Below are 57,671 nucleotides of genomic sequence, written 5' to 3' on the forward strand. Positions count from 1 at the left end.
CTCCGAGATCTGGAAAGCGGGGGTCATGAGGTAAGGACCCTTTTTGTATATCTTCCACGCAAGGTAGAGATGCTCCGCCAATGGGTGAAGCTCTCCCGTCCAGTCGATGAGGCCTCTTTCGAGAAGTGCGTTTCTTTCAAAATCACTCAACTGATTCCCTTCGTAAGCCTTCGCGACGGTGTCCAGAATGAGTTCGTCGAGAATCAGTTCATCCGTCACAACAAGACCCTTTCTGAGTGCCGCTCTGATCTGCTGTCCTAGTCCTGTGAGGGCGTAAACATCAGACCTTGGAACAGAGAAGGCTATCATCCTCATCGCTTCAAGCTGGAGAAGTTCATCTCCTCCCACAGGAAGCGTGCTGGACTCCCCCGGACCCTCCACCATCTTTCTCAGGTACTCCGCAACTTTCGAGTTCACGACCAGTCTGGGATGTGACGCATGGTAAATCTCATCGAGAGTGTAAGCGTAAGGTGTGAGATTTCCTTCCTTCGCGAACCCTCTCTCTTCAAGCGCTTTAGTGACTTCTCCTCTTACCCTTGACTGAGCTAGCTTGGAGTATCTGATCATGGAAATGACTTCCGAGCCGATCCACCTGAACGAGTCGTCCCATTCCTCCGGGTCTTTCAAAACACCTTCTTTGATCATGTTCGTGAGGAGTTCCCCGAGAATGTTTCCTGAGAACGTCAGATCGTACATCTCAACCCCGACGGGTTTGACCAGGCCGGCAAGTTCAAGGTGCCACAGCGTTTCTCTGTCGAAAGCTTCCCAGTCACTAACACTGAACTCTTCTCCCTTTTCGTAGAGTCTCTTTAGAACCACGGCGTGCCTCTTTGTTATGACCATCCATGCCACCTCCTTTCCATGGTGATGTTGTTAGTTCTATACTATAAATATTTTATCATCTGAGATCGATGAAAGCTGGAAAAGAGGGAAATCCATTCGGACTGGTACTGATACCTATGTAAAAACCTGCAGGCTGAGAGTCCGGTGAAGGGGAAAGATTCAGGAAGGCACCGGCAGTCAGATAGAATTTGAGTTCCTTCGTGTACGTTTCCATGAAAATATGATCATAAAGAACGTTGACTTTCTGAGCCTTGCTTGATAGTTCAAGAGATGTTATACCGATCGTGTTTCCGGTGTTTTTCACAAGGACAAGCCCATCGAAGAGCTCTGCCTGATCTTCAAAGAGTGTATGAGCAAGCGATATATCGTATCTGAAGTTACCCGGATCCGTCAGTTTAAAATCGTACCTTACAGAAAAACTGCTTTCTCTTCCCAGGGCAACCTTCAGTTCGTTGAAAGAGTAAAGACTGTCCAGTGTGAAGAGATCTTCGATATCTTCTGAGCTGAACGTAAGGTAAGTCTTCAGAGAAACTGGAAGGTCAAGAAGATATGTTTTTAACCCAAGGCCAGCTCCCACGTTCTTTGATTTCACGTTTGGAATGACGTCCAGCGTGTTTGAAACACCAAGGCCGATCGAGTCAAAACTCATTCCCAGAACAAGTTCCAGTACAGAAGATGGAGAAAGCATGAACCTTCCGGAGTTTACAGAGAGCCCAAGGCTGTAGATTTCATGTGGATAGACATAACTTCCATAGGCCGTGAAAGTATCCTTCACCATAGAGAGTCCGACGTACTGGCTAAATCCGTCTTTCGAGTTCACGTTCGGGGCGAGAAAGAGCTGAACATCGTTTTCCACACCGGAGAAACCAAGAAGAAAGGAAAAATTGTGAGCCACACCTTCCCCTCTCACTTCCGGAACGTACAGCGGAACGTGCAGAACGGGCCTGAGAAATTTCTTTATCCTGAACAAAGTTTCACTGGAGGTAGTGAAGACAGCTTCTTCTTTTGAAAAGTGAAAGTCTTCTTCGCTTGTTTTCATGGGTTTTATTTTCAGGGCCTTTCTGTACACACCCATTCCACCAGTTTTTCCGTACGGAACGTAGCTGGTGTAGTAGAGAGTATCTCCTTCAACCAGGAAATCACTGAGAAGAGTTTTTTCTGCCAGTGAATACAGCCTTTTTTCCTTCAGATCGTAGTAACACGGTATCGTGTAACCCTCTTCCACCTGAACGAAGATCACACCGTCTTTCCAGAAGCGAACGTACGGTCCCTTCATCTCCGGTGTATCGATCTTTGAAACTTCCCTTCTTGTTTTCCTGTCCAGAACGACGATTCTGTTGTCAAGCGTCAAAAGCACGATGTAATCTTCTGAAACGTCCATGTACCTGACGAACCCATCGAACACGTACTCGAACCGTGGTCCTTTCACTATGCTTTTCATCGACTCTGGGTCGTAGAAAGAAAGATAAACTCTGCCATTTTGAACGGCAAAAGCGCTGATGTTTCCTTTTTCCACGATTCTTCTCTCCGTCACATCCCAGAGAACGTTTTCGTATCGATCGAAAGAACGTTCCTTGCAGAGGGCGTAGATCTTACCATCGTCGTACTTCACATCGATTGTGTTCTCCAGAGGTATCTCCTTCACCTTCTTTCCATCAAGATCGATGAACCTGAGCGATTCCTTCTTCATTCCCGTGTAAGAGGTGAAGGGACCGTACTCTTCACTCAAAACCACGAGGTTGTTTTCGAAGAGGTCAAGTTTGTAAAGCCTTGTGTTCTTTGCCGTGTAGATCAGATCTCCCTGATCGTAGCTGAGATTTGTGAGAGAAAAGATCCAGTCCGTGTAAATCTCGTTCAAACTCTTTCCGAAAACCTTTCTGTAGGCGTCACCACTCATTATCTTTGAAGACTCACGGAAAAACTCCTTCACCTTTTCAAGACCGTATGTTTCCACAAGATACCTGTAAAACCCTCCGGTGAAGTTGTAGTAGAGGAGACTTCCCCGATAGTCGTCTTCTGGTGCGATCTCGCTGTAAGAAGGAGAGGGAAAGTTCGAAAGGGAGTAATAGAACAGCCCATCCGAGTAGAAAGGATTGTTCAGTCTTCCTGAAGAGGAAGAAAAAGAACTCTCGTTGAAGAGAGTTACTCCTTCGATCAGCCCACCGAAGATCTGTGGGTAAAGAGGAATCCCTGTGAGTTCCGTGAGGGTTTTCTCCAGATCACCCTGGTAGGTGAGATGGCACATGTGTGAGAACTCGTGGATCAGAACGTAAGTGTACCAGTCTTCGAGCGGAAGTTGAAAGTGCATCCAGCCTTCTGGTGGCCACAGATAGATCACGATTGTTCTGTGAAAAAACGGCATCGTGTAACCGTTGGAGACGGTGCCTTTGTCTTTGAGAACGATCGTTATCCGTCCAGGATCGTTTCCGACGAGTTCCACAACCTTCGGCCTTATCGTTTCAAAGATTTTTCCAACAAGAACGGCGTTCTCGTAGTATCCCTCTGGATAGACGATATCGGCGTGTTCAAAGTGAAGAACTCCCGCAAAAGATGAGACAACAAGCACAGAAAAAATCAGCAAAAACGTTCTTTTGATCATTTTTGTTCCCCCAGGTGCGCTCACCAGTTCGATTCTAGCACCTTTCTAACCCAGTCTGAAACCAGTCTTTTTAAATCTTTCCCTCCATCGTAATACACAACAAGTTCCATCAGAACCTTTGAACCTGGGCACATTCTCTTTATATCCTCCACGATCCTCTGTTTTCCTCCCCCTCCGTGGCTGATGAACGGCGCGATCTTTTTACCAGAAAGATCATATTGAGAAAGAAATGTGGCAACGGGTGGTGCCACCGTTCCCCACCAGTTCGGTGTCCCAAGAAAAATAAGGTCGTAGCCTTCAAGAGATTCGATCTTTGTCTTCAAGGGAGGTTTGTAGTTTTCCCTTATCTCTTTCTTTGCCTGTTCAACGGTTTCCCTATAGGAGGAAGGGTAGGGCTTTTCAGGGACCAGTTCGATGATGTCCCCACCTGTGAGTTCCTGGATCAATTTTGCTATTTTTCGTGTGTTGCCAGACCAGGTGTAATAAACGATCAGGGGTTTCATTGCAGAACCCTCCTTTGCAGAAAAGTCCCCGCCCAGGCGGGGACGTTTCATTCAGGCAGTTTGAATTCACATATCCACTTCACGAACTGCGGATCTCTGTGAGACACAAACAAACTCTTGCCGGTATCCAGCGAGGAAATCTTTTCCATGTCCTCCTGAGTCAACTCAAAATCGAACACACTGATGTTTTCAATCATTCTCTCCTTTCGAACGGTCTTTGGAATCGTAACGATTCCTCTCTGAATCTGCCATCTCAAAATCACCTGAGCAACCGTTTTGTTGTATTTTTCTGCGATAGATTTGAGCACCTCGTTTTCGAATATGTTGTTTCTTCCTTCGGCAAAGGGTCCCCAGGCTTCGGGCTGAATGCTGTAATTTCTCATAAACTCGATCTCATCTTGCCTTTGATAGAACGGATGTATCTCGATCTGGTTCACCATCGGAACTATCTCGTGATGAACCATCAGGTCCATGAGTCGATCGGGATAGAAATTGCTCACACCTATGGCTCTCACCAGTCCATCCCTGTACAGTTCTTCCAGGGCTCGCCAGGCACAGTGCACATCCCCAAAGGGTTGATGTATGAGATAGAGATCGATGTATTCAAGTTGAAGCCTCTTCAAGGATTTTTCGAAGGCCCTCTTTGCAGACTCATATCCTGCATCCTGTATCCAGAGTTTTGTGGTGATGAAAAGTTCTTCCCGTGTGGTTATTCCCTCTTCTATGGCTCGTTTGATGGCCCTTCCCACTGCCTCTTCGTTCATATAAGCTGCCGCGGTATCGATGAGTCTGTACCCCACCTTGATGGCCTCATACACACATTCTTCGGTCTGTTCCGGAGGTATTTGAAAAACACCGTATCCAAGGATGGGCATTTCAACACCGTTGTTCAGAGTGACCTTTGGAATTTGCATACCATCACCCCCTGTACAGTTCAGATTGCCATCTTCAGTATCTCCACAATGTCTTCCTTACTGAGAGGTGGAACTCCCGGCAGTCTTCCTTCTTCGTCACAGAGCACCTCAAGAGTTTTCTCAGCCCAGTGATAGAGCATGTCCTCTGTGATTTCTCCGATTCCCAACTCGGATAGACGCGTTGGGCATCCAATCGAGCGCAGAAATTCCTCAAACCTGTCGATACCTTCCATAGCAACTTCCAGTTTGTCTCTACCTTCCACGGGCACTCCGAATATGCGTTGTGCAAACTGAACGAAACGATCCGGATTGTACTTTGCTGCAAAGCGCATCCACGCGGGATTGATGACCGCAAGACCAGCTCCATGGGGAACATCATAAAGGCCAGAAATGGTATGCTCTATCTGGTGGACAGGATAAGGAGCGTTAACACCCACCTGCACCCATCCGTTCAGGGCCACAATGGATGCCCACTGAATCTGCGTTCTTGCATTCAAATCCTGTCCGTTTTCAACGGCCCTAGGGCCATACTCAATTGCCGTGAGAATAACTCCCTCTGCAAATCTGTCCTGAATCGGTGTTTCTTCAGTGTTGTTGAGGTAGCTTTCAGTAACATGAGTTATAATATCTGCAACTCCATAGGCGGTGTAATTCTTTGGAACTGTCAGTGTGAGTTCTGGATCAACTACCGCAGCACGAGGGTAAAGAGCTTCTGCTATAACAAAGGTCTTCAGTGGCTCATCCTCATCGTCTATTGTGATGACGGCACCGTTGTTCATCTCCGAACCCGTGGCTGCGAGTGTGGGAACGGTGACAACGGGAAGTGCCTTCTCTGGAAGCCTCGGCATTTTCCCGGATCCAGCTCTCATGAACATGTCTTTTGGGTTTCCTTCATAGAGAACCGTTGCTGCTATGACTTTTGACGCATCCATAACGCTACCACCACCAAGTGCAACCACCACGTCACAGCCGTGTTTTTTTGCAGTTTCTGCACCTTTCAGCACTGTTGTAAACCTTGGGTTTGGTTCTACTCCGGAGAATTCCACCACCTTGACTCCTGCTTTCTCAAGACTTGCCACAGCCCTGTCGAACGTGCCCGTTTTCTTGACGCTCCCTTTGCCTATGACAAGCAGCGCCTTTTTCCCGTACTTGCTGACAACTTCTCCAAGCCTTTCAAGTGAACCTGCACCAAAAATGAGTCTCGTTGGATTGTAATACTCGAATTTCATCATGAACACCACCTCCTCAAATTTCTCCAGTTACACTTCCGTACTCCTCATCCGTGACAGGTCCAAACCACTTCGCTGGACCAAGATGTACCCTGGTACTGATACCAATGTGGACGAACTCTCCATCCGGTGCGGCACCGTGCCAGTGAACCACGTTCGGTGGGATTTCTACCACATCACCCGGCTTGAGAAGGCGTGCGGGTTTTCCCTTTTCCTGATAAAATCCCTTCCCTTTTGTTACAATCAGGATCTGTCCACCCGGATGTGCGTGCCAGTGGGTTCTGGCAGCTGGTTCGAAAACAACGTTGTACACCTGGGTGTCAAAAACTCCATCTTCGTCTGTAACGAGCATCTTCAACCAGACCGTTCCCGTGAAAAAATCGCTCGATGCTTTTGTACCTTTCCCAAATAGATCATCGGACATGGTTTCACCTCCAAAGGTGCTCCTCGAGCCACTCAAAGGCAAGATCTATCCACTTTGCCACGTGGGGATTAATCTGATCGCTCGTTCTGGCAGTTGTTCTGTCTGCAAGGGATAGACCATGCCCACCCTTTTCAAAGACATGGAATTCAAAAGGAACTCCATGCTGGGCAAGAGCCTGAACGTACGTGATCACGCTCTCCACAGGAACATATTCATCGTCGGATGTGGTCCAGATGAACGTGGGCGGAACATTCTTGTCAACGTGGTAGGTAGCAGAGATCTCCTTGAGTGATTCCACAGAGAAACTCTCCGTACCGAGGACCGTGATAGTCGATTTGAAAAACATCTCCGAAGCCGGGCCATCGCTTTTTTTGAAGATCTCGTACATTTTCACATAGTCCACCCCGGGATAGGCGAGGATGACCGCTGATGGTTTCAAGACGTCAGGTGAAACGTTCAGTGTTTCAGAAAGCCATTTTCTGTGCCACATGACACTGTACAGAGAGGCCAGAGCTCCTCCAGCGGAAAAGCCGACAATCACGACCTTCTCAGGATCGGTGTTCCAGTCTTCTGCTCTCTTCCTGATAGTGACAACGGCATTGGCGAGGTCGTAAAGGACATCAGGATATACCTTTTCTGTTCCCATACTGGCTGTGGTGTACCTCAGAACGAACGCATTGTAACCTTTTGAAAGAAACTTCAAAGCCACAGGTTCGGCTTCTCTGTCCGATGTGAAGAGAAAGGCACCACCCGGACAGATCACAACGGCAGATCTTTTCTTCCAGGAAATTTCCTGCGAACTATCCACGATGTAAGCAGTCAACACCACCGGACGGTCTTTTCTCAAATTGACAACTTCAACTTTCATGTCCTTCCCCCCCTCAAACCTGTCCTTGCCCCCACCGTGAAAAAGATCGGTGAGAGGATCAATATGGAAGCCGAAAGGAGTATGGCGTACTTCATCGAACCAGTCAGTGAAACTATGTATCCATTCACAAGGGAAGAAGCAATACCTGAGAAAATGACCGCTCCCACGTAAATGTTGCTTGCCCTTTCAAAGTGCTCTGGTGGAATGAGATCTCCAAATATCGCCCAGAAAGAAGGTGTTGAAAGTCTCCAGAAGAGGATGGAAAGTCCCATCATAACGGCCGTTGAAATGGGACTCGTGGAGAGAGTGGAAAGTATCAGAAGAACTGCTGACGGAAGCAAACCAGCGTACAGGGGAATCAACCTTCCCCGTATTCCCCTCACCCTGTCAGACCACAGACCTGTGAAGATCTCAAGAGTGCTAGACACAACAGCCATGATCCCAAGAACGAGTGCGATGAAACCATAGTCCAGCTGAACTTCGCGAACAAGGAAAGTGGAGAGCCTGAACATCAGGTTCCAGGTGTAAACGGCGGAAAAATGACCGAGGGAAAGCCACAGTACGATGGTGAACACCCGCTTGAAGGTAGTGTGTGTCTTCTTTTGAGAACCGCTCCACTCCGATCTTCTCTGCGTTTTTCCCTCCAGGAAACTGTTCCACAGGATGTACGCAACGGGAACGTAGATAACACCGAGAAGCCCACCGGCAATCATGGAACTCTTCCAGGAACCACCCACAAGAGCAACGACGACATAGCCAAGCGCAAGTCCTATCATCGAACCCGTGTTGTATATGGCAGTTGCGATTCCTCTTTTTCTGGGATCCACGTACATCTCAACCACTCTTGCAGCGAGTGGATAGGCAAAGGGAACCGCAACACTCCCCACTATCCTTACAACGTTCAGGGAGAAAAAGTCTTTCACGAAAGCAACGAGGATGGTGGGAACAGAGAGCATCACCATGATCAGGGCAATGGAGTTCATCGGAGACAGTCCATGAACGAACCTTCCAAAAAACATGGGGGAGAGGGCGGAAACGACCGCCCAGGCACTCATAGCAACCCCCATGACACTCCAGTCCACACCGAACTCCTCGACGATCGATGGCAGAACCGCACCAAACACCGATCCCTGAAGTATTGAAAGACTGGTGAGACCAAGACATATCCCAAGAAGAATCCCTATCCTCTTCACAGAATCCCTCCTCACAGATACGTCATCCTCTCGAGATCCTCAGGATACCTTTCACCTTTTATCTCTATTCTCGAGAGAGCCTCGTTTATCTCCTGAAGTTCCTCCGGGGTCAGTTCAACGAAAGCTCCTCCGATGTTTTCCAGAAGGTGGCTCAGTTTCGTCGTTCCGGGAATGGGAACGATCCATGGTTTTTGAGCGAGCAGCCAGGCGAGTGCGATTTGAGAAGGTGTGGCTCCCTTGCGCTCTGCGATCTTTTTGAGGAGCTCTACGAGTGCAAGATTTTCCTTCAGATTTTCTTTTTGAAAGCGCGGAATCCTGCTTCGAAGATCCATTTCGTCGAACGTGGTGTTTTCGTTTATTGTCCCTGTGAGAAATCCCTTTCCAAGAGGACTGTACGCCACAAAACCGATTCCCAATTCCTCGCAGGTGGGAATTATCTCCTCTTCTGGCTTCCTCCACCACATGGAGTATTCGTACTGAACCACATCGACCGGGCACACCCTGTGAGCCCTTCTTATCGTCTCTGCAGAAGCTTCACACAGTCCAAAGTGTTTCACCTTTCCCTCCTCTATCAGTTCTTTCACAGCCCCTGCCACTTCCTCTATCGGAACGTTTGGATCCACTCTGTGCTGATAAAGGATGTCAATGGCCTCCACCCTGAGTCTCTTCAATGAACCCTCTACGGCTTTCTTAATGTGTTCCGGCCTGCTGTTCAATCCTTTCCAGCCTGGCCTTCCATCCTCGTAGAGATCAAAACCAAACTTCGTCGCTATCACGACTTCACCTTTGAATGGCTCCAGCGCTTCCCCAACGAGTTCTTCGTTCGTGTAAGGACCGTAAACTTCCGCAGTATCGAAGAAGTTGATGCCAAGTTCCACGGCCGTTCTGATGAGTTTGATCATCTCCTTTCTGTCTGGGAGTTTCTTCTGACCAAAACTCATCTTCATGCAACCAAGTCCAATGGCAGAAACCTCAGGACCCCTTTCTCCGAGTTTCCTCCTCGGTATCGCCATAGTATCCCTCCTCGTTCGATTCTCAAGACGAGTATACTTTTCTTCCTTCGTCAAGTGATAGAAGGATATTTTCAAATTTTTGCCTGATTTTCCAGAGTGGAGTAGAATTTTACATGGAAGGAGGATGAGATAACATGGATGAATTTGAATACGTGAGGAAAAAACTCATTGAAAGGATTTTACATCTCACAGAAAAACAGCCCGTGGTGAGCCCCATTCCAGGCTTGACGGTGAGCAGAAGAGAGGCCCCCACAGAGCCAAACAGTTACATGCTTCCACCCGGTATCTGCATCGCCGTTCAGGGTGCAAAGCGTGTTCTTCTTGGTGAGGAATACTACGTTTACGATGTGAACCACTTCCTGCTCACCTCCCTCGATCTTCCTGTCACCGCTCAGGTGATAGAAGCCTCCAGAGAAAAGCCGTACATCGGTCTGGTCTGGGAGATAGACATGGACATCCTCACAGAACTCATCGTTGAAAGCAAATTCCATGTGCGTGAAAATAGACTCTCTCGGGGAATGTCCCTTGGAAGGGTGACCTATCAGATTCTGGATACCTTCAGAAGGATGCTTGACCTTCTCGATGAACCAGAGAGCATGCCCGTTCTTCTTCCTGTGATCAAAAAAGAGATCACATACAGACTCCTCACAAGCGAGCAGGGCCCCAAACTCGTCCAGATGGCAATGTCTGAAAAGACCGACGTGATGAAAGCGGTGAACTATCTGAAAGAACACTTCAACGAAAACGTGAACATGAAAGAACTCGCCGAACTTGTTGGTATGAGCGTGTCATCTTTCTACCAGCACTTCAAAGCCCTCACCGGTATAACACCTCTTCAGTATCAAAAGAAACTTCGACTGTGTGAAGCAAGAAGGCTTCTCATGGCAGGAAGTGATGTCACAACCGCAGCCTACCAGGTGGGTTACGAGAGCCTCTCTCAGTTCAGCAGGGAATACAGAAGGTTCTTCGGTGTCTCACCCTCCCAGGATGCAAGGGAATTCAGGCAGGGGGTATATGAAAGGGTTCTTCATTGATAACCTCAATACCATCCTTGTGTGGTTCAGTTCAGAAATTTGAACCTGTAGAATCCCAGAAAGTATGGATTGATCTCGAGAGGAGCCCAGGATGGATCGTAATTCACAAGTTCCGAATATCTGACAAACCTGAGTTCTCCCTGATTTTCACCGAGTGGTCCTGTGTGATACACAAACCATCCCTCGTGTCTGTGAATGTAAGATAGGCTTTGAGGAGTTTCTCTACAGCCTGTTGTGAGTGAAAACATATAGATTCAGTGGGAGAACCTTCAAATTCCATCAAAATTCTGGCAGTTTTCAAATCAGACTCTGCTTTCTGGATCCAGCGCTTTATAATATCTCTCTTGCTGGTCATAACAATATCCCTTCTTTCATGGCTTCGCTTGATATCGTGTTAACCACAGATTTTTCGCTTTCAAATTCCTGCTCCGACTTTATGATAATATCGAACGAATTCCCTGGAAATTTCCTGTGCAAAGCCCTGTAGATCTTTAGCCAGATATCCCGTTTTTTCACAGGACTGAGTTGTTCTTTCACCACAATGAGAATATCCCAGTCACTTTCCGATGTATGATTCCCTCGCGCTCTTGAACCAAAGAGTATAATTTTGACCAGTGTAAAGTTCTCTTCTCTGAGAGCGCTCTCAATTTCTCTTCTGAGATCATCTTTCATTTTTTCCACACCTTTGTTTTTTTCTCTTCCACTCCTCAAGAGATATTATGAACCTTACTATTTCGACCTTTTCTATTGCCGCGATTTCTTCGGCTGGATTCTGAACGATGTAAAGAGTTGGATTTGTTACCGCATTTGCCACTATCTCCCTTGCACTCATGAGTCTTTTTTCTCTTTTCAGAATGAAATAAGCAGTTTCTTTAAAAGTCTTTTCACCTTTATTTTACTACTTCATACACCCTCATCATATCCTCCGGTGTGATGAGAAAGAGATTTTCGCTTTTCAACTTTAGAAGATTTTCTTCAAAGCCACTTCTGGAAAAAAGAGCGTAGATCTTTCTTCTTTTCGATGTCGTCGTTTCCCTGACTTATGAGAACTTCCCGATGAGATCAACAGGGTTGCCGGATGCTCACACCAGACACAGAATATTCGCTGGTTCGAGACAACGACATAAAAATAGAAAGTGGTTATCTATCTTTAGAAGAACTGAATGCTATTTTCAAAACGTTGCCGTTCGATATTACCTTTGTGGATAAACACGGCAGAGTTCGTTTCTTCTCTGGAGGTCACAGGATCTTCCACAGAGCTCCCACCGTTCTTGGAAGACCGGTCCAGTTCTGTCATCCCCCAAGGAGCGTTCATATCGTGAACAAAATCCTCAAAGCTTTCAAAGAGGGAAGGAAAGAACCTGCGGAGTTCTGGATCAACATGGGTGACAGAAAGATCCACATACGCTATTTCCAGGTCCTGGACAAAGAAGGAAACTATCTGGGAACACTGGAAGTGGTACAGGACATCACGAGGATAAAAGAACTCGAAGGAGAAAAGAGGCTCCTCGATTGGGAAAATTAATATTCGGGAAATCCTGAAACCTTCAGGTTCGGAGGCAAGGTTTGCTTCTGATGCTGTGAGCATAATCCTGTCATTACCTTAAAACCATGTTATGTTATCATTTTCCATAGAGCAAGAATTGTTTGACAAAATCCTGCTACTTTTGAGCAGTTTGGATTCAATAGATTTTCTGTGACTGTGTTGGGGTGGTGAAATGATGGAAATACTACAAATACTATCGGAATTCAAAAAAAGGGTTTCTGAAAAATTCGGTGAGGTAGAAGTTGTTCTATTTGGTTCTTGTGCAAGGGGAAGTACCAGAGAAGAGTCGGACATTGATGTTTTCGTGATACTGGATAGAGATGTCGATATTAAAGTAAAAGAATCCATTTACGATATCGCTTATGAGTTTAACCTCAAATACGACATTGTTCTGGATGTAAGCGTTTATTCAAAGAAGGAGTGGGATAGATACAGGAAGATCCTTCCTTTCATCGTCAACGTTGAAAAAGAAGGTATAATCGTATGAACGAAAAGGAAAAAATCATTGAATATTGGAGAAGAAGAGCAAGAGAATGTCTTGACGACGCGAAACTGCTTTTAAAAAATGAGAGATTACATTCCGCAGTAAACAGAATTTATTATGCTTTATTTTATCAAGTTTCCGCGCTTCTTCTCGCCAAAGGTCTTTCATTTTCCAAACATAGTGGTGTTCTGGCAGCTTTTAACAGAGAGTTTGTAAAAACTGGAAAAGTAAACAAGGAACTGGGAAAGTTCTACAATCGCATGTTTGAGCATAGAAAGACAGGAGACTATGGAGAGCTTGTTGAATTTGAGGAGGAGAACGTGAAAGACTGGATAAGAAAAGCGGAAGGATTCTTGGATGCTATTGAAAAACTAATAGAGGATTTGAAACGAGCATGAAAGAATATGAGGCAAGGCAATTTAAGGTTTGCTACATGAATTCTCCTGAAAAAGCGCAGGAGAACCTGTGCTTTTTTCAATTATTCGTTTTGTAACTCACAGGTCTTCTCTTCGTTGCTCAGTCTAAACGATGAAGTTTATCTTTTCTGATAGTATATAAGTGATCAATTATATAAGAAGGTGATTATATGAAGCTTCACGAGTTGTTCCATATCCTTTCAAACGAAACCAGGCTGAAGATTTTAACTCTTCTTCTGGAGAAAGAGATGTGCGTTTGCCAGATACTGGCAAGTATAGGAACGACTCAGCCGAACATCTCACAGCATCTCCACGTTCTCAAAAACCACGGCATTGTCAAATCTCGCAGAGAAGATTCCTTCGTTTACTATTCGATCGATGAAAGATTCCTCGAAAAATATCCCTTTCTGATCACTATTCTCGAACGTGCGAGAAAGGAATATGGTGTTAAAGCCGTTAACTCCTGCTCTTTACAAAATCTATCAAATAAGGAGTGAGAAACTTGGCGACCTTCATCCTGATCGCTCTGATCTTTGTGGCTTTCTATTTCGTTCCGTTCGGGCATCCGATTGTCGATCAGAGTATTCTGAACGGATTCTACCTGCTTCACGAATACGCACGTGAACACGTTCTTCTGTGTCTTGTTCCGCATTCTTCATCGCCGGAACGAGATCAGTAATGCTCAAAAAGGACGCCGTTTTGAAACTCCTTGGTCCAAACGCAAAAAGGATCATTTCTTATCCTGTCGCTGCGATTTCCGGTGGTATTCTGGCTGTCTGTTCCTGCACCATTCTTCCGCTCTTTGGAGGGATCTACAAAGAAGGTGCGGGTATAGGTCCTGCCACCACTTTCTTGTTTGCCGGACCTGCCATAAACATCGCTGCGATATTTCTGACAGCCCGAGTTCTTGGATGGGATTTGGGACTTGCCCGTCTCATTGCAACGATAACAGCAGCTGTCCTGATAGGCTTGATCATGGAAATGATCTATCAGGAAAGGGGAGAAGGTGGACTCGCGTTCACTTCCGATGACGATCAATACGGCGTAAGAGGAATAATATTTTTCCTGATACAGCTTGGATTTCTGGTAACGAGTTCTCTTGGTATCAACCAGACCCTCAAATATTCCCTGATGACATTGCTCGGAATCTCCGCACTTTTCATGGCTTTGTTTGGTTTCAAAAGAGACACCGTTGAAAACTGGCTGTACGAAACCTGGGACTTCGCAAAGAAAATACTGCCATATCTCTTCATCGGTGTGTTCTTCGCAGGTGTTCTGACCAGACTTCTGCCCCAGCAGGTGGTAACGGCACTTCTTGGAAGCAACAGTTTCTTGTCAAATCTTGTAGCGTCCGTCATAGGAACTCTCATGTACTTTGCCACTCTTACGGAAGTTCCAATAGTTCAGGCTCTGAGAGAACTTGGAATGGCAAAGGGTCCAACCCTTGCTCTTCTCGTGGCCGGTAATTCCCTCAGCCTGCCAAGCATGATCGTTATCACAAAGCTTCTTGGAAAGAAAAAGGCCTTCACTTACTTTGGCCTTGTGGTTGTTTTTCTCCACTCTGTTTGGAATGATATACGGAGTAATTTAAAAGGAGGGATAGCATGGCAAAAAAGGTGGAGATACTAGGAAAAGGGTGTCCGAGGTGCAAACAGACAGAAAAAATCGTGAGAATGCCAATCGAAGAACTGGGAATCGATGCAGTTGTTGAAAAGGTTCAGGACATAAACGAGATTGTCTCAAGAGGTGTCGTGGCAACCCCCGCAGTAGCGGTGGATGGAAAAGTTGTCATCTCCGGTAAAATTCCATCCCTAGATGAAGTCAAAAAGGTCCTTCAGCAGGCTTGAGACAGAACTCTGTTTACGACAAAGCCGCCTGAGAAGGCGGCTTTTTTATCATCGTAACTCATTGAAAGCTTTTTTGAAGAGTTTTCCTCAATCTCTGACATCATTTTAACAGCTCTTACCTCACAAAACAAAAAACTGTGACATCATCTATTAAATTCATTTACAATTATGTTATAATTACTGCACCATATACGGGAGGTGATTTTCATGAGCAGAAAAATGTTACTTGTCCTTCTGTCCTTTCTTGTGGTCCTCGCCGGATGTACAGCGGTTGTAGGCATCATCGCTGAAGAAGGCATAAAACAAAGGCACAGGAATTAATCGATCAGGCAAGAAACATCGTAACGGGTAATGACATCGACTATGTATCCCTGAGAGAGCTCATCCATGTTCCACAATCTGATGTAGACGATTTCGATGTCGAAAATACCGTTTTCGGAACAGGAGAGATCTTGGGTTATGATTTTACATTTCCCTCCACCATCACCAGTTGCAGTTTGGTTTCTGTGAGCGAACTCGAGACCACCAAGGCCATTCCATGGAGTTTGAGCAACAAACCAGATTTTGTGGAAAATGTTTATGCTCTAACGGTAGAGGGAATCACTCAGGACGGAACAAAGACCTTCTTTTCGCTTCCAATGATAGAAGTTTCCGGCGAACTGTACTTCTGGACAATTTATATCTATTCCTATGAACAAAAGGATGTTGTCCCAACACCTGCCACAGAGGTGAGGATGTACCCAACACCTTCCCTTTGAAGAGTCAACTAAAAGACAACGCGACCCAGAAAATCCACCGACGACAGTTCAGAAAGCTAATCGGGATGAATTATCCCGGAAGTGAACACAAGCAAGACGTGTCCCATCTGTGGTGAAAGGAATAAGCCAATCGTAAGAAGATACCACTGCAAAGCCTGTGATTTTGAGTATCACGGGGACGGAGTAGGAGCAATTAACATCTGGAAAAGGTATCCTGGCACAGGCCAGGTAGTAGCGAGCTTGGCCCCCGTCAGAGGTGTGAGGTTCCACCCTCACTTCTGTGGTCATGGAGCATCTTTGACTCCATGGAAGGTGGCCTGAGAGCTGACCAAAAGTCCCATCCTCTCAGGGGATGGAAGGAGGTCGACTTCTTTCAATTCCTTGAATCTGTAAAAGCGCTCGCTGTTAGATACATAGGGACTCTGATCTCCCTTTGAGTTTTTTATCCGTTAATACACAGATTTTCTGAGAGGATATGTGTTTCCAGCTTCTTTATTGCAATCGATTTTTCTACACGTGTGAAAAATTTCATAGATTGTGAAAACTTATTTGTATCTTTCGTAGAACAAATGCTATAATGGTAGGAATTCTGAACTTTGGAGGGATTAATAATGAAAAAACTTGCTGTGGTAGTAGCTATTCTGTTGACATTTTATCTGTGCGTGTTTTCAAACGATAGCGACGCTTTGCGGTATCGCTTAAACACCATTAGCGAACTGAATAAAAGCTATTGAAAGCAATTCAAAACATTGTCGGATACAACGGATTGTTCAAATCAGGAAGCGATTTTTTCTTAGAGACGCTTTATTCAAACGACCCGCTTCTGGCCAGATATCAGAAAGAAAGCCAAGAGGCTATTCGAAAGGTTCAAGAAGCAAGAAGAGAAGGGGCTTCTAATGAAGAGATCTTAAAACTTCAGCTCGCATATCAAGAAGCTCGTTTGCGGGAAAACAAGCAATTTATCGCTTTAATTGAATCTAATTTGTATAACTCCATAGACTACCTTGCATCGGAAACGTTGAAAAATTCTTTGAAGACAGCGAATAAGATAATAGACGATGTTTTGAAGAACTGGAAAGAGATTTTAAAACCGTTACTCGAAGGGGATTTCGGTGGAGTAATAAAAAATGCGATTCTTCAACTGATAGATTCAACGTACAAAATAACGTTTATTGATTACTGCAAAGCAAATTATGGTGCCACTGAAAAAATTGCTCAGTACTGGTGGAAAACGTATTTTGTCGAACCTTTTGAGTCTTCAGAGGAAAAGAAAGTCTTAGACGAGGTTCTCACCAAAGCTTCAGACGAACTAAAAGATAGATTAAAAGACAGGTTGACGGAAAGATTAAAATTGGAGATTGTCAGCAAAGGTAACGCACTGGCCGAAAAAGTGATAGAAGAAACTGCTAAGAAAAGCGCTGAATCGATTTTGAAGAACATTATAGAAACACCATCATTGATTGTAGAGTTGTTCACAAAATACTACAATGTTGTCGATTTTCAGATCACGTTCAACGATATAGCCAGTAATGAGGTTGTGTTTATCAAGCAGATCAGGGAGTTAGTTGGTAACGATGAAAACGAGATAAACAGATGTTACTTCGACAGAGCTTATTTTCTATCAAAAAAGAAAGCCGCAAAGAAAGCTGCTATCAACGATGTCGGGGAGAAGACACAACAGGGATCGACAAAAGGACAAAGAAAATCTGAAGAAGATGTTATTCCTCAAGAAGTCATAGCAAAAGCGGAGGAAATAGTATTGGCAAAGGATCCCTTTCTCAAGGTGAGCGCGGTACAGAACATAGAGACGAGGATTGAAGAGATGAACGATTTGTCTTTAAGGGATGCACTGCCAGATCTTAACAGTGCCAAAAGATTAATCGAGTACACCTTTGGACAGCTTGAAAACAATGAGATAACTCTCGGAGAGTACAACTACGAAATCAATCGAATAGTAAGCGTTTATACGGGTCAATTAAATACCGCTAAAAAGACGATTGCCAACAATCTTGAATCTGAATACCATAAAGGATCGATCAGCCAAAGCGAATATTCGGAGAAGCTCAAACAATTGGATAAAGATGTCGAAGGAAACATTAGACAATTGAACGATTTTGTTTATTTGAAGCATCAGGAGATAGAGAAACAGCGACAGTTGTTCAAGGAAAAGCTATCACAACTGGTCAAAACCCTTGATCAAGGAAGTGAAATGAAACTATTACAGGATAGTTTGTTGGCAAAATTCAATCAGTTTTTGAAACTCTACAAGCAGAAAATAGGACAGGCTGTCTGGTCGTTTGCATTTAGTAGCTTTTCAGAAATGATGGAAGGTTTTACTAATGGAATCGGCAAGGCATTCATGAAGGAACTCAACTCCAAATCACCTTCATTTTTCTTGCTACAGAACGGCGGGTGGATTCTGGAAAACTTGCTGGCGATTTGTCAAGAGGACGAGCGTCTAACCAGAGCTCTGATTGAAAAGGTTGACAAATTATCTGAGGAAATCAAAGCTTTGTATGAGAGCTTCCCTCGGTATTGCTACACAGATGAAGATGGCTTAGTTTCATATTCAAAAAATGCGATGTTGATTGAGGAATTCAAAAGTTCTTTACTACAGAGATTGGAAAAAACACTCGAATGGAAAACTACAATATCTCAATGGGTGTACATGACGGAATTGAAAAACGAAATGACGAAGCGGTATCTTGAGGTCTATTTGGCGTTTCTAAGAGAAAAAGTGAAAATATTCCAGGAAACGTTTCAGGTTGTTGTCGATAGTTTCGACTCTCTAAAATCGAGCTATCTGGAAAAATGGGAAGACAGGATCGAACAAATGGCCTTCACAATAAAAGATATGTGGAAACAGAAGATAACTCCAGATGAGGCCCGGAATGAATTAAAAAGAATCTCCCAAACCACCGAAGCTGTGGATTCAATGTATGAACACTGGATTGAGATGCGCGATATGTTGGAAGTTATGTCCTCAGATCTTTACAGAATAAGCTCAGCTGGTGTAGAAATGTTAAATCTTGAACCATCGAAAGAGTATTCCAGTTATATAAATTCGATGATTGAAGAGAATAAGAGCCTTAAAAAGAGTGCTTCTCAGGTAATAGAAGAGTATGAAAAGGCTTCTCTTCATGACTACTCTCACGATCTGAAGGCTCTAATACTGGATTACTATAGATCGGATGACAACTCATATTTGTGGAAAGGAATCTCCACACAGATAGGAGGAATATCTTTTCTTTTGATACTTGACGATCCAGACATAATGGGAGTTATTGGTGGAGATCTCGAAAAAGCCCTCAACCTTTGCCAAAGATTCGAAAAGTTTATCAAAGACGCTGAAGAACGTGTAAAGGCAACCAATGAAGCAGACAGAGTTCTGAATACTTATCTGGATAAGGTTGAAATCGAAGTAGAATCTATTGAAAAAGCAGGGGGATTCACAACTCTTACGAAGAAAGAAGCTCTTACAGAATTACTTACTGAAGCGGAAAAAAAGGCAATCGAAGCATTCCAAAGTTACGGTTTTGAATGCACCAGCTGGCGTTCATCAAGGTGGTGGGATTTGAAACGCAGGATAGAAAGCATTAGTGTTCCTGAAGAAAAGGTAGGTCAAGCTGTTGAGGGAAATGCAAGCAGTTTTCCTTCGTTTGAAAAGCCAGAGAGGATAATTTTTGGAGATCTTGTATGGCTGAACGTCATGCAGGATGGGTATCCCACCCATAGATTCAGCCTTTCACCTGATGGCAAAAAACTACTAATTGAGCGTCAAACCGGGTTTAGTCTATACAACATAGAGACGAAGACCCTGGAAGAGTTTTCTCTGCCCGAACCTGTAAAAGCGACTCTCTCAAGGGATTACAACTTCGAATGGATATCAGAAGATGAAGTGTACTTCTACGCGTACAATGGTGAAGGCTTTGAAATCGATGAATCTGGTAGCTACAAAGAAAAACCAGTTACAACTATTCAGGGAATGGGTTTTATACTACACAGTTTCAGCCCCTCAGGGGAATATATCCTTGCAAGTAGATTAACTTCAAATGGTGATGCCATTCATGTGTTGAGAGTTAGTGATGCCAAGATAGAGCAAATTGGAACCACATATGACAAAAGTATTTTACAGTGGGTGCCAGGAACAGATTCCGTTTTCTTCAAAGATCAGAACTCAAAAATGAATATCTACGATGTTGAGAGTAAAACACTTAAAACGTATGATGTCACGCTGGAAAACTATGTCTGCGCTCTTTTGCCAGGTGGAAAATGGATTGTTTATGGAAATTCTCTTGAAGTTATTGCTCAAAACCTGAGCACGTCTGAAAAAATCACGCTGTGGAAAGGTAACGAAAGTGAACAGGGAGCAAACGTTCTGAGTGGAATATATCCCTTGCGTGGAAATATTGTTTTGCTTTTATGGATGCATCACACTGAGCCATTTGATTATGGAGTGCAGATTTGTGAAATTGAATAAGACAAACTAATATTGTTGTGCAAAGAATTCTTGGATTTGAAGAGGATGATGTGGAAGACTGGATAAGAAAAGATGAGAAATTGAAATGAACAGGAACATGAAAAGTATGGAGCAAGGCAATTTAAGGTTTGCTACATGAATTCTCCTGAAAAAGCGCAGGTTCTCCTGCTACAGGATACGAGTCAGGAATCATATTCCATTGAGGGGGGTTGTGATAAACAGCTATATTAGTTAAAATTCTAACGGATCAAGAGTGAAGAATCTACCTCTTCCAGGAGATTGGGGGAAAAATCGTGAACGGTCTTTTGTTCAAGAAGGTAGATTACAGTGTAGGTGGACTGTTAGAGAATATCGATAGCGGTGAAATAGGTCTTCCTGATATTCAACGGCCCTTCGTCTGGGATACAACGCGTGTGCGTGATCTGTTTGATTCTATGTACCGTGGCTATCCTATTGGAACTCTTCTTTTCTGGGAAAATGGTTTCCCTGGTGAACACCGCACTATCGGGACAGGCCCCAAGAAGAAAGTGCCTCGCCTGCTCGTTGTAGATGGTCAACAGCGACTCACTGCCCTTTACTCCGTAATGAAGGGTGTTCCCATCGTAGACAAGAACTTTCGACAACGGCGCTTGAGAATAGCCTTCAATCCGTTGGAAGAAAAATTCGAGGTCACCAATACATCTATTGAACGAGATCCTACCTGGATATCTGATATCAGTATCCTGTGGCAGGAAGGTTTCGCGCTGTACGATTTTATCTCCAGTTTCATGAAGAGATTGGAAGAACGGCGTGGTCTAACCGAAGAGGAACGGCAGCGGATTCCTCGATCCATTCAAAAGCTGGTCAACCTCGTCAATTATCCAATGACCGCTCTGGAAATTTCTGCCAGCGCCACAGAAGAACAGGTTTCTGAGATCTTTGTTCGCATAAACAGCAGAGGTCGTACACTCAATCAGGCCGATTTCATCCTGACGTTGATGTCCGTTTTCTGGGATGAAGGGCGAAAACAACTGGAAGAATTCTGCCGGCGGGCTAAGAATCCACCTTCGGATAATCGTCCTTCACCCTATAACCCATACTTCAAACCTCAACCAGATCAGCTACTGAGAGTCGATGTGGCACTGGCTTTTCGTCGCGCCCGGCTGGAATACGTGTATTCCATTCTGCGAGGCAAAGATCTTCAAACCGGTGAATTCTCTCCTGAACGTCGTGATGCCCAGTTCGCTCTCCTGAAAAAAGCACAGGACGAAGTTCTCAACCTGCAAAACTGGCACGACTTTTTGAAAGTTTAAAGCGTGCCGGATATATTCATCCCAGTCTTATTACCTCCGAAATGGCGCTGGTTTACACTTATTCCCTCGGGCTCATTGGCAAACAAGACTTTGGCCTGGACCAGCACACTCTCCGCAATCTGATGGCACGATGGTTCTTCATGAGTTCACTCACCAGCCGCTACTCCTCTTCCCCTGAAACTCGTATGGAACAGGATCTCGCATTGATACGAGGCTGTACCAATTCAGAAGAGTTCATTCGGACACTGGAACAGGAAATATCAGCGGTTCTGACAAATGATTACTGGACTGTCACGCTCCCCAACGAACTCGCCACAGCTTCCGCTCGCAGTCCGGGACAATTCGCCTTCTTTGCAGCTCTCTGTTTGCTTGATGCCCCGGTACTCTACTCTTCTATGAAGGTTCGCGACCTGCTCGATCCCACATCACAATCGGGAAGGTCAGCCCTGGAGAGACACCATCTCTTTCCACGCAAATACCTTCAAAAACTGGGCATCAAAGATAAACACGACATAAACCAGGTTGCCAATTTCGCACTGGTAGAATGGTACGACAACGTTGATATAGGAGATCGCCCTCCTTCAGATTACGCGCCCGAGTATGAAAGACGTTTTCCACCCGACAAACTTAAAGAAATGTACTGGTACCATGCACTGCCCGAAGGCTGGTACAACATGGATTACTGGACATTTTTGGAGGAACGCCGACGTCGAATGGCAGAAATCATTCGAAAAGGGTTTGAGAGTTTGAAGTGAAAAAGTCAGTCTAACCGGAAGAAATCACCTCCTGCGGTATATTTTCTGTCCGAGTGAAATGACGTATCGTTGTTTTGTTTTTATTGTCGATCCAAATATTTCGGTGATATCAATGTCTTTATTCTCGTGAACCAGGTATATTCTTCTTTTTTCATCATCGAACGGGCTGAAGATCTTTAAAATTACGGGCTTTTTACCTCCAAGGTTGGAAACTATGTAGATCCAGTATCTATCCCGATTGTCATTTGCGAATCTGTGCTCAGCCGCGGTCAACTCAGCGGACAGCCACAAGGGTTTGTGTCCCTTGACTTCTATGTACTTCTCACCTTCTGGTTCAGAGACTTTTATATCGTAGTGTTCCTTCAAAGAAACATCCTCTACCTTCCAGTCAGAGCTTTCCCCATACTTTTCAATTAGACGCTTCTTTTCTATGTTCATAACAATTTCCATGGCTTTTCTTTCACTTTCAAGAATATCTTCGAGTGGAACGAAACCTCTTTCCATCCATCTTTCATAGTCGTTCGATGGAAGATCAAAGCTGTCTGGAGGAAGGCCGAGGATTTCAAGAATGGAAGGATGAAATAGTTTAAAAATGGAAAATTCCCTGTCGGATACACCCTCAACTCTCAAAATCTCAGATGACTTCGTGTCCAGATTTATGAACAGTGAGCCTGTTTTCATAAAAGATTCATTCAGTTCAGTGTCATAATCTGTGTGTTTATTCATGATGCTTTGTAAATCTTTGGCACTCCGATCTATCAATTTCGCGGTTTGAATATCCATCTTCTCTTTTGGATTTGCCCATTCAATAACGAACCATTCTTTTGAAAACACATCTGCCAGCTTTTCCAAAAGAGAAGTACCACGGTAGAGCTGAGGTGAAACGTTTCCACCGATTTCAATTAGTACAGGATACTCGTATATCTTTCTTCCTCGATCGATGACTTCCACCTGGAAAAGTCTGTATTCTTTTGACTCATTTTTAACGGCTATTTTTAAACACTTCTCGTTCAGAAGTGGTTCATGTATTCTATCTGTCAGAATTTTAAAAAGGTATGAACCTATACTATTGATAAAACTATTTTCAAAACTGATATGTACTTTTTAAGTTTCTCGAAAACGATCTCCGATTCCATATCGTCAGGTAAAAGAACACTGTTCAGTTCTTCTTGAATTTCATTACAGGTGTTCAAAGGAACGACTTCTTCGATCTTCGTTCTGAGAGATTTCAAAGTGCTGATTATACGTTTTGTCTGTTCATCTAAATTCCTCCTTTTGATGGCAGAGAGCATCAGTTCGAACTCGGACACAGGAGAATCCGAAGTTTCCTCGTCCTGAACGTTCTCCAGCCGATACTCGAAATTTCCACTGAGCGTTCTCGTTCCAAAAACTGGCTTACCAACGTTCGGCCCAGTTCCAACAGCATCAGTTATGTTCAGGATCTTCTGATAAAGGCTTTCCAGTATCTGAAGATCTGCCTCGTGGTTGAGAAGAAGGGTGTAAGCGATCGTTTCTTTTGTCTGATTCAGTCTCCAGATTCTTCCCACCCTCTGTTCGAGCTTTATCGGACTCCAAGGGATTTCGTAATTGATCAGGATGTTTGCCACCTGCAGGTTCAATCCCTCGGATGCCACATCGGTTGAGATCAGTAGTTTTCCATCGTTTGCAAATTTCTCCACCTGTTTTTCTATTTCTTCGCTTTTCATTCCGCCATGAAGTACAGATATATCCTTTTCCTCAGAAAGGTGAATACCTTCTTGTTCGAGGAGTGTTGGAAGATTGTTCCTAAGGTATTCCAGTGTGTCCTTGAATTCTGTAAATACGATCACCTTTTCGTTTTTCTTCAGGTGATATGCGAGAACTTCGGCAAGAGTTTTCAACTTGCTGTCGTTTTTTCCGATGGCCTTTCCAATCTTCAGGATCTTTTCTAACGCGTTAATCTGTCCTTTATCAAGAGGGTATCTTTTGGCCACGCTGTTTATTATGCTACTGATCAGATCGTCTATTTCTGAATTTTCTTCCAGTTCCATCTCATCGTACCCGAGGCCGAATATCTGCTTGATCTGATCTTCCAGCACGTCTTCACCTGAAGCCCCGGAATACTGATTTTTGATGATGTTGTTTATAGTTTTCAAAGCGGATTCGTAACTCGAAGCCGCTCTTTTTCTCAAAAGTACAGCACGAAGAGCAACAGGAGAGTTCATATGAACATCCTTGACCATTTCAAAGAGCACTTCATCCAGTTCCTCAAAGAAACGTTTTTCTTCTTCGGTAATATCAACTATCACAGCGTTGAAATCGCACTTTTTGAAGATCTCTCTCTTCTCCAGATCGTTGACAACCTTTTTTGTTCGACGAAAAACCAGAACCCCGTGAGTTCTTCTGTAGAACTTCTCGCTGTCCAGAGCGTTCCAATCGGCTGTCAGTGTTGGATCAAGGAGTCTGAGCCTTTCTATATAGTCTTTCGGATTACCTCTGTGCGGTGTTGCGGAGAGAAATACGATGTTGAGGTCCTCTTTTGATTTTTCGATCAGACTCTTCAAAAAGTTGTATCTCTGTGTGTTGTAAGTTACATTATGAACCTCGTCAACGATTAGAAGATCCCAATCTATCGCCGAGAACTTTTCTGAATGGTTTTGACTCTTTGCCAGATCGATTGACACCACAAAATACTCGGCAGCATTATTAAAAGTAGCCTTTCTGAGAAGTTTTCTTTCCACTTCGCTTCCATTCGTTATGACAACCGGTTTTCCTCCCAATCTTCTTATCTCCTGTTTCCACTGCTCTCTGAGGATCTTGGGAACGAGGATCAGAATCTTTTTTGCTTCACCTTGAAGCTCTAAATATCTCGCTATTGCAAGAGCCTGGATGGTTTTTCCGAGGCCTATCTCATCGGCTATTAGAATTCTCACAGGCCTTGAAAGCATGGCATGACAGAGCGTCTGAAACTGATGCTTGAAAGCTTCTATTCTCCTTCTGTTCGAGGGAGAAGTCAGCGAGGAATAAAAGAGAGCGGGATTGCTCAGGGTAACTTTTCTGAGTATGACCTCAGGTAACCTTTCCAAGCCTTTCTACCTCCAGGATACGCCTTGCAAGATAATTCAGCACTCTCCGATTCTTGGCTTTCCAGAAAGTGTATTTTATCTTCGAGCCCCAGAACCGTAGAGTTAAAGGTTCCATTGAAAGAACGAGATCCTCGAGATACCCCCACTCCACAGGATTCTTCAAAACAGACATCAAAACACCGTAGATCATCAATCTCAAGTACGCGTAGTCATCCGAGACCTTCAGTACAAGCTTTCTGGATCGATCATTTTCCATCTGAAAAAGGCTGATCTGTTCATCGTGTATCGCTCCTACTTTTTTCGCAAAGTTCAAAAACTCTGGCAAAAACACCTTCGCACGTGCCTCTGCTTTCCCGGGTATCTGCTCTTCTTTACCGTTTTTTCCAGCGATAAAAACCGGAACGAACTCCGCCAGCTTCTGAGTTCTCTTCACAGGAAGAGTGGACTTTTTGACGTACTTCAAAGATATGCGGTATTCGATCGCACTGTTCATTTCTGATCTCCTTTCTTTAGAATGAATGATACTTTTCCATTCAGAGGTTTCAGTTTCTCAAAGATAAGGTCATTGATCATCTGTGGTTCCGACAAACGGAAGTTCACATCGAGCAAAGCCTTTGTTCCCAGAAAATCTTCGAGCTCACCGGCAATGTATTCAAAAGTTTTTCTGTCGGTTTCACTGAACTGAACTTTCCACTCAGGCTTTTCCGTTTCGAGACGACCACTCACCACTCCTTCGAAGTCCTCTGGTAGAGATTTCAGTGTATCGAGATCTCTGATGGATTTCCGGAAACAGAAACATTCCTTTGTGAGTTTCGTCCAAGGTATTTGTCTCAAGAACACTCGATTCAACTTTCGGTACAAGAACGATCTCCTTGGGAATCATTTTCTCTTCACTTTTTGCCTCTATCTTCACAACTTTCTTCTCAGACGGTATGGTCATATTCCATAGAATTTCAAGAGATTCACCCTCTCTGAGAAAAACGTTCTGATAGGAAAGTTCCCCGTATTCGGATGAGAGTTCGATCTCGGCATCACCAAAAGCGGTTATCCTAACGGGGATCTCTACTTTCTCGCCCGGTTTTCCTTCAACGCTTCGTCGGGCTACCTCAAGGTCGAATTCTCCTTTTTTAATCTCCACTTCTTCCTTTTTTTCCAGGATTAAACCGTACATAACGGCTTCTTCGTCCCCTATCTGACATTCCTCGTTCTCCACAGTAACCAGGTTCTTCAAAAGCTCTGAAAATTCCGAACTCGGAAGATAAATTTCGTACCACACGCGATATCTTTTTCCATCCCTAATCTCATCCTTTTCCTGTTTCAAAAGCTCGCAGACTTGTCTTCTGAGAGCTTCATTAGCTGGCAGAATTATGTCATCGGGCTCAACTTTGGAGATCTCCACGCCGCTTTCTTGTGCAAAGTCGGGCATCTCCGAATAGACCTTTTTGAATAGTATCTTTCCTTTTCTTTCACGGCCGATCTTGAGCTTTCGAACAGCCTCCTTTATCGACTTCTTGAGATTCTCAAAGTCCACCATGGGTGCAGAGGGATTCGAACAGATGATTTTTCTCAGTTCTGACACGTAGTATCCTTCTGGTTTCGGAATATTGAGGCCGATGTTTTCTTTCAACCAGTTAGCGAATTCGATGAAATCGAATTCCTCTACGATCTTTCCTCTGCCTTTCAGAGCAGAATACACGTTTTCGACAACAGATTTCGAGCTGGCAGGAGCGTCAGCGGTGTCTATACCATCTTTAACCGGGTAAGCTACTTTTCTGAAAGAGCCCACAATTTGATTCTCAAGGTCTTCAAGGGCCCTGTTTCTTATATCTCTGAACTGGTTCAGCTGTATTTTCACCACGGTCTTCTCCATACTTTCCATACATCTCTTTTACCGTGTCCATCACCCTCTGGCATGCCATATCTCTTGCCGTCGTCATTATCAGATGTTTCATCGTTCCCGGAATGGGATAACAGACAACCACAGTGGTTCTTGTAAGTTCTGCTTCCAGAACCGATCTGGAACATAATGCCTTTCAGTAATTTCTCATCGACATCCTCACTCACCAGTACGAAGAGCTTGTACATTTCATTGTCCATAAGTTCCTGTGGTTCTTTGCTAACGATCACCTGTTCGAAGAACCTCACGTGTTCTTCTACAGTGGATCCCTTACCTCTTGCTGCAATACTCCTTTTTTCCTCACTAACTGGTCCACATATCGGACAAGCTGGTTCCAGATCTCACCATAGCTGCTTTCGATGAGCTCCTCAGTTTTGCTGTCAACCATCTTTGTCACGTTGGCAACTCTCCAGAACCAGAAAACACCGTCTTTTCTGTTCAGAAAGACGAAGTGTGGATGGGATTCTATCTCTTCGACGGTGTCTTTTATATCAGCGGGAATCCACTGTTTTTTGGAGAAAGTTTCTGGGTCGTAGATCGCTCTCGATATGGTGGTCAGCGTTGGGAAATCATTTAGAGGAGTCGGTGCATCGAATGGATATGTTCTCAAAAAGATGTAAGTGAGAATCATCCTTGCAAGCTCTGGATGTCTGAAAGCTCTGTACTTCTCATCGTTGACCAGCTCAGCATCTATAATCGAAGCGTAATCAGCGAACTTCGACTTTTCTCCAAAGAGCATTCCCCTTATTCTGTCATTTGTAAGATCGATGTGAATAGGAAGTATGATAGCAGGTGCAAATCCCTCTTTCTCGTAGCGATCGATCAGGTTTCTCACAACGATTCTGGTTATTCTGATCATGTCCCTCGTTCTCTGAAGATCCGTCTTTTCTATGATCGTTCTCAGAATCTGTATGTATTCGGGATGGAACGGATAGGTTCTGGGTATTTCATGAGTGAATCCTCCGTGACCGAAGATTTCCACATCGTTATTTTCAGATCTTATTCTTTCCAGTGTTCTTCTTCGGATATCGGGATCCACACGCTTGAATATCCTCTTTTTCAAGACCTCGACGAGTTCGTCGTTTATGCCAACGGTTCTCACAGGTGTGTAAGAATCAGCCCCACCAACTCTTCTGACAGCATCCCACAGAGCCCTTACAACACTGTGGTTGTATTCTTCCTGAGTCCTCAGATTGCCTCCTTCCTCTGTCATGGGAAGTGTGATCACCATAGAACTCGTAGAGCTTGAAAGAGCCGTGGAGAGCCTGTCGATGAAGTTGTCCACGTTTTTTGCGTAACGGCGGTCCTCTTCCGCTCCAGAGTTGTAAAGGTTGTCAACGTAATCCGCAATTTCGTCGATCAAAAGCAGTACTTTTTCGCCTCTGAATAAATCCCTCAGAGTTTCAATGTCCGGCACCGTGAGATTTTTATCGTTTTTCTCGACGATGGAGTACTTTCCAAGGGAATGTGCTATGTACCCCCAGATCGTCTTCACACTGTAGGGGCCCACGTCCAGAGGAATACTTGGCTGACCTACCCTTCCCTTACCATACACGGGAACGACCTTTACGCTTTCTCCAAGGAGCTTTATCCTCTCTGCCAGTTCTCTTATGGTTTCTCTTTTTTCGGGAATGTATCCCTCGAGGACCTCTGGGTCTTCCAGAGCTTCAGGTGTTTTGAAGGCGTGATACAGGGTGAGGAGCAGATGCGTCTTTCCACCACCGAAGAGAGAGTAGATCAGAAATATGTTTCTTCTCTCTTTTCCCTCGAATGTATCAAGGATTCTTTTCAATATCTCCACCGTTGCATCGGTGAAATACGTCCTTTTGAAAAACTCCTTCGGATCTCTGTATATCTCCGGCGCTTCACCGGTGTACACATCCCCTAATTCCGGCGCAACTTGAGAATCAAAACTCTCATCCAGAACGTCCTCCCAAACTTCGTAAGGACCGAATTTCATCACACAGCACCCCCTACATAACCCAGGAGTCTTCTCATCAAAACGACTTCGAGGAATCCGTCCTTTTCCAGCTCCCTGTCTATCTCTGAAGCGAACTCTCTTCATCCTCCTGACAGGATCTATTTTCCTGATGTAGATCTCCGCGTAGTACTCAGACACGAGCCTCGCGATAAAAAGGGCCTCTTCTACCTCACCAGCCCACATTTTTCTGAGTTTTTCTATCTCCTCTTTCACTCTGGAGCGTCCAAGCAGTGAGTAGTACTCGAGAAGCTGAAGCACATCCACACTGTTTTTTGGTTTTGGCTCTACCGGATCGAGTTTCTTTTCATGAAGGAACTTCTGGAACTCCTTCGTGTCCAAAGCTTTCTTGCCGAGAAGATCCGGTGTGTAGAGCGTGTATTCTTTACTGCTTGAAGATCTCTTCTCTTTGAGAACTCCACTGCTGATCAACTCACTCGGATCTGTTGATGTTGCGAGCCTGAGGAGGACGATATCGTTCGCGCTCAAAGATGCGTTTCCAAATAGTATCTTGTAAGCGGTGTAGAACATGGCAGTGCCAGAATGGAGTGTTCCAGTTCCTTCGATCTCCGCAATCGCGTTCACAATTCCTCTTATAGTAGCGGGATATACGTATTCGTTCAAAATTTCTTCTGTCGTAAGAGGACCTTTCAGGGAGGAAATTTCTCTGTACTTTGTGACTTCCTCGAGGGCAGCCGCCATCACACCGTACAGCAGATCGAGTCCTTCATAACCATACTCTATGAATTCACGAGCCGAAGACTTTGCTTTTCTCTCGATCTCTTCCTTCAGAGTCGATATTTGAACGGTTTTTTCCTCTTTCTGTTTTCTCCAGACAGCAACGAATCGAGGTGTCGAGACTCATTTTACCCCTGCTCACGATGCTCGTTTCCGATTCGGTTGTCAGAGGGATTGCCCTCGTTATTTGAAGTCTTGCTCGCCTCCAGCCGGCTTCAATGAGGTTTATCCAGCTTCCCGGATCTGTGTGAGCGTAGTAGGTGACAAGAACCCCATTGTCCTTGAGGTGCTCCCTCATGGCACGAAGGCCTGACTGAAGAGGTTTCGAAGTGTTGGACGGCTTTCTCCTTTTTGTTTTCGTCTTCCATGAAACGACCCGGATTCGTCGAAACTTCTTTCTTCGCAAATTCCTGCCACTGGGTCTTGATTTCCACCCATTTGGGGCCGATTCTTTTGAAAAACGCTTCCTTGTGGAACCTTGGAATGAGTTTTCCGTTCTCAACGTCGCTCAGAGCCCTTTTGAGCCAGACGTAGTAGAAGTCAGAAAGTTCTGTGTATGGGACATCATCTGCATAGGGTGGATCAGTTACGATGACGTCGAACTTCTCTCCAAGGTTGAGCGAGGTCGCGTCGCCCTGGAGAACTTTAACGGAGTTTTCTGTGAAATCCGCAAGGGTTCTCTGGGAGGAGGAGAGAGCGGAGGTGAGGTATTTAACACCCCTTAATATTGCAAGGAGTGTTTTGATCATCCCACCAAAACTACTAAACCAAGGACTTTCTGTCCAGTTCCAATTCATTGCGATTCCACGGGTGGACATTGTTTCCCCAATTTTCCACCAAGTAGAATCCCACCGGGTAACGATTGAATTGTAGTACGCATACTTCAACATCGCCGTGCTCAAATACGTTGCCACTGCCTCCGCATACTCAAATGCCCTTTCTTTATTCCAGCCCTCGGCAATCTTTTCCTCCTCGACCTTTCTGCCAACTTCCCTTATCAGCCTCACGATCTTTATGAGGGTGAGAAGCTGACGGGGGTTGAAGAACTGATACCATTTTTCTGCACTGAGTATTGGAGTAATACGGCGGTTCTCGTAAAGAGGTATTGCTTCACTCGGCACGTCCAGATCTCCCTTCTCAAGCATCTCCCTGACCTTTTCCTTCGCTTTCCAGAGTTTTTCGCTGTCTTCCTTTGTCGCTGGTTCAAAGATCAGATCTCCATCCTTGACTTTCACCTTCACGAGCAGTCTCTGCCTTGCGAAGCGCTCATCACCTTCGTGGTACTTTCTCAGCGCGAACTTCACATAAAAATCCCCGTTTTTCAGCTTCATGTGGTGATTTCCATTTTCATCCGCGTACTTTATGACATTTCCACACATAAGACAGGTGAGCTGGCTCCGTCTTAATTCGATATTCGCCGAAGGAACTTCGAAGATAACCGTGTTTCCATCTATCTTCACATCACTCTGTTTCAGCTTTCCATCTCTTACAGCTTCTTCTACTGTTTTCACGTAGTTTTCTCCTTCGAAGATGATCTCATTGCCGTCAACATTCGCTTTAGAAATATCGTCCAGGATTTCGTTGAGGTCAATCACCCTTATTTCAATCTCATCGCCCTTCCTCTCAGGCTTCATGTAGGCGAGCCTCTTGTAGCCCTTGCCGTCCTTAACTCTTGCCAGCCAGAAATTTCCTATCGCAGGAGTCCACCGCCCACAGTGAGGGCACCTGATTTCCCACGTTCCGATGTAAACGGCCACGTCATCGTCGTAAAGCTCCCTGATTTCAGGGTCATTCTTGAGTTGCTCGGTTATCCACTCACCCCACCTTTCAACGTCTTTCACGAGGGATTTCCCGAACTTCTTTGGATATTCGAGAACGGCCTTGAGAAAAATGTAGGTTGTTGGTAGAAGTTCAACAGCCGTGACATCAAGGCCGAGTCTCAGCCCTTCGAGGGGAATCGAACCGAACCCAGCGAAGGGATCGAGCAACTTTTTCCCTTCAAAGTACTTCGCAAATTCCGCGGGAATTTGAGGGTTCTCTCTGTGGGGTGTGGGCGAAGAAAGTCTTACAGCCGCTTTGAATAGATTTTCATCCACGTTTTCGGGAAGCAGTGCCCCCGCTATTACAGACCTTGCACCTACGAGAGGTTTCCTCGTCCAGTAAAACACCATCTCCCAGTACGGAGGCCTTCCAGGTCCTTTCTCGCCGGAACTTTTTTTATTTACTTCCTGGACCGGGAATTTGAGACTTTCAAGGAATGTTTTCATTGTACATCCCCCTTTGGATTTGCTGTATCCAACTTAAATTGTACACAAAATCACTTCAAAAACCTGAACCTGTAAAATCCAAGAAAGTACGGATTTATCTCAAGGGGTGCCCAGGAGGGGTCGTAGTTCACAAGTTCGGAGTATCTGACGAACCTGAGCTCTCCCGGATTTTCTCCGATCGGACCCGTGTGGTAAACGAACCATCCTTCATGATCAGCGAGGTTCAGATTTCCGACGAATATCATGAGATGGTACGGCATCTCAACGTCTTCCGGATGAAAGAAAACCGCTATGTCACCCGGAAGCGCTTCCGAGACACTCTTTGTGACGAACTCCATACTGCACTCCACAAGAATCCTCGCAACCGCAAAGTTCGAAAAGTCCTCAACTCCCCTGTAAGCTCCCTTCTCTATCCTGAACATCTTCGTTCCAACAAGAGGAAGATTCGGGTAGTTGTACTTCTCCACGTCTTCCCAAACGGGTCCGTTGTAACCTGAGAGAGAAAACCAGCTTCCTGTGTGTTTCTTCAGTGCCTCTCTTGCGCAGTACCTGACGAAACCAGAGCAATCCCTTTCTTCTTTCGGCCAGAGGAGAGGATCGTTCTTGAACGCCGACAGGGCTATCCAGACGAACCAGTTTCTGAACCTCTCACTGTCTTCACTGTCGAGTTCCAGAGAGTCCGGATATCCATCACCGTCGCTGTCTTCTTCGCTGGCTCTGGCTTCGATCTTTAGCTCCTTCTTCACCCTGAAAATGCCACCGCTTTCAAAGTGCAGAGTCACAGTCTCGCCGGGTCTCACCTGCTTGATCAGAACACCGTTTTCTTCGAGCACGAAGTTTTTGGAACACTCCACCTTCGCTCCTCTGACTTCAAGAGGAACGAAAATGTCCTGGACGTTCTTCAGAACGAAAGTCCCACCAGAAAACTCCACCCTGAACCTCAAAACCTCAACGACGTTCCACAGAAGAACGCCTGTAACGATCAACAAGATCAGGTATCTCTTCATAACGCACCTTCTCCATAAATCTCAGAAGACAGTCCCTGTGGTAGCCAAAGACCTCTTCCGGTTTCACACCGAGCACTGCAAGGACCACACCCTCTTCCATCCACCGCGGCAGATCAAAATACATCTCCAGAACATGGTGTAGAAGCTCATGGAGGATCGTCGCTTCGAGGGAGTTTTTCCTTCGAAGTACATCGAGCGGCTGGGTGTATATGACACCTTCGTGGTAAACCCCGCCTGTGTGGTACGGCATACCCGTAATTTCGTGGAACTCTTCAAGACTTTCGCACTCGAAGACTACCACATCCAGACTCGGCTCGACCCTCAAGAATTCACATACCTTCGTGAAGCGATCCAGAAAGTCTTTTCCCAGCTCAAGGTTGATCATCTCTTCCATCGATAAAATCCGCCCCGATGAAAAGCACATCTGGATCTGTATGAGCATAGAGACCACGAGAATACATCGGATAAACCCGTGCCGGAAGAAGATGAAACACCCCCTCTGCAGTCGCCCTCCAGACGTAGTCAAAGCTATCACCGTAAAGGTATCTGGCAAAGAGCGCAACCCTGTCCGTTCGAATCTCCCTTCCAGAGTACCATGCGTTCCATGAAAAGTACCAGCTGTACGAGAACTTGTTTTCCTCGATCCCTTTTTCTCTGTAGTTCGAGAGCACCTGCGCGCAGGACGGGATGAAATCCTCCACTATGAGATAATTTCCATCTCCCTCAACCCTCACCACCGTTTTGATTATGTCTCCCAACTCTATCCTCACATCTTCAACATCGAAGACCACCTCGAAAACTCTGTTCCGAAGAGTCTTTGAAGACCCGCTGAAGCGTATGCTCTCTGCAACCAGCCTCTTCCCATCCCAGAAGAATACCCTTCTGGCAACGAACGGAAGATCCACGAACTCTCCGTTCCTGTACCAGTACGTTTTGTTTTCTCCCCTCAGCAGGATCTCATCCATCGTGCAGGACAGCCCCGTAACGTCTTCAGGAACGGGTATCTTTTCATCACCGACCAGCACGAATCCCTTCATGAGAAAAACAGGACCACTTCTCATGAAACCTGCGTCTGTTACATCCAGATACCTGGTGATAGTGTTCTTTTCCGTATCATAGACGAGCGCTTCGTTTCTGAGAACTACAAGAATCAGGCCGTTGAACGTTTCGATCCTGAAGAACGTGTAAGTCTCTCCTTTTATTTTCACTTCTGCACCGTCTATCTCGAGGGGAAATCCTCTGTATTCGATTGTCTTCTTCCAGTACTTGTACGGCAGGATGTAGAGTTCTTCGTTTTGTTCTTTCTCGACAGGGTGTATCGAGCGCGGTACGTATCCTCTCCCGATCGGCACGAAGGCATCCACAATCATTTTATTCTCCTCTATGAGCAGTTCGTACCTTTTGTAGAATTCTCTTTTTATCTCCAAACCTTCGCTCACAGCCTCTTTCGGAACTTCGATGTAAACTACCTCCACTTCCACAATGCCTTTTCCAGAGACGGTCAGTGAACCGGGAACGAGGGACCTTTCTTCACCTGGCTTCAGTTCGAAGGTGTTTTCGGAGTTGATGACTTTCAGTGTGGTTGAAGCGTACTCCGGCATCGCCTCAAGGAGCGCCAAAATAACAAAGGACGTGTCTTTTGTGGAAGTCCAGAAAGCGCTGTCTTTTTTCAAGAGAAGGTAATTTGTCACTTTTCTTTCCAGTTCTGGAAATTCTTTCCACTTCGCAAGAGCCCTGAGGAAGACGCTGTTGAGCTGGATCTCACTGATGAGGGGATTATTAGAATATACATTCAGATAGGCCTTCTGCTCGTCCTGGACGACGTAGTTCATCAGCTGTTTCAGAGCCTCTTTTGAACTCAAACTCAGAAACACCAGATCCGCTTCGCTTTCTGGCTTGAACGGCTCGTGATTCACTCCGTACAGATCGAGAACATACGATCCGTAGGCCGATGGATGTTTTCTGAGATACTCTATTCCTCTCTGCAGAACGCTTTCTGCGACATCGTATCCTGCCTTCATGGTAAAGTACAGCCCTTCCATCACGTAGCAGGTCATGAAGTCATCGGATTCGCCGAATCTGAACCATCCCCAGCCACCATCGTTGTGCTGGTAAGAGTAGAGTTTGAACAGCCCCCTCTGGATGATCTCTTCCAGTTTTCCACCTCTATTCCTGCGCTTGCTGCAACACAGCCGGGAAGAACCGGCTCATGGTCTGTTCGACACAACCGTACGGGAAGTCTATCAACCTTTTCAGGCTATCCTCGACAAGCGGAACGATGCTGTCCAGAAACCTTATCCTCGATGAGATGAACTGCCCTGGAATTTCCAGCGTTTCTTTCCCGTCCAAGAGCATGATGCGGTAGAATTCCCTTTCGAAGGCGAATCTTTCAACGGGCAGTCTCATGGAGACCGCATCGTTCAGATCTTCTCCGACCGCAACGAACTTCACGAAACTTCCTTCAGAAGCGGAGACAGCCTTCACTGTCCAGGTCTCTGTGTGTGAGGAGTTCGCCTCCATCAAAAAGTGCCTTGAAGAACTCCCCTCGAGGAGTTCTATGTTCTCGGGAAGTTCCACCGTGAGTTGAACCGGAAGCGTCTTTGAAGTCCTGTTGAAAACGGTTGCGGATATTTTTATCACATCACTCTCCCTCAGAAAAGATGGAAGATGTGGCATCAGATAGAACTTTTTGGAAACGACCATTTCGCTTTCTGTCTGGGAAAATCGATCCTTTGAGAAACCGTAGGCCGTTGCCCTGAAAGAAGTGATGCTGTCTGGTACCTTGAAGCTCACCCTTGCCGTTCCGTTGTGAAGCTTCAGTGATGGGATCCAGAGGGCCGTGTCGGGGAAGTACTCCCTGACGTTCAACTTGGATGGAAGGGCGTTCTGCTTGAAATCGGCAAAGGTCTTCTCCTCCGGGAGGGAAGCGAGTTTGTTTCGGAACGAATCCCTTGAAACGTAGAGCCTCCAGTAATGCGGAAATCCTCCTCTTGTCCGGGGATAGTTCATGTATGGATAGAGGAAGTTTTCGAGCACCGGTGGTTCTGCTCCAACCATGGCGTATATCGCTTCATCAACGAGGAAAAGACAGACTCTGTCCACATTCGATTCGATCGTGATCTGTGCCATTTCTCCAGGTTCATACTGATCTTTGTCGAACAGAATCTTCATGGTGGTGAAATTCGTGTCGAGCAGAACGTTCAGCCTTTCCAGCTTGTAGATACGCCCATTATCGTCGAGTCCAACGAAGCTGATGAATAGATTCTTCTCGGGGATATCTTTCGGTATTCTGACACGCAGGTTGACAGATCCGGTGAAGGAGACGGGAATAGTGTCGTAAACCCTGTTTGAGACGATTCCCAGAACTCCCATCACCTTACCAGGTGCAAGGATCTGAACCGAAAGTTCATCCCCGGGTTTCACTGTGTTCGTTGCCGGATTGATTACGAACTCGCTGCTTGTTCCTGCACCGCAGTAAGCGTACACGTAGAAGTGAGTTTTCGCTTTTCCAAAGGAGAGTTCTATTCTGTAACTTTTTGGCTCTTTTGGGGTGAAAGTGACGATCGCCTCACCGTTTTCCACGGCCACCGTGCTCGTTGAATCCTCAGAAGAGGTGGTGAGCAGTCCATTTAAAGGATTTCCTGAAAGATCCGTCACTTTCACCTTCACCCTCACCTGCTTGCCCGGTGAAGTGGAAACGTACCGATCCAGAGGAGATATCAGAACGTTGTCGGCGTACACCTTCACAGACCTTGTTTCCTCGATCTGACGCTGGCTCTCATCCGTCACAATCACCTCCAGCCGGTAAGAGCCCTGAAACCCTTCTTCTGTTTTCACACCGAGCCTGAGGTTTCCCTCTTCGTCCGTGAAGTCCGTTCCCCTGTAAACTAGATAGCCGCTTCCTTCCTCTGGAAAGGCCCGAACGTAGTAGGCAACCTGCGCCTTCGCGACGGGCTGGCCGTTGAAGTACTTCACCCTGACAAGGTAGTTCACAACTTCGCCAGATATGTACACGTCTTTATCCGTTTCGATTTCGACTTTGTACTCCGGTTTCCTGTATTCTTCCACCAGAAAATATTCGTAGTAGCGTCTTCCTCCGTGATCGACATTCACCTTGTAGAGTCCGACCGAGGCTGTGTCTGGAAGTTTCATGGAACCGCTGAATCCACCGAGCTCGTCGGTTTCGAACTCCGATCTGTAAACCTCGTTTTTCTTTGTGTCGAAGATGGAAACGGTGACTTTCGTCTTCTCAAAGGCTTTGTAGAGACCCTCTTCAAAAGAGAAGATCTGACCTCTGAAGTGGACCGTGTCGGACGGTTTGTAGATCGGCCTGTCTGTGACAAAGAAAAGCTTTTCTCTTTCAAGCCCTCCACCTGAAAAGTACACCCCTCCAAAAAATCGAGAGTCCCCGTACCTGATGTAGAACGTGTCGAAGTGTTTCGTGATAGAAACGACCCCGTCTTTGCCGGTGAAAACTCTGTCGATCAGTTTTGAATCTTCAAAGAGGAGGACCTCCGCTCCTTCTACAAAATCACCGTCTGAGTCGAATACGTGGAGCCTCAGCTTTTCGCTGTCGGAAAAGTAGATCGCTTCCAGATCGGTGACGATGAACAGGCTCCTGTCAATCACCCTTCTGAAAACCGTCCCCTCGTTGGAAACCAGAGTCGCAAAGTAAAATCCCCTGTCTTTGAGCGGAAATGAGAATTCTTTCCACTCTTCTGAGGAGAACTTTTTACTGTAGATAGGACGTGTTATCTCTAACAGTGAAAAGTTAAAGCTTTCTGGATCAAAAACTGCTTTCAAAAAGTCTTCTTCACTTATCTTCCACACGTTCAGGGTGATATTCTCCAGATCTGAGATCACAAAGGAGAGCCCCTCATCTGGGTGCAGAACAGGATATCTAGAGAAATAGGCGTATCCTCCAAAAAGACTGAAGCTGATCAGAAGAAAAACCAAGAAAATCAATCTCTTCATACCCATCCCCCTCTTTCACGTTTTTAAAATGTTAATACTATGATACCACTTAACGAAAGAAAATCAGAAGATCAATCTTTAAACGTGATCATTTGGTTAATTTACCATATCGTAATATTATTCAACGTCTATGTAACATTAGAATATTATTATTTTCACGAGGATTGAGATTTTTTTCACAAAAACTCAAGGGGAGGTGTGCAGTATGGCGAAGTACCAGGTCACCAAGACTTTGGATGTGAGAGGAGAGGTTTGTCCAGTGCCTGATGTGAAACCAAAAGGGCTCTGCAGAACATGAAGCCAGGAGAAATCCTTGAAGTGTGGATCGACTATCCAATGTCGAAAGAAAGAATCCCGGAAACTGTCAAAAAACTTGGCCACGAAGTCCTGGAAATCGAAGAAGTGGGTCCGAGCGAATGGAAGATCTACATCAAAGTGAAATAAGGAGGTGCAGAAGTCATGGTCTGGACCGGTCTACTAATCGGAGTTCTGTTCGGTGTAATCCTTCAGCGTGGCAGGATCTGCTTTAACTCCGCTTTCAGAGACGTTCTGATCTTCAAGGACAATTACTTGATGAGGCTCGCTGCGCTGACACTCGGTCTCGAATCCATCACGCTCTTGATCTTCGCTCAGGCCGGCATCATAACTCTCAACCCCAAACCCCTCAACTGGATTGGAAACATCATTGGTGGATTCATCTTCGGAATGGGAATGGTGCTCGCTGGTGGATGTGCTTCGGGAGTGACTTACAGAACCGGCGAAGGAATGACAACAGCGTGGTTCGCAGCTCTGGCCTACGCTCTGACGGCCCACGCTACAAAGAAGGGATTGTTCTCGGGATGGATCAAGTGGCTGAGCAACTACACGGTGACAGTTTCGAACACAAATCCCGTTTACGCACCAAAGACAGGGCCAACTATCGCAACGGTGCTCGGTATCAGTCCATGGATCGCCTCAATTATCTTCCTTGCGCTCATGCTCTGGTACGCCTTCGGAGTGAAAAACAAGTCCCAGAGGCCTTCCAAATTGAACTGGATCGCTGCTTCTGTTCTCATAGCGATACTCGCACCCATAGCCTGGTGGGCAAGTGCGAGTACAGGAAGAAACTATGGTCTTGGTATCACAGGGGGCTGGATAAATCTGGTTTCTGTTTACGCAAACAACGCCTCTCTGAACTGGGAAGGTGCTGAGATTCTCGGAATAATAATAGGAGCTGCCATATCTGCCATTGCAGGAAAAGAGTTCAAACTGAGAATGCCAAAGAACCCCAAAACCTACGCTCAGGTTCTTCTGGGAGGATTTCTCATGGAATTCGGTGCGGTAACAGCTGGAGGATGTAATATAGGTCATTTCCTCACCGGTGTTCCGACACTGGCCATCTCATCGATAGTAGCATCTATCTTTTTCATTCTCGGAAACTGGACAATGGCCTGGTTCCTGTTTGGAAGACAGAAATGAAACTTCAAGAGGAGGAAAAACTATGAAGATAGGAATACAGGTGATGGTTCCACCCTATACATATGAAGATCTGGATACCGCTATAAAGATCGCTGAAGCCGCAATGGAAAAAGGTCAGGAAGTAACCCTCCTTCTTTTCGCGGATTCCGTCCTTTGTACTAACAAGAACATAAAGCCCATTCAAATTGGACAGAAACATTCCCACAGAAACTTGTAGAACTGATGCAAAAAGGAAACTTCGAGGTTTCACATATGTGGAATATGTATGGACTACAGAGGGATAACCACAGACATGATAATAGAGGGTTCGAAACCGAGCGGTCTTCCAGAACTCGCAAACCTGATTGCCACCTGCGACAGATTCATAAATCTGATGGCTTGAGGTGAGATCATGAAGAAACTTCTGTTTGTAGCCTATCAATCACCGGTTGGAAGTGTCTGGGTCAACGAAGCATTCAGAACTGCCTTTGGAATGTACGGAGAGGATCTGGAACCAAATGTTCTCCTAATTGAAGAGGCTTCTGTTGCGTTATCCAAAAATACGAAGCCGGAGATGCTGGGACTACTTCCTCTCTCGATCTGTCACAAATACATCAAAAGATACGGTACCAAAGTTTACGCAGTCAAACAGCATCTCGAGAAGTACAGGGTAAAAGAACTGGACGAAAATTTCGGGGCAGAAGTGATCGACGAAGCGAATCTCCCAGAATTCTTACACAGTTTCGACTACGTTATATTCATGTGAGGTGATAGGAGATGGCACTCGTACTCGTTAAGTACGGAACGGATCACCCAGTGGAAAAACTCAAAATAAGATCTGCAAAGGCAGAAGATAAGATAGTTCTCATACAAAACGGTGTCTTCTGGGCTCTGGAAGAACTCGAAACACCAGCAAAGGTCTACGCAATCAAGGACGATTTTCTTGCGAGAGGATATTCCGAAGAGGATTCAAAAGTTCCACTGATCACTTACAGTGAATTCATAGATCTTCTGGAGGGTGAAGAGAAATTCATCGGCTGATGAGATTTAGATGTGATAAAATAAGAATACGCTAAGTCAACAGCAGGCCGCGGCTCGTCCGCGGCTTTTGCAGAAGGTGGTAACCCATGGGACAGCGCGGAAGCGTTTTGACACTCTTTAAAACCTTATCGAATCAGACACGACTCGACATCCTGATGCTTTTGAGAGACAGTTGTCTCACCGCTTCAGAAGTGGCGGAGAAGCTGAAGATCAATCCCTCAACCGCTTACAGGTATTTGAACCAGATGGTTAAAGCGGGGATCCTCAAAGTCGTAAAGACACCCGAGGGTGACAGGTACGATTTTTCTTCTGTTCAGGTGTTCAGGATGCTCGAAGCAGCGGTGGAATTGCTCCACGAGAACGAAAAAGAAAAGAAAATTTCCAGTATCATCTCAGTAGAAGAGTCGCCTGGGTCGAAGAAATTTCTCGATATGCGGGGACAAATATGTCCCGTTCCAGAGATCACGACCAGAAAAGAACTGGAAAAACTCCAGCCTGGAGAAACCCTGATCGTGATGTGCGACTATCCACTCTCGGGAGAGAGGATCACAAGTTTCTCTCTGAGGGAAGGCTATGAAGTGGCCACTGAACAGATCGGACCCGTAACCAAGATCTACATAAAGAAACCGCAATCTCTTTAAAAATTGAAAAGGATGGGAAAGAGAAGAGTGAAAATCACAAAAGTGACCAGAACGTGAAGGTAGAGCGTGTTGAGAACGAGTTGCATGTCTTTTTGATTCCTCTCACTTATGAACAGCGGCATTATAAACGGTGGCGGAAGAACCATAAGGGTGATCAGAGTTCGCTCAAATCCTCTGTCAAGATGCAACACCCTCACAAACAGAATCTCACCGATCGCGACGGCAAGAGTAAGTGTAATCATCGTTCTGACGCTTGTGAGGCTGTAAAATCAAACACGTTTTCTCATCACCAAGTGTGTGGGTCTGGCATAGCGAGGTGCCAAAACGAACTTAAGCAAGGACTACCGAACAACAAGGGTGTTGTGAGAAGAAAATGCTATGAGTTTTTGCGCGGTGGGCAAGGAGACAAGCGTATCAAAGCCATAGACTCGGACTGGAAGATCATCTCAGCCCTTCAACGATTTTTTTGAAGCGTACTCGACCAGAGTATTGAATGACGTTCATTTCTTTCTGGAGATGGTATTGCGGTTTTAACCATCTCAAGAATCGGCCATTTCGCTGCCAGGTTTTTGGTTTGAGTGTTTAAGTTATGTTGATTATTACTGCTGATCTGATTTTTGATTAGTGCCACTTTTAATGCCTTGACCACAGTTTATCATCTTTTTCTCGAGATTCTCAACGTCATGAAAAATACTCTTGATCCGGTCAGAAAGTTAGATTATAATTTCAAGCAGAAGAAAGCTGATTTGTATCGAGTCGCTCTTCACGCAAAACTTTGCTGGACCGTTCACGTGAAAATTCTCGGCGATTCTTTGAAAGGGGGTTGTGTCGAGTGGTTACGGGATTCCAGTTTATCCTTGTAGCGATTGCTTTCCTGGCACTCGGGGTCTCAGTGGGTTTATTCGTAAGTACAATGAGAATGAGAAGAAAACGTACTGTAGATCCTAAAAAATCGGCAGCGGAAGAATCGTCGATGGGTATGAGCATACTACGGAAAAAACACTCAGTTCGTCAAAGGAGCCAGAGAAGGTTGAGAAAGTGATCATAGAAGATGAGTTCAATTCACCAGTACTACAGATTGAACCATACACTGGTGATTATGTTGGGAGATGGGAGAAAGTAGAATTACCGCAAAAGGTCCTCTCAAACTGTCTGCAGCGTTCTCGAGCATGCCATTGCTGCTTTTCAGCGTTCCTCTATCCTCACCTCGAGTCTACCTGGTGAGATTCAGTCAGCCTTTTGATCATCTCATGCGCTCGAATGGGGTTTATAAAGTGTAGCACTTAGACCAGATGGTACGATCACAGGGCTTCCCAACGTTTTGTCTCCCGGGTTTTACAGATTCTTAGGTTCGGCAGCAACGGTCTGGGCTATACTGGCGGTGATAACGAGACAGAAATATTTGCACGATATCGAGCAAAGGTTGAAGAAAATCGAAGAGGGTGTTGCTGACATAAAGGAATTTCTTGAAAAAGAGCGGGATACCGGAATTCAGGGTAATCTGCTTTACTTGAAACAGGTATACGAGGCTTTGAAGAACGGAGATCTTTCAGAGTACGATATCAATAGTTTCAATAGCCAACTTGAATCCATAGAAAGGCAATGTCAGCAGGCCGTCTTACATTATCAAATCGATATGGAAAACTGCTTCAAGAAATTGGAAGAATTCGAGATTGGCGCTTGGATTGGAAAGGGACTAAAGAAGCAAGGAGAAGAATTCAGGAAGGTCTTGAACAGTTTTTTCCACTATTCTAAGTATCTTTTGTTGGTCTTTCAAGAAAGGTTAGTCACGATTTATCTTAAGACATTCTTACCAGTTGGTAAATCGATCTTGAGGGTTAGAATCAATGACCTGAAGGAATCACTGAGATTTTTGGAAAGAACAAGAAAGATCGAAGAATTCATAGAGCAAAGTTTAGACAGAATTGAAGAGTTTTGGGCATTGTTCACAAGCGAAAAAACGGAAAACCAGATTAAAAGGTCATTAAGACAGGACGTCAGAAGGAATTTGCGCGAACTTGAAGAAATGAGAGAAAGGCTGTACGAATCCTTAGCTAATTTTGAGGAACGGTTGAACCAGCTTGAGGCGGAAAAACAGGTAAACTTGGTTGTTTTCATGGACCAAGACCACAAGCAGATAAAAGAAGTGCGTATGATTCCCGCCGGCGGTTCAGCATAGGTAGGATAGTTGAACAACGATCGCTGCTGTGTGGGCTTCAAAAGATGAGCCCAGGGTTGTCTGTCTCAACTTCTAATCCTGTCCAGGTCGGCGCGCATGAATAGCAGTAGGTAATAAACCGGCTCGTCACGGCCTTCAACGTAGATCCAGCGGGACATCTTCAAAAATTCTTCGGCGTCGATCAGGTTCTGCACGTGTTCCGCTTCCTGCCGGGTGCAGGGTTCTATGACCTGCTCGATCCTGGAAATCTTTGCATCCTTCAAACTGTTGAAGAACAGTTTGGCGAGGGATTTTGTCAAATCTTCGTTTTCGAACGATTTTGAAACCTCAGGATGGAAGTAGGACTTTTCCACCACGATGGGGCCTTCGTCGACGTACCTGAGCCGCCACCCCAGTACGGTTGAAGGACCAGACCAAAACTGCCAGGCTGTGTCTGCAACAGGTTGTTGCAACTGTATCGAGTATTGCCGAACAGACGAATTTACTTGCCCTCAATGCCGCCATAGAAGCTGCAAGGAGTGGAGAAGCCGGAAGAGGTTTTGCAGTGGTTGCTGATGAAATCAGAAAGCTTGCCGAAGAGAGTCGAAGCTCCTCTTCAAAGATAGCAGAATATCTATCGACCATAAACACGGGTATTCGACGATACAGAATTTCTTCTCCCAGTTGAAGGTTGTTCTCGATAGTGTGAACGAAACCATAAATCTACTTTCGATGACTAAGGAAAACTTCGAGGACATGGTGCTGTGAATCTGCGGAAAAACCCACAATACGGGGAGCCTCTGGCTCCTCTTTTTCTTAATCACAACAGGACTTTTTCTCTCTCTTCATTCCATACATCTCTTCGTCCGCTTTTTGAAGGAATTTCAAATAGTTGTCACCTGGATTGAGTTCAGCCACACCGTAGCTGATATCGACATCCACTCCCAGTTCATTCGAGTTTCTGATTTTCTCCCTTATCCTCGAAGCGACCCGTTCTGCTTGTTGTTTGCTGGTGTGTAAAGGACAACTAACAATTCATCCCCACCGTAGCGCACTGCAAAATCCGAAGAGCGAATCGAATCGCTAATACATCTTGCAACGAATTTGAGCACCTTATCTCCGGTTAAATGTCCGTATGTGTCGTTGATCTGTTTGAAATCGTCAACATCGATCATTATGAAAGACAGCGGAACGTTCTGGAACTGCGCTTTTCGAACTTGATCCTGAATCCACTCGTTGAAAAACGCCCTGTTGAAGAGCCCTGTTAAACTATCGCGATGAGCGATTTCCTTGAGTTTTTCTTTTTCTTCGTGAAGTTCAAACAATAGAGCTCGAACAGGATTCGCCAAAGCGTTCACTATCATTCCCCTCAAAATCACCATGTACGAGAGAAATCTGAAAACATGTCCCAGGAAATTGAAAAAACCATAGACATCTGAATACAGTGTGAAAGAGAGCTCTCCAAAGATCGTGAGAATTACTGCAGCTACGAGAGGTTTTCGGAATGTAGAGATCGAGATATCTTTACTTCTGAGCGTTCGAACAAGCACCGCAAGTAGAACAAAAATTATGATGTACTCCATTGATATTTTGAACTCTGTTAAACCGAAACCTTCGATGAAACAGTCTGGGAAAACTCCAGTCCAGATGGATGTGATCAGAAATGTGGTCAGAGGGCCGAACAGAAAAAACAATGTTCTCTCGCTGAGCTTAGGAAAATACAGGATCAGAACAAAACCGAGTGTTTCAAGCAATCTTCCTGCGATCCAAAACTGGGTGGGCTGGTTTGACGTCCAGTTTGGAAAAACTCCCATACCCTTATACGCAAGCGTATGAAGGAAGTCGACAATTGCAACGAATATATAAACGATTCCAACTTTATGAAGATTCTGTTTGATTGAATCCACGTGTGGCATACGCTATAAACCAATCGACAGACCGGTAAATATCGCAAAGAACTCTATTACTGTATGATAAAGCAGGTAGTTTATCCTGAGAGAAAAAACAGCGCAGCGAGAACTGGTATGTAAATGAAAATGAATCTTTTGGTGATCGCTTTCAAAGCCAATCCCCTCCACACAAAAGTGAATCACAGGAAATTATATCATGGTGAGAGGACCGCATGTACCTGCTTTTTTCACTCCAGAATTAAACGGTAGATGTTTCTCAAATCGCGGTGTCGTAAAATTGACATTTTACGACACCAAAGTCTTCCTCCCAAAAATATAAATCTGAATTTACTAAATTCACATTTAGCAAATCATCATTTATAATTTTTATTGTAAGGAATCTCAAGGGGGAATGGGCATGCTGATTGACAGGGAAAGGGAATGTGAGTTTTTAAGAAGAAAGATTTCAAGCAACAAATCAGAACTTTTGATCATCAGTTGTTGAAAAACTGAGTCCACGGTATCACCGAGATAGACATCGACTCGATCAACAACCAGAAACTCCACCAGATGCCGTATGGAAAGTTTCTCAGCAAACTGAAGTACAAAGGCCGATCAAGTAGGAATCAGAGTTATTGAAGTGCTCGAAAACGCACACCTCACAGACATGTTCTATATGCGGTGCTGTGGACAGATGAAGCCGAGGTTTGTACGTTTGCAAACACTGTGGTTCGGCGATGAACAAGGATGTAGAGATAGATATCGTAGGAATAAAAGGAAACACCCTATACGTTGGCGAATGTAAGTGGTCAAACAAGAAAATAGATGTTCGTGTTCTGGATCGATTGAGAAGCAAAGTTCCATACCTTCTAAAGGATCTTCAAGTAGATAATCTCTCCGTTGTTTACTATCTCTTTTCCAGAAGTGGTTTCGATGGACTAAAAGAGACCGAAGAAGTGAAACTGGTCGAACTCAAAGATCTGTTTCGGTGAGGTCTTCCCATTCACTCTTCAGCAAGCCCATCACGATAACGTCGTGATACCTTCCTTCTCTGAAAAGTTCTTGTCTTAAGATACCCTCCACTTTGAAGCCTATTTTCTCGTAAACTCTCTTTGCCCGCTCGTTGAAACTGAACACGTGGAGCTTGATCTTGTTCATATTCATCTCGTTGAAAATGAACCGCACCAGTACCCTCATAGCGTCCGTTCCATATCCCTGGCTCCAGTAAGGCCTCCCCAGAAATATGCCGACCTCTGCCACAGAGTTTTTCCAGTCGATTTTGTTAATGCTGCATCCCCCTATGTACTCTCCATCACTCAACTTCTCGATGGCGAACGAGTAGGAATCTGTGCTGAAGGGATTCAAACTTTGGTACCATTTTTCTTCGTCTTCTTTTCTCCACGGAAAAGGAATACCCGGAACGAGGCACTTCTTCACTTCAGGATCGTTGGCGAATTCCAGGGCTTTCTCTATGTCTTCTTTTCTGTAGGCCCTGAGCCTCACCAGCTTTCCTTCAAACATAGAATCCCTCCGTTCGTTTTTTGATTTATAGTGTAACATAAATTATTGGGAAGGTGATCTTCGGTGGACGAATACCTGGAGTACCTCAAAGTGGTTAAAAAAAGAAGCGAAAGGACGCTGTATCAATACAGATCTATTCTAAGAGAATTCACCAGGTTCGAGCCCATCACTCCAGAAACCTGGAAGGAGTATCTCAACACAATATCGAAGAACGCTCCCGCTACCCAGAGGAACAAGCTCGTCGTTGTGAAGAACTACCTGAACTGGAGAGCGGATAGAGGACTGCTGAACGCGGAAGAGCGCTTCTGGAACGAAGCAGAGCCTCCCCGTCATACGGTGTTACCAAAAGCCATTGAACTCGATGAAGTCCGTCGTATTATCGAAGCGTGTGACAACCCTCTGTACAGAGCGATATTCAAAGTGCTCGCCAATACCGGGATGCGAGTATCGGAGATTGTGAATCTGTCAGTTCACGATATTTCGGTGAACGAAACTGCCAGGATAAGAATAAAGGGAAAGGGAAACAAGGAAAGAATCATCAACGTCTCAAAGGATCTGGTGGAAGAACTCGTGAGATCTGGTTTCTTCGAGAAAAAGCCCTCTGTTCGCTCGATACAGAGGGCCGTCAAACGATACGCCAGAAAGGCTGGAATAAGAAAAAAGGTGACACCACACATTTTCAGACATTCCTTCGCTGTTGCTTTGATAGAGCGAGGAATTCCCCTGAACAAGATACAGGCCCTTCTTGGTCACGCCAACATTTCAACCACTTCCATATATCTAAAAATAGCAAGCGAAGGGGTTGAAGTACCAAAAATTATTTGACGTAAAATAAGAGTAGTCATACCAAGAAATATTCTATCAATTAATATTCTGAATAATCAAATTTTGACATACCTACACTTTGTTTCTTTATATCATCTAAAGTAGATAATGAAGTAATACATTTCTATACAATACAGTATCGTAAACTAACATTTCTTGGTTGTTACCGAAAGATTATTTCGAAACATCCTCGATGGTTCTGTTCAATTTGCCGCTTGTCAGGCCTTCCAGATCCAGCGTCACAAAGGAAAAACCTATTTTTCGAAGGTTTGAGACGATTTTCTCTCTTTTCTCCATGAAGACCTTCATATTCTCCTTCTTTACTTCTATCACTGCTAATCTGTACGGGAAAAATCTCACCCTCACTTCCTCAAAACCAAGATCTCTGAGAAAATTCTCTGCCGCCTCCACCATTCTGACCTTCTCCGTGTCCAGGCCAAAACCGTATGGAAACCTGGAGCACAGGCAAGCCATGGCAGGCTTGTTCCAGGTTGGAAGGCTCAGTTTTCTGGAAAAATCCCTGATTTCCTCCTTTGTCACTTCGAACTCTATAAAGGGATGCCAGATCCCATCTTCCGTGGAAGCCTTCACGCCCGGTCTGTAATCTTGAAGGTCAGAGAAGTTCAACCCATCTGCTATCACTTCGAATCCATGTTCTTTTGCCCAGTTTTTCACAACACTGTCTCTCAGTTTTCTGCACAGATAACACCTGTCTGGAGGATTTTCTATGAGATGTCTACTTTTGAGTTCGTTCAACTCGATGAATTCATGTCTTATTCCGATGAGCCCTGCCAGTCTTTTTGCCTCTTCTATTTCCCTTCTTGGAATGACGGGGGAATCTATTGTGAGTGCTACACTGTTTTCACCCAGTGCGTCGTAAGTGAGTTTTGCAAGGAGTGTACTGTCCACTCCTCCTGAGAACATCACCACGACTTTCTTTTTCTCTCTCAAAACCTCCATGATTTTTTTGATCTTGCTCATCTTTCTGCACTCCCGATTCTTCTCAGAATCCTCACGGCGGCTGCGGCAGCACCGACGGTGTTTCCTATGTTCACCACAAGAAGGCCTGGAACACACGTCTGAAGCATCGTTGTAAGAGCTCCCGTGCCCTCTCCACCGTGTCCGTAACCGATGGGTGTGGGAACTGCTATCACGGGAAGATCCGTCAGAGATGCTACGAGAGAAGGTAAAATTCCCTCCATTCCAGCGAAAACCATGATGAGATCAGCATCTTTTACCTGTTTCAACGCATAAAAAGACCGGTGTATTCCTGCAACACCTGCGTCATAAACCTTCCTCACTGTGACACCGAGCTCTTCGAGTATGAGAGAAGTTTCTTCAGCGAAGGGAACATCAGAAGTCCCCGCAGTTATTACGCCCACTGTTCCATCCAGTCTTTCTGGAAAATTTCCCTTCTTCACAACCAGAAGCCTGCCTGCTTCTTTTATTTCATACTCTCTGAATCTGTCCTTTACCACCTTTTTCTTTTCCTCGTCCAGATGGGAAACAAAAGCGATTCCCTTCTTCTCCAGGAACTTTTCCACGGCCAGGATTATGTGCTTGGTTGTCTTTCCAGATGCAAAAACGACCTCAGGAAAGCCCTGCCGTCTTTCTCTTTCCAGATCCAGCATCAACTCATCAGTTCTTTCATAGAAAGTCTCCAGAATCTTCTTTTCTGCTTCCTCGAGCGCTATTTCACCCTTTAAAAGGGCATTCAGGATGCTCTCAAACATTTCCTTGAACCTCCGATATCTTCCTGTAGACTGCGCTGTATATCTCTTTGAGAGGCACTCCTTTTTCCTGTGCTATCTTTTTGCAGGTTTCGTACTCTGGAGAGACGTTCACGACTTCAGAATCAAAATATGCCACTTTCACGGGGATCTTTCCGTATTCTGTCTCCAGTGTTATCACCTTGCGAGGCGCTTCCACCTTTTCGAGGTGTAGGATCCTTGCACCTATACTGGTACTTTCTTTGAAGAGAACCTTCAGGATCTGGTCTCTTTTTTCCTCAGAACACAGGACAGAAACTTTCACAGCCGGGCGGTTCTTCTTCATGTATATGGGGGTGTAGAAAACGTCCTTTGCACCCGTTTCGAACAGTTTTTCCATGAGGTATCCAAAAAGTTGAGGATTCATATCGTCCACGTTTGTCTCTATGAGGATGTCTCTTTCACTTTTTCCTTCCAGAAAGCCAAGGTAGCCTCGAAGAACGTTCGGTATCTCAAGATCTCTTGTCCCTGCCCCGTATCCCACCTTCTCTATTCTCAGAATAGGCGTTTTGAACTCGTCGACCAGTTCTTTCAGGATCACGGCTCCCGTTGGTGTGACGAGTTCTGCCCGCACCTTTTGATCCATGTAGATCGGTATTCCCTTCAGAAGTTCGGCGGTTGCCGGGGCTGGGACCGGGTATCTACCGTGTTCTGTCATCACAAAACCGCTTCCTGTGTTGACGGCGCCGCAGAAGACTCTTTCCACACCGAGGAGTTCCAGCCCTACCACGGCTCCTGCGATCTCTATCACCGCGTCCATGGCCCCCACTTCGTGGAAATGAATCTTTTCTTTTGGAAGGCCATGAACCTTGCTTTCCGCTTCGGCGAGGGTTTCAAACATCTTCGCTGCTTTTTCCTTTGCAGGATCATCGAGCCTTTTGAGTATTTCCATTATCTCCGAAAGATGCCTTCCGTGGTGTTCATGATCTATGTGGTCTTCGTGGTGTTCTTTTCCTGGAAAGACAACGTCCACTTTCGTTGCGGTTATTCCCTTTTTGTTGACCTTCCTTATTCTCAATTCAAACTCGACGCCCAATTTTGAAAGGCGTTTTTTGAGCTCCTCAGGATCAACACCCAGATCGACAAGAAGCCCAAGGAACATATCACCGGCAATTCCGGAAAACGGATCGAGGTAGAGAATCTTCTCCATTTCTCTGCTCCCTCCTTTAGAAATGAGTATATACTAATTGCCTTTCCGAACCAAGTAACATCTGAATTAAAACGAAGCACATCGAAGAAATTCGAGTGAGAATACTAATAGAACGCCTGCGAGGGAGGGATGTAGAGGATGCAGTGGAAAGACGTTGAGCCTCTGGTGAACGAACTTCTGAAGTTTCCTATCTCTTCTTCTGAAGACTTCAGAAATTTTGTCAACAGGGTAACGGATTTCTTCGACCAGGTGGAGGAGGAACACGCCTGGCTCTACATCAGAATGACTGTGAACGCAGACAACAAAGAGTACGCAAAAGCCTACGAGGAGTTTATGAAAGAGGTCGTTGCAAAACTCAGACCCTATGAACAGAAGATCAAAGAAAAGATCGTCGAAAACGAACGTTTTGCACCACTTGGATACGAGCACATGATAAAGATCCTCAAAAACGACGTGGAACTCTTCAGGGAAGAGAACATCCCTCTTCAGGTGAAGGAGAGCATACTGGCCAAAAACTATGGAACACTCGTTGGAAGCATCGAGGTGGAATTCAAGGGAGAAAAGAAAACCCTCCAGCAACTCTCCGCCTATCTGAAGGACCCCGACAGGTCCACAAGAGAACTTGCCTGGAGGAAAAGATACGAAGGAATATGGAGAGTGAGAGAAAAACTTAACGAACTCTTCGACGAACTCAAGGACATAAGACACCAGCAGGCTCTGAACGCCGGCTTCTCCAACTACAGAGACTACATGCACAGGTTGAAGGGAAGATTCGAATACGCACCGGAGGATCTGTTTGAGTTTCACTCTGCTGTGGAGAAAGAAGTGGTTCCGTACCTGATGGAAAGAACAAAACTCAGACAGAAAAAACTCGGTGTTGAGAGTGTAAGGCCGTGGGACACAGCGGTGGATGTGGATGGTAAAGTGTTGAAGCCATTTTCTTCGATAGACGAGTTCGTAGAAAAAACACAGCGGGCCCTGGAAAGAGTGAACCCTCTCTTTGCAGAAAGGTTTCGCCTCATGAAAGAGAAAAGACTCCTTGACCTTGAAAACAGAAAAGGAAAGGCTCCAGGTGGCTACAACCACACACTTCCAAAGACGGGCGCTCCTTTCATCTTCATGAACGCGGTTGGACAGCCAGGGGATGTGAGAACGATCTTTCATGAGCTGGGGCACTCGATGCATTCGTTTGAAACACTGAGCCTCCCTGTGTTTTACAGACCCCACAGAATGGAAGTCGCTGAACTTGCTTCGATGTCAATGGAACTCATCTCCATGGAGTACTGGAATGAGTTCTACGAAGACCAGGAAGATCTCAGGAAGGCAAAGATCGAAGAACTCGAAGGAGCGCTTTACTTTTTGCCGTGGTGCACGATAGTGGACGCCTTCCAGCACTGGATTTACACCAACCCAGATCACACACCAAAGGAAAGAGACGAGTACTTTGCTTACCTGATGGATAGGTTCAACCCAGGAGTGAACTGGTCGAATCTGGATGAGGAAAAGAAAACAAGATGGCTCTTTCAACTTCACATCTTCGAGGTGCCGTTCTATTACATAGAGTATGGAATAGCCCAGATCGGTGCTCTTGCAATTTACAGGAACTATCTGGAAGACTCAGAAAGGGTTCTTAAAAATTACACCGAATTTCTGAGGGTCGGATGCTCTCTTCCAATCGATAAGGCCTATGAAACAGCAGGAATAAAGCTGGACTTTTCCAGAGACTACTTGAGGGAAATAGTGAATTTTGTTGCAGAAGAAATTGAAAAGCTGGAGATGGTATAATAACGTTTGGAAAAAAACAATAACCCAACGGGCGATGAGGCCCGCCCAAACTGCCCTGAAGAGGGCTGATGGCCTCTACTGGCTTGATCAGTAGAGGCCATTTTCTTTTGTGGGAGGGATTGAAAGTGATTCTTCCCAGCGTTCTTTTTGTGGACTCCGTGAGAACCATTCAAGTTTCCCAAGAAACCCTAAGAGACTTGAGACTTGATCGTGTGGTTCGAGAGATCGTTCAGGAACGGAATGATATTTTAGAGTATTACCTCTCACCTGTTCAGGATGAGAAAACCGTAAGGTACCGCCAGGAAGTGATGAAAGATTTGGAAAACAACGAAAAATTGCTGGAAGCCATCAGGAAGTTCGCAAAAGATATGGCATCGTTTCATCGACATATGAAAATGGTAGAGCAACTGGAGTACGAGTACAACAGAAAAGGATGGTTCCTGGAGACAGTCCTGATATATTGCGATGCGGTATCCGAACTGTCACGCGCTATGAACACTGCTAAACTCCAATCCTCTGGACTGAGAAAATTTCGAGAGTACCTGAAAAGCTACGTTCGTTCTTCTTCCTTCGTTTCTCTTAAAGAAGAGGCTCAAAATGTGAAACTGAAGCTCTCAAATGTAAACTACTGTATCATTATAAAACCCGGCATGTTCACGGTGAAACCCTACGAAGGAGAAAAAGAATACTCCCCGGAGATAGAGAAGGTGTTCTCAAGATTCAACCGCGAGAAATGCGCGGACGAGTTTCAATTCGATATTGAAGAGGGGCTGGGGATGAGCCATATTGAAGCAAGGATTCTGGAGTTCGTATCGAGATTGTATCCAGAGCCCTTTATAACACTTGACCTTTTTTGCGAAAGAAACGGGCGTTTTACTGATAAAGTTATTCTGAACTTTGAGAGGGAAATACAGTTTTATCTCTCGTACTTGGATTTCATGGAACCTCTGAGAAAAAAGGGATTACCTTTCTGCTATCCTGAGGTGTCTTCTGATAAAAGCGAATACGTGGAAGACGCTTTCGACATAGCACTAGCCAGTGGTTTGCTGGATACCAGGCAGCTTGTTTTCAATGATTTTTATCTTGAAAACCCAGAGAGGGTGATCGTCGTGACAGGACCGAACCAGGGTGGTAAAACAACCTTCGCAAGGATGATTGGTCAACTTCATTATCTTGCCGCCCTGGGACTTCCCATTCCCGCGAGACGAGCGCGTTTGTTTTTACCCGACGCTATCTTCACTCATTTCGAAAGAGAGGAAAGGGTGCAGGATCAAATGAGCAAACTAGAAAACGACATCCTCCGTGTAAAAGACATCCTCGAAAGCACTTCCTCCGAAAGTTTGATCATATTGAATGAGATTTTTTCTTCGGCTGCACTGAGTGATGCTCTGTTTTTGAGCAAAGAAATTATGAAAACTATTTTGGAACGTGATTGCTTGTGTGTATGGGTTACCTTCCTTGATGAACTATCCAGAATGAATGAGAAAATTGTGAGCATGGTCGCAACTGTCTCCCCTCAGGATCCAGCTGTGAGAACTTTCAAAATCATCAGAAAACCGGCTGATGGACGATCGTACGCTGTTTCGCTGGCGGAAAAGTATGGTCTCACATATTGGAAAATAAGGGAGCGTGTTGAACCATGAGAGTACTTTTGATGTACCCAGACAAGGATTTCAATTTGAAAAGAGAGTTGCCTTTCAATGCAGATGATTTGACAAGAGATCTCGGTTTAGATGTGATATTCGATCACATGGCAAAGGGAGATGGTTACCTGTATAGTGTTGTGAGAAATGTCATTCTGAATCCAGAAACCGATCTGGAGACGATAAAGTACCGCCAGGAAATTCTCAAAGATTGTATGAAAAACCAGAACGTCGTAAGGCGGTTGTTTCAGATACCGCTGGAGGTTCAAGAAAACAAGAAGAAAAATTGGTGGGGGGTTTTTGGATGGAAAACTCCTATCAATGTCCTGAACGGCTCCAGAAAAGCTTTAGAAGCCATGCTGGTAGCGCTCAGAGAGCTTAAAAAGTTGGCAGATGAACATCGTCACAATTTTCATTCTCGAGGCTTCACAAGGTTTTTCGAGATGATAAGGACGGAACTGGATGAAGCCTACTTACAAACTGTGGAGAAGCATCTCATTAATTTGAGATTTTCAAACGGTATGTTGTTCAAAGTAAAACTCGGAAAAGGTAACGAGGGAAAAGATTACACCCTCTGCCAGCCTGACTCTTCAAGAAGCATCCTGAAAAGACTACTCAGTGTGAGACGAATGTATTCTTATAAATTACATCCAAGAGATGAAAGTGGAGCACGAGCACTGGAGAAGTTGACCAATTTGGGACTTCGCAGGGTAGCAGCCACAGTTTACTACGCGGCAGAGCATGTAGAAAAATTTTTGAACAAAATTCGAGAAGAACTGGCTTTCTATGTTGGTTGTCTCAACTTGCTGGAAGATGTAGAAAAATCGAAGATAAGTTTTCCCGATCCCAAACCAATTGATGAGGACGATGTAACCGCCTTCAGAGGGCTTTACGATCTTAGTTTGCTTCTAATAAAGAGAAATAGAGTGATAAGTAACGATCTGAACACGCGTGGTAAAAGAGTTTTTTTCATCATGGGAGCGAATCGCGGTGGGAAGACCACTTTCCTGAGAAGTATAGGGCAAGCTCAGCTGATGATGCAAGCTGGTATGTTCGTTCCGGCGTCGTACTTTGAATCGAACGTTTGCAAAGGAATTTTTACGCACTTTAAAAGAGAGGAAGATCCAAGCTTGAAGAGAGGAAAATTTGAAGAAGAACTTGTCAGAATGAATGAGATAGTCCTTCATCTGCATAGAAGGTCTATGGTGCTATTCAACGAGTCCTTCTCATCTACGAATGAAATGGAGGGTTCCGAAGTGGCCTACCAGATTGTTCGAGCTCTACTGGACAGCCGTGTTAAAGTTTTTTACGTAACACACATGTACGAACTGGCCCGCCGTTTTACAGGAGATGAAAGAGTGATGTTTCTACAAGCAGAAAGGAAACCTACCGGTGAAAGAACCTTCAAGATCAAAGAAGGCCTGCCTTCGCAGACAAGTCATGCGAAGGATATATACCTCAAAGTGTTCAGATCATCAACTTCAACTTCACCATCCTCTTGATGCACCACCACCTCCGGAGGATCCTCCTCCAAATCCCCCGGATCCACCTGATCCACCTCTGGGTCCACCGAACCCACCCGGAAACCTGGGTCCTCTGTACCAGTATCTTCCCCTTCCCATGATGGAAGAGAAGATGATGAACGCTATGACGATGATAACGATAGAAAGACCACTGATGTCCGTTCCTCTTTCGGGAAGATCGGAGGTTCCTGTGATCTCCACCCCGTACTCTCTGGCCACTTCCCTGGCAATCGCCAGATAACCGTAGTAGATACCCTTGTCGTACTCTCCCTCTTTGAAATAAGGAATCACGTATTCATCGAGGATTCTTCCTGCCTTTCCATCCGGTATGGCTCCTTCCAGACCATAACCCACCTCTATTCTCACTTTTCTGTCTTGCATAGCAACAAGAAGAAGTACTCCGTTGTTCTTCTCCTTCTGACCTATTCCCCATTCCCTGAAAAGCCGGTTCGCGTATTCTTCCACCGTGAGACCAGAAAGAGAAGGAACCACCACCACAACAACCTGAGCCGTCGTTTTTTTCTCCAGTTCTTTTCCAACGGCAACGATCTTTTCCACCGTCTCCGAATCCAGCACACCCACGTAGTCGTTCACATACTTGTACGGAGTGGGGTCTGGAAACTCAACGGAAAACGAGAGAACAAACAAAGCAATGAGGATCAAAAAAAGAATTTTTCTCATCAGAACTTCACCTCTGGCACCTGCTCTGCTCCGGCTTTTGCTTCGAAGTACTGTTTCTCTTCGAACCCAAACATCCTTGCAAAGATCACACCGGGGAACCTCTTTATAGCGGTGTTGTACCTTTTCACTGCTTCGTTGTAGTCTCTTCGAGCGACTGCAATCCTGTTTTCCGTTCCGGCGAGTTCATCCATGAGCTGGCGAAAGTTCGCGTCGGCCTTGAGATTGGGATAGTTCTCCGCTATGGCAAGAAGTCTTGAGAGGGCAGAAGAAAGTTCTGCATCAGCCTGGGCGCTCTCCTGTGGTGTTCTTGCACCTATCAGTTTCGCTCTTGCATTCGCTATCTCTTCGAGAATCTCTTTCTCGTGTGCAGCATATCCCTTCACCGTTTCCACGAGGTTGGGTATGAGATCTGCTCTCCTTTGAAGCTGGTTCTGAATCTGGCTGTACTTTTCCTTCACTTCCTGTTCCAGCGAAACAAGGTAGTTGTAGTATCCTATCGTGGTGCCGATGATGATGACCACTACGATCAGAACAATTATCAGAACGATGAGGCCCTTTTTCACAGAAATCCCTCCTTCCACTTTTAACATGTTATCATGGAATTTTATTTTTCGGTACAACACCCCTCTTTCTCAAATTCTCCACAACGAAGGGATAGGCTTCCAGATACTCCTTCTCTATCCTGCAAGGAACGGGAAGTTTCTTTTTGAGTTCACTCAGTCCTTCTTCGCCGAATAGATCGTACATTACGGCAACCCAGAAGCGCACCTTTCCATACAGGTTCTCCAGGGCTTTCAGCTGATAGTGGAAATACCACCCATCCGCGCCGGTTATTCGTTCAAAGTTTTCTTCGTCCCAGCCCTTCACATTCACTCTCACAAGAACATCAAAGTCAGTGAAAAGATCCACCAGTGATGGATCGTAGCCAAACAAAATGCCGTTTGTCTCCAGGATGAACGTTCCTTTCACGAGTTTCATCACTTCTTTTGTGTGTTCTGCCGATTTTCTTCCAAGAATCGGCTCTGCGCCGCTGATCCTGAAAAGATCGCATCTTCTTTTTCTTGAGATCTCCACGAGTTTTTCTGCCACCTCTTCCGGTGAGAAAAAGTCTCCTACCTTCTCTGACCTCATGTTCTTGAAGTAGTTCCAGCAGTAAGCACAGAGCAGGTTACACCCAACAGAGTCTGCCGTTACGATCCCGCTGTAGTACAGAGAGTACCTGAACCTGTAGTATTTTCTCCTTCCGTCTTTCATAACAAGGTTTTCTATCTTCTTTGACCTTTCAACCGGATCGAATCCCATGATATTCCCTCCGGTTTATAATGTACACGATGATCACGGCCGGCGTGGATGGTACCCGAAGAGGATGGGTGTATGCACTGGTCGAAGAACGCAAAGTTTTGGAGATAGGTCTCATGGAACGTTTCTTGTTCCCGGGATTTCCTGTGCTTGTGGACATTCCCATCGGGCTTCCGGAGACCGGT

Annotated in this window: 50 protein-coding genes, 11 pseudogenes and 1 riboswitch (2 of these 62 only partly in view); of the genes and pseudogenes, 25 read left to right on the forward strand and 36 right to left on the reverse strand. The window is 45.2% G+C overall.

Going from position 1 to position 57,671, the window contains the following annotated elements:
* The 9 genes in view from TRQ7_RS09090 to TRQ7_RS09130 are tightly spaced (at most 55 nt apart) and all read right to left on the reverse strand, a layout consistent with a single transcriptional unit that may run on beyond the window.
* Window positions 1-843, reverse strand: partial view of a DUF505 domain-containing protein gene (locus tag TRQ7_RS09090; RefSeq protein WP_041844495.1) — the start only. 933 nt of this gene lie to the left of the window's left edge; 843 of the gene's 1,776 nt are visible here — the first part of the coding sequence; it begins with the start codon at window positions 841-843; its stop codon lies beyond the left edge, outside the window.
* A gap of 55 nt (window positions 844-898) precedes the next feature.
* Window positions 899-3,442 carry a hypothetical protein gene (locus TRQ7_RS09095; RefSeq protein WP_041844496.1) on the reverse strand — a complete coding sequence of 848 codons (2,544 nt, stop codon included), beginning with the start codon at window positions 3,440-3,442 and terminating at the stop codon, window positions 899-901.
* A 20-nt stretch (window positions 3,443-3,462) separates the two neighbouring features.
* The gene (locus tag TRQ7_RS09100; protein WP_041844497.1) at window positions 3,463-3,945 is read right to left on the reverse strand and encodes a flavodoxin; all 483 of its coding nucleotides are present in this window, start codon (window positions 3,943-3,945) and stop codon (window positions 3,463-3,465) included.
* Window positions 3,946-3,992: 47 nt separating this feature from the next.
* Window positions 3,993-4,859, reverse strand: coding sequence for an aldo/keto reductase (locus TRQ7_RS09105; protein ID WP_041844498.1), 867 nt, complete (start codon window positions 4,857-4,859; stop codon window positions 3,993-3,995).
* 20 nt (window positions 4,860-4,879) lie between these two features.
* Window positions 4,880-6,091, reverse strand: coding sequence for an iron-containing alcohol dehydrogenase (locus TRQ7_RS09110; RefSeq protein WP_041844499.1), 1,212 nt, complete (start codon window positions 6,089-6,091; stop codon window positions 4,880-4,882).
* Window positions 6,092-6,104: 13 nt separating this feature from the next.
* Window positions 6,105-6,512, reverse strand: coding sequence for a cupin domain-containing protein (locus tag TRQ7_RS09115; protein WP_041844500.1), 408 nt, complete (start codon window positions 6,510-6,512; stop codon window positions 6,105-6,107).
* Between the two features lie 4 nt (window positions 6,513-6,516).
* Window positions 6,517-7,380, reverse strand: coding sequence for an alpha/beta hydrolase (locus TRQ7_RS09120; protein ID WP_041844501.1), 864 nt, complete (start codon window positions 7,378-7,380; stop codon window positions 6,517-6,519).
* Window positions 7,377-8,573, reverse strand: coding sequence for an MFS transporter (locus TRQ7_RS09125; protein ID WP_041844502.1), 1,197 nt, complete (start codon window positions 8,571-8,573; stop codon window positions 7,377-7,379). The genes TRQ7_RS09120 and TRQ7_RS09125 overlap by 4 nt, the downstream gene beginning before the upstream one ends.
* 11 nt (window positions 8,574-8,584) lie before the next feature.
* Window positions 8,585-9,586, reverse strand: coding sequence for an aldo/keto reductase (locus TRQ7_RS09130; protein WP_041844503.1), 1,002 nt, complete (start codon window positions 9,584-9,586; stop codon window positions 8,585-8,587).
* A gap of 134 nt (window positions 9,587-9,720) precedes the next feature.
* Here TRQ7_RS09130 and TRQ7_RS09135 point away from each other — a divergent pair, with 134 nt between their 5' ends.
* Complete coding sequence (locus TRQ7_RS09135) at window positions 9,721-10,620, forward strand: AraC family transcriptional regulator (RefSeq protein ID WP_041844504.1); 900 nt, start codon at window positions 9,721-9,723, stop codon at window positions 10,618-10,620.
* Window positions 10,621-10,646: 26 nt separating this feature from the next.
* Here the strand turns inward: TRQ7_RS09135 and TRQ7_RS09575 are convergent.
* From TRQ7_RS09575 to TRQ7_RS09735, 3 genes and pseudogenes are all read right to left on the reverse strand, one after another.
* Window positions 10,647-10,808, reverse strand: a pseudogene (locus tag TRQ7_RS09575) (DUF1175 family protein); the annotation flags it as partial.
* A 163-nt stretch (window positions 10,809-10,971) separates the two neighbouring features.
* On the reverse strand, window positions 10,972-11,292 hold the full coding sequence (locus TRQ7_RS09140) for a nucleotidyltransferase domain-containing protein (RefSeq protein ID WP_052472234.1): 321 nt from the start codon (window positions 11,290-11,292) through the stop codon (window positions 10,972-10,974).
* Window positions 11,282-11,452, reverse strand: coding sequence for a hypothetical protein (locus TRQ7_RS09735; protein ID WP_168098985.1), 171 nt, complete (start codon window positions 11,450-11,452; stop codon window positions 11,282-11,284). The genes TRQ7_RS09140 and TRQ7_RS09735 overlap by 11 nt, the downstream gene beginning before the upstream one ends.
* 194 nt (window positions 11,453-11,646) lie before the next feature.
* On the opposite strand from TRQ7_RS09735, the pseudogene TRQ7_RS09145 reads away from it, so the two are divergent.
* From TRQ7_RS09145 to TRQ7_RS09925, 10 genes and pseudogenes are all read left to right on the forward strand, one after another.
* Window positions 11,647-12,145 (forward strand): annotated as a pseudogene (locus tag TRQ7_RS09145) (PAS domain-containing protein); the annotation flags it as partial.
* A 193-nt stretch (window positions 12,146-12,338) separates the two neighbouring features.
* Window positions 12,339-12,653 carry a nucleotidyltransferase domain-containing protein gene (locus TRQ7_RS09150; protein ID WP_015920033.1) on the forward strand — a complete coding sequence of 105 codons (315 nt, stop codon included), beginning with the start codon at window positions 12,339-12,341 and terminating at the stop codon, window positions 12,651-12,653.
* On the forward strand, window positions 12,650-13,048 hold the full coding sequence (locus tag TRQ7_RS09155; RefSeq protein ID WP_004080552.1) for a HEPN domain-containing protein: 399 nt from the start codon (window positions 12,650-12,652) through the stop codon (window positions 13,046-13,048). The genes TRQ7_RS09150 and TRQ7_RS09155 overlap by 4 nt, the downstream gene beginning before the upstream one ends.
* Before the next feature lie 188 nt (window positions 13,049-13,236).
* Window positions 13,237-13,563, forward strand: coding sequence for a metalloregulator ArsR/SmtB family transcription factor (locus TRQ7_RS09160; RefSeq protein WP_004080556.1), 327 nt, complete (start codon window positions 13,237-13,239; stop codon window positions 13,561-13,563).
* Window positions 13,564-13,568: 5 nt separating this feature from the next.
* Window positions 13,569-14,657 (forward strand): annotated as a pseudogene (locus TRQ7_RS09165) (permease).
* A 13-nt stretch (window positions 14,658-14,670) separates the two neighbouring features.
* Window positions 14,671-14,913, forward strand: a complete 243-nt coding sequence (locus TRQ7_RS09170) for a thioredoxin family protein (protein ID WP_041844505.1) — start codon at window positions 14,671-14,673, stop codon at window positions 14,911-14,913.
* A gap of 506 nt (window positions 14,914-15,419) precedes the next feature.
* A complete protein-coding gene (locus TRQ7_RS09175) occupies window positions 15,420-15,671 on the forward strand; it encodes a hypothetical protein (RefSeq protein ID WP_227738390.1) in 252 nt (83 codons plus the stop codon).
* 14 nt (window positions 15,672-15,685) lie between these two features.
* Window positions 15,686-15,992: pseudogene (locus TRQ7_RS09585) on the forward strand (zinc ribbon domain-containing protein); the annotation flags it as partial.
* Between the two features lie 409 nt (window positions 15,993-16,401).
* A complete protein-coding gene (locus tag TRQ7_RS09180) occupies window positions 16,402-20,151 on the forward strand; it encodes a hypothetical protein (protein ID WP_236681705.1) in 3,750 nt (1,249 codons plus the stop codon).
* 293 nt (window positions 20,152-20,444) lie between these two features.
* Window positions 20,445-22,198: pseudogene (locus TRQ7_RS09925) on the forward strand (DUF262 domain-containing protein).
* Between the two features lie 24 nt (window positions 22,199-22,222).
* Here the strand turns inward: TRQ7_RS09925 and TRQ7_RS09835 are convergent.
* The 13 genes and pseudogenes from TRQ7_RS09835 to TRQ7_RS09220 all read right to left on the reverse strand — a co-directional run bounded on the left by TRQ7_RS09835 (window position 22,223) and on the right by TRQ7_RS09220 (window position 38,130).
* A complete protein-coding gene (locus tag TRQ7_RS09835) occupies window positions 22,223-23,149 on the reverse strand; it encodes a DUF3883 domain-containing protein (protein WP_236681708.1) in 927 nt (308 codons plus the stop codon).
* Window positions 23,150-23,259: 110 nt separating this feature from the next.
* Entirely contained in the window at window positions 23,260-25,263 is a 2,004-nt protein-coding gene (locus TRQ7_RS09190; protein WP_236681709.1) for a helicase-related protein, read from the reverse strand.
* A complete protein-coding gene (locus tag TRQ7_RS09195) occupies window positions 25,247-25,756 on the reverse strand; it encodes a hypothetical protein (protein ID WP_004080570.1) in 510 nt (169 codons plus the stop codon). The genes TRQ7_RS09190 and TRQ7_RS09195 overlap by 17 nt, the downstream gene beginning before the upstream one ends.
* Window positions 25,753-25,989 carry a DUF499 domain-containing protein gene (locus TRQ7_RS09895; protein WP_255347883.1) on the reverse strand — a complete coding sequence of 79 codons (237 nt, stop codon included), beginning with the start codon at window positions 25,987-25,989 and terminating at the stop codon, window positions 25,753-25,755. Before TRQ7_RS09895 ends, TRQ7_RS09195 begins: the two co-directional genes overlap by 4 nt.
* Window positions 25,958-27,133: a DUF499 domain-containing protein gene (locus TRQ7_RS09840; protein ID WP_255347884.1), complete on the reverse strand. Its 1,176-nt coding sequence runs from the start codon at window positions 27,131-27,133 to the stop codon at window positions 25,958-25,960. Before TRQ7_RS09840 ends, TRQ7_RS09895 begins: the two co-directional genes overlap by 32 nt.
* The gene (locus tag TRQ7_RS09930; protein ID WP_343327289.1) at window positions 27,069-27,215 is read right to left on the reverse strand and encodes a DUF499 domain-containing protein; all 147 of its coding nucleotides are present in this window, start codon (window positions 27,213-27,215) and stop codon (window positions 27,069-27,071) included. Before TRQ7_RS09930 ends, TRQ7_RS09840 begins: the two co-directional genes overlap by 65 nt.
* Before the next feature lie 67 nt (window positions 27,216-27,282).
* Window positions 27,283-27,408, reverse strand: a pseudogene (locus tag TRQ7_RS09850) (DUF499 domain-containing protein); the annotation flags it as partial.
* Window positions 27,409-27,416: 8 nt separating this feature from the next.
* Complete coding sequence (locus TRQ7_RS09855) at window positions 27,417-29,840, reverse strand: ATP-binding protein (RefSeq protein WP_236681711.1); 2,424 nt, start codon at window positions 29,838-29,840, stop codon at window positions 27,417-27,419.
* 251 nt (window positions 29,841-30,091) lie between these two features.
* Window positions 30,092-31,864 (reverse strand): hypothetical protein, encoded by a 1,773-nt coding sequence (locus TRQ7_RS09860; protein ID WP_236681770.1) that lies wholly within the window; start codon window positions 31,862-31,864, stop codon window positions 30,092-30,094.
* A 171-nt stretch (window positions 31,865-32,035) separates the two neighbouring features.
* Window positions 32,036-32,143, reverse strand: a pseudogene (locus tag TRQ7_RS09865) (hypothetical protein); the annotation flags it as partial.
* Between the two features lie 50 nt (window positions 32,144-32,193).
* Window positions 32,194-33,150, reverse strand: a complete 957-nt coding sequence (locus TRQ7_RS09210) for a DUF1175 domain-containing protein (RefSeq protein WP_004080576.1) — start codon at window positions 33,148-33,150, stop codon at window positions 32,194-32,196.
* Window positions 33,092-33,544, reverse strand: coding sequence for a hypothetical protein (locus TRQ7_RS09215; protein ID WP_004080578.1), 453 nt, complete (start codon window positions 33,542-33,544; stop codon window positions 33,092-33,094). Before TRQ7_RS09215 ends, TRQ7_RS09210 begins: the two co-directional genes overlap by 59 nt.
* Window positions 33,522-38,130: pseudogene (locus TRQ7_RS09220) on the reverse strand (alpha-2-macroglobulin). Before TRQ7_RS09220 ends, TRQ7_RS09215 begins: the two are co-directional and overlap by 23 nt.
* A 199-nt stretch (window positions 38,131-38,329) precedes the next feature.
* Here TRQ7_RS09220 and TRQ7_RS09935 point away from each other — a divergent pair.
* The 6 genes and pseudogenes from TRQ7_RS09935 (at window position 38,330) to TRQ7_RS09250 (ending at window position 41,243) form a co-directional block, all read left to right on the forward strand.
* Window positions 38,330-38,568, forward strand: a pseudogene (locus TRQ7_RS09935) (sulfurtransferase TusA family protein).
* 15 nt (window positions 38,569-38,583) lie between these two features.
* On the forward strand, window positions 38,584-39,582 hold the full coding sequence (locus tag TRQ7_RS09230; protein WP_041844506.1) for a YeeE/YedE family protein: 999 nt from the start codon (window positions 38,584-38,586) through the stop codon (window positions 39,580-39,582).
* 22 nt (window positions 39,583-39,604) lie between these two features.
* Window positions 39,605-39,964: pseudogene (locus tag TRQ7_RS09235) on the forward strand (DsrE family protein).
* 9 nt (window positions 39,965-39,973) lie between these two features.
* A complete protein-coding gene (locus tag TRQ7_RS09240; protein ID WP_004080584.1) occupies window positions 39,974-40,327 on the forward strand; it encodes a hypothetical protein in 354 nt (117 codons plus the stop codon).
* Window positions 40,328-40,338: 11 nt separating this feature from the next.
* Entirely contained in the window at window positions 40,339-40,602 is a 264-nt protein-coding gene (tusB, locus tag TRQ7_RS09245) for a sulfurtransferase complex subunit TusB (protein WP_004080586.1), read from the forward strand.
* An 86-nt stretch (window positions 40,603-40,688) separates the two neighbouring features.
* Window positions 40,689-41,243 carry a sulfurtransferase TusA family protein gene (locus tag TRQ7_RS09250; protein ID WP_004080587.1) on the forward strand — a complete coding sequence of 185 codons (555 nt, stop codon included), beginning with the start codon at window positions 40,689-40,691 and terminating at the stop codon, window positions 41,241-41,243.
* On the opposite strand, the gene TRQ7_RS09255 is transcribed toward TRQ7_RS09250, so the two are convergent.
* Window positions 41,240-41,485, reverse strand: a complete 246-nt coding sequence (locus tag TRQ7_RS09255) for a hypothetical protein (RefSeq protein WP_015920043.1) — start codon at window positions 41,483-41,485, stop codon at window positions 41,240-41,242. The two genes, TRQ7_RS09250 and TRQ7_RS09255, sit on opposite strands and share 4 nt — an antisense overlap.
* A 1,181-nt stretch (window positions 41,486-42,666) precedes the next feature.
* Between TRQ7_RS09255 and TRQ7_RS09875 the strand changes: the two genes are divergently transcribed.
* Window positions 42,667-43,422, forward strand: a complete 756-nt coding sequence (locus tag TRQ7_RS09875) for a hypothetical protein (RefSeq protein WP_236681713.1) — start codon at window positions 42,667-42,669, stop codon at window positions 43,420-43,422.
* A gap of 65 nt (window positions 43,423-43,487) precedes the next feature.
* Here TRQ7_RS09875 and TRQ7_RS09265 read toward each other — a convergent pair whose 3' ends face one another.
* Window positions 43,488-43,874, reverse strand: a complete 387-nt coding sequence (locus TRQ7_RS09265) for a UTRA domain-containing protein (protein WP_227738389.1) — start codon at window positions 43,872-43,874, stop codon at window positions 43,488-43,490.
* On the opposite strand from TRQ7_RS09265, the pseudogene TRQ7_RS09905 reads away from it, so the two are divergent.
* A pseudogene (locus tag TRQ7_RS09905) lies at window positions 43,862-44,169 on the forward strand (methyl-accepting chemotaxis protein); the annotation flags it as partial. The gene TRQ7_RS09265 and the pseudogene TRQ7_RS09905 overlap by 13 nt on opposite strands.
* Window positions 44,170-44,217: 48 nt before the next feature.
* On the opposite strand, the gene TRQ7_RS09880 reads toward TRQ7_RS09905, so the two are convergent.
* Together TRQ7_RS09880 and TRQ7_RS09275 are read right to left on the reverse strand one after the other, a co-directional pair.
* Window positions 44,218-44,436 carry a diguanylate cyclase gene (locus tag TRQ7_RS09880; protein WP_343327293.1) on the reverse strand — a complete coding sequence of 73 codons (219 nt, stop codon included), beginning with the start codon at window positions 44,434-44,436 and terminating at the stop codon, window positions 44,218-44,220.
* Window positions 44,376-45,317: an MASE3 domain-containing protein gene (locus TRQ7_RS09275; RefSeq protein WP_236681714.1), complete on the reverse strand. Its 942-nt coding sequence runs from the start codon at window positions 45,315-45,317 to the stop codon at window positions 44,376-44,378. Before TRQ7_RS09275 ends, TRQ7_RS09880 begins: the two co-directional genes overlap by 61 nt.
* A gap of 680 nt (window positions 45,318-45,997) precedes the next feature.
* On the opposite strand from TRQ7_RS09275, the gene TRQ7_RS09280 reads away from it, so the two are divergent.
* Window positions 45,998-46,282, forward strand: a complete 285-nt coding sequence (locus TRQ7_RS09280) for a DUF234 domain-containing protein (RefSeq protein ID WP_010865227.1) — start codon at window positions 45,998-46,000, stop codon at window positions 46,280-46,282.
* Here the strand turns inward: TRQ7_RS09280 and TRQ7_RS09285 are convergent.
* The gene (locus TRQ7_RS09285) at window positions 46,263-46,811 is read right to left on the reverse strand and encodes a GNAT family protein (RefSeq protein WP_004080594.1); all 549 of its coding nucleotides are present in this window, start codon (window positions 46,809-46,811) and stop codon (window positions 46,263-46,265) included. The genes TRQ7_RS09280 and TRQ7_RS09285 overlap by 20 nt on opposite strands.
* A gap of 63 nt (window positions 46,812-46,874) precedes the next feature.
* Between TRQ7_RS09285 and TRQ7_RS09290 the strand changes: the two genes are divergently transcribed.
* The gene (locus TRQ7_RS09290; RefSeq protein ID WP_041844507.1) at window positions 46,875-47,636 is read left to right on the forward strand and encodes a tyrosine-type recombinase/integrase; all 762 of its coding nucleotides are present in this window, start codon (window positions 46,875-46,877) and stop codon (window positions 47,634-47,636) included.
* Between the two features lie 174 nt (window positions 47,637-47,810).
* Here TRQ7_RS09290 and larE read toward each other — a convergent pair whose 3' ends face one another.
* Genes larE through larC form a run of 3 tightly spaced genes read right to left on the reverse strand, consistent with a single transcriptional unit; the run spans window position 47,811 to window position 50,555 of the window.
* Window positions 47,811-48,617 (reverse strand): ATP-dependent sacrificial sulfur transferase LarE, encoded by an 807-nt coding sequence (gene larE, locus TRQ7_RS09295; protein ID WP_041844508.1) that lies wholly within the window; start codon window positions 48,615-48,617, stop codon window positions 47,811-47,813.
* Window positions 48,614-49,369 (reverse strand): nickel pincer cofactor biosynthesis protein LarB, encoded by a 756-nt coding sequence (larB, locus tag TRQ7_RS09300; RefSeq protein ID WP_041844509.1) that lies wholly within the window; start codon window positions 49,367-49,369, stop codon window positions 48,614-48,616. The genes larE and larB overlap by 4 nt, the downstream gene beginning before the upstream one ends.
* Window positions 49,362-50,555, reverse strand: a complete 1,194-nt coding sequence (gene larC / locus TRQ7_RS09305) for a nickel pincer cofactor biosynthesis protein LarC (protein ID WP_041844510.1) — start codon at window positions 50,553-50,555, stop codon at window positions 49,362-49,364. The genes larB and larC overlap by 8 nt, the downstream gene beginning before the upstream one ends.
* Before the next feature lie 138 nt (window positions 50,556-50,693).
* Between larC and TRQ7_RS09310 the strand changes: the two genes are divergently transcribed.
* The 3 genes from TRQ7_RS09310 to TRQ7_RS09320 all read left to right on the forward strand — a co-directional run bounded on the left by TRQ7_RS09310 (window position 50,694) and on the right by TRQ7_RS09320 (window position 55,485).
* Window positions 50,694-52,340, forward strand: a complete 1,647-nt coding sequence (locus TRQ7_RS09310) for a M3 family oligoendopeptidase (protein WP_041844511.1) — start codon at window positions 50,694-50,696, stop codon at window positions 52,338-52,340.
* Window positions 52,341-52,361: 21 nt separating this feature from the next.
* Window positions 52,362-52,425, forward strand: a riboswitch (Fluoride riboswitch).
* A gap of 112 nt (window positions 52,426-52,537) precedes the next feature.
* A complete protein-coding gene (locus TRQ7_RS09315; protein ID WP_236681715.1) occupies window positions 52,538-53,983 on the forward strand; it encodes a DNA mismatch repair protein MutS in 1,446 nt (481 codons plus the stop codon).
* Complete coding sequence (locus TRQ7_RS09320) at window positions 53,980-55,485, forward strand: DNA mismatch repair protein MutS (protein ID WP_041844512.1); 1,506 nt, start codon at window positions 53,980-53,982, stop codon at window positions 55,483-55,485. The genes TRQ7_RS09315 and TRQ7_RS09320 overlap by 4 nt, the downstream gene beginning before the upstream one ends.
* Here TRQ7_RS09320 and TRQ7_RS09325 read toward each other — a convergent pair.
* Genes TRQ7_RS09325 through TRQ7_RS09335 form a run of 3 tightly spaced genes read right to left on the reverse strand, consistent with a single transcriptional unit; the run spans window position 55,471 to window position 57,489 of the window.
* Entirely contained in the window at window positions 55,471-56,187 is a 717-nt protein-coding gene (locus tag TRQ7_RS09325) for a TPM domain-containing protein (protein WP_012311370.1), read from the reverse strand. The genes TRQ7_RS09320 and TRQ7_RS09325 overlap by 15 nt on opposite strands.
* The gene (locus tag TRQ7_RS09330) at window positions 56,187-56,750 is read right to left on the reverse strand and encodes a LemA family protein (protein ID WP_012896679.1); all 564 of its coding nucleotides are present in this window, start codon (window positions 56,748-56,750) and stop codon (window positions 56,187-56,189) included. The genes TRQ7_RS09325 and TRQ7_RS09330 overlap by 1 nt, the downstream gene beginning before the upstream one ends.
* A gap of 31 nt (window positions 56,751-56,781) precedes the next feature.
* Entirely contained in the window at window positions 56,782-57,489 is a 708-nt protein-coding gene (locus tag TRQ7_RS09335; protein WP_012311372.1) for a radical SAM protein, read from the reverse strand.
* Window positions 57,490-57,518: 29 nt separating this feature from the next.
* Here TRQ7_RS09335 and TRQ7_RS09340 point away from each other — a divergent pair, with 29 nt between their 5' ends.
* Window positions 57,519-57,671, forward strand: the 5' portion of a protein-coding gene (locus tag TRQ7_RS09340; RefSeq protein WP_236681716.1) for a DUF429 domain-containing protein. 597 nt of this gene lie beyond the right edge of the window; the window shows 153 of its 750 coding nt (coding positions 1-153); it begins with the start codon at window positions 57,519-57,521; its stop codon lies off the right edge, out of view.

The organism is Thermotoga sp. RQ7 (genome assembly GCF_000832145.1).
GTDB classification, from domain to species: domain Bacteria; phylum Thermotogota; class Thermotogae; order Thermotogales; family Thermotogaceae; genus Thermotoga; species Thermotoga neapolitana.

Excerpts from the sequence above, each read along its gene's own strand:
- TRQ7_RS09095 (WP_041844496.1), bottom strand. The coding sequence starts at position 3,442 with ATGATCAAAAGAACGTTTTTGCTGATTTTTTCTGTGCTTGTTGTCTCA.
- TRQ7_RS09100 (WP_041844497.1), bottom strand. The coding sequence starts at position 3,945 with ATGAAACCCCTGATCGTTTATTACACCTGGTCTGGCAACACACGAAAA.
- TRQ7_RS09105 (WP_041844498.1), bottom strand. The coding sequence starts at position 4,859 with ATGCAAATTCCAAAGGTCACTCTGAACAACGGTGTTGAAATGCCCATC.
- TRQ7_RS09110 (WP_041844499.1), bottom strand. The coding sequence starts at position 6,091 with ATGATGAAATTCGAGTATTACAATCCAACGAGACTCATTTTTGGTGCA.
- TRQ7_RS09115 (WP_041844500.1), bottom strand. The coding sequence starts at position 6,512 with ATGTCCGATGATCTATTTGGGAAAGGTACAAAAGCATCGAGCGATTTT.
- TRQ7_RS09120 (WP_041844501.1), bottom strand. The coding sequence starts at position 7,380 with ATGAAAGTTGAAGTTGTCAATTTGAGAAAAGACCGTCCGGTGGTGTTG.
- TRQ7_RS09130 (WP_041844503.1), bottom strand. The coding sequence starts at position 9,586 with ATGGCGATACCGAGGAGGAAACTCGGAGAAAGGGGTCCTGAGGTTTCT.
- TRQ7_RS09135 (WP_041844504.1), top strand. The coding sequence starts at position 9,721 with ATGGATGAATTTGAATACGTGAGGAAAAAACTCATTGAAAGGATTTTA.
- TRQ7_RS09140 (WP_052472234.1), bottom strand. The coding sequence starts at position 11,292 with ATGAAAGATGATCTCAGAAGAGAAATTGAGAGCGCTCTCAGAGAAGAG.
- TRQ7_RS09735 (WP_168098985.1), bottom strand. The coding sequence starts at position 11,452 with ATGAGTGCAAGGGAGATAGTGGCAAATGCGGTAACAAATCCAACTCTT.
- TRQ7_RS09150 (WP_015920033.1), top strand. The coding sequence starts at position 12,339 with ATGATGGAAATACTACAAATACTATCGGAATTCAAAAAAAGGGTTTCT.
- TRQ7_RS09155 (WP_004080552.1), top strand. The coding sequence starts at position 12,650 with ATGAACGAAAAGGAAAAAATCATTGAATATTGGAGAAGAAGAGCAAGA.
- TRQ7_RS09160 (WP_004080556.1), top strand. The coding sequence starts at position 13,237 with ATGAAGCTTCACGAGTTGTTCCATATCCTTTCAAACGAAACCAGGCTG.
- TRQ7_RS09170 (WP_041844505.1), top strand. The coding sequence starts at position 14,671 with ATGGCAAAAAAGGTGGAGATACTAGGAAAAGGGTGTCCGAGGTGCAAA.
- TRQ7_RS09195 (WP_004080570.1), bottom strand. The coding sequence starts at position 25,756 with ATGAACAGTGCGATCGAATACCGCATATCTTTGAAGTACGTCAAAAAG.
- TRQ7_RS09840 (WP_255347884.1), bottom strand. The coding sequence starts at position 27,133 with ATGGAGAAGACCGTGGTGAAAATACAGCTGAACCAGTTCAGAGATATA.
- TRQ7_RS09930 (WP_343327289.1), bottom strand. The coding sequence starts at position 27,215 with ATGAAACATCTGATAATGACGACGGCAAGAGATATGGCATGCCAGAGG.
- TRQ7_RS09855 (WP_236681711.1), bottom strand. The coding sequence starts at position 29,840 with ATGGCGGCTGCCCTCGAGGAAGTCACAAAGTACAGAGAAATTTCCTCC.
- TRQ7_RS09210 (WP_004080576.1), bottom strand. The coding sequence starts at position 33,150 with ATGAAGAGATACCTGATCTTGTTGATCGTTACAGGCGTTCTTCTGTGG.
- TRQ7_RS09215 (WP_004080578.1), bottom strand. The coding sequence starts at position 33,544 with ATGGAAGAGATGATCAACCTTGAGCTGGGAAAAGACTTTCTGGATCGC.
- TRQ7_RS09230 (WP_041844506.1), top strand. The coding sequence starts at position 38,584 with ATGGTCTGGACCGGTCTACTAATCGGAGTTCTGTTCGGTGTAATCCTT.
- TRQ7_RS09240 (WP_004080584.1), top strand. The coding sequence starts at position 39,974 with ATGAAGAAACTTCTGTTTGTAGCCTATCAATCACCGGTTGGAAGTGTC.
- tusB (WP_004080586.1), top strand. The coding sequence starts at position 40,339 with ATGGCACTCGTACTCGTTAAGTACGGAACGGATCACCCAGTGGAAAAA.
- TRQ7_RS09250 (WP_004080587.1), top strand. The coding sequence starts at position 40,689 with ATGGGACAGCGCGGAAGCGTTTTGACACTCTTTAAAACCTTATCGAAT.
- TRQ7_RS09255 (WP_015920043.1), bottom strand. The coding sequence starts at position 41,485 with ATGATTACACTTACTCTTGCCGTCGCGATCGGTGAGATTCTGTTTGTG.
- TRQ7_RS09275 (WP_236681714.1), bottom strand. The coding sequence starts at position 45,317 with ATGCCACACGTGGATTCAATCAAACAGAATCTTCATAAAGTTGGAATC.
- TRQ7_RS09285 (WP_004080594.1), bottom strand. The coding sequence starts at position 46,811 with ATGTTTGAAGGAAAGCTGGTGAGGCTCAGGGCCTACAGAAAAGAAGAC.
- larE (WP_041844508.1), bottom strand. The coding sequence starts at position 48,617 with ATGAGCAAGATCAAAAAAATCATGGAGGTTTTGAGAGAGAAAAAGAAA.
- larB (WP_041844509.1), bottom strand. The coding sequence starts at position 49,369 with ATGTTTGAGAGCATCCTGAATGCCCTTTTAAAGGGTGAAATAGCGCTC.
- larC (WP_041844510.1), bottom strand. The coding sequence starts at position 50,555 with ATGGAGAAGATTCTCTACCTCGATCCGTTTTCCGGAATTGCCGGTGAT.
- TRQ7_RS09310 (WP_041844511.1), top strand. The coding sequence starts at position 50,694 with ATGCAGTGGAAAGACGTTGAGCCTCTGGTGAACGAACTTCTGAAGTTT.
- TRQ7_RS09320 (WP_041844512.1), top strand. The coding sequence starts at position 53,980 with ATGAGAGTACTTTTGATGTACCCAGACAAGGATTTCAATTTGAAAAGA.
- TRQ7_RS09325 (WP_012311370.1), bottom strand. The coding sequence starts at position 56,187 with ATGAGAAAAATTCTTTTTTTGATCCTCATTGCTTTGTTTGTTCTCTCG.
- TRQ7_RS09335 (WP_012311372.1), bottom strand. The coding sequence starts at position 57,489 with ATGGGATTCGATCCGGTTGAAAGGTCAAAGAAGATAGAAAACCTTGTT.